This window comes from Tenacibaculum lutimaris (assembly GCF_003610735.1).
Taxonomy (GTDB): domain Bacteria; phylum Bacteroidota; class Bacteroidia; order Flavobacteriales; family Flavobacteriaceae; genus Polaribacter; species Polaribacter lutimaris.
On sequence record NZ_RAQM01000007.1, the window covers coordinates 172,416 to 230,086 of the forward strand.

A 57,671-nucleotide genomic window follows, 5' to 3' on the forward strand; every position below is an offset into this window, starting at 1 on the left:
ATTTGAGTTTTAGAACTATTGTATGTTAGTAAATATAAGAAATTTAGAATTTAACGGATATCAATTTTTTGTAAGCTATAAAAAACCTAAATTTACAGAGCAAAACAAACAACATTATGGAACCTCATTTTGAACTAAACGAAGTTACCAAAAAGCTACCCAAGCACTTACATAAATTCGTGGTAAAACAACCGTATGATGAGTATACTGACCAAAACCAAGCAGTGTGGCGTTATGTAATGCGAATGAATGTAGATTATCTTGGTAAAGTAGCACATGCTTCGTATATAGATGGACTGAAAAAAACTGGAATTTCAGTTGAAAAAATTCCTCATATGGAAGGAATGAACCGTATTTTAAAAGAAATAGGTTGGGCGGCAGTATCTGTAGATGGATTTATACCGCCAAATGCTTTTATGGAATTTCAAGCATACAACGTATTGGTAATCGCATCCGACATGCGTACAATTGACCATATAGAATATACACCAGCACCTGATATTATTCATGAAGCTGCAGGGCATGCGCCAATTATCGCAAACCCAGAATATGCTGAGTATTTACGTCGTTTTGGAGAAATAGGAGCTAAGGCAATTTCTTCAGCGAAAGATTATGAAATGTATGAAGCCATTCGTTTATTATCTATTCTAAAAGAAGATCCAAATTCTACTCAAGAAGAGATTGATGAGGCACAAGAAAAAGTGGAGTGGTTACAAGATAATATGGGAGAGCTTTCCGAAATGGCTCAGATTAGAAATCTACATTGGTGGACGGTTGAATACGGGTTGATTGGAACTCTTGAAAACCCTAAAATTTATGGGGCAGGATTATTGTCTTCAATAGGAGAGAGTAAATGGTGTATGAAAGATGAAGTAAAGAAAGTACCGTATACATTAGAAGCTGCCAATGTAAGTTTTGATATCACAAAACCACAACCTCAACTATTTGTTACACCAGATTTTGCCCATTTAAGTTTGGTGTTGGAGCAGTTTGCTAACAAGATGGCTATACGAACTGGAGGACTGAAAGGAATTGAAAAACTAATAGATTCTCAAAATCTAGGAACTATCGAGTTAAGTACGGGTATTCAAGTGTCAGGAGTTTTTACCAATGTAATAATTGATGAGAATAACAAGCCTATATATGTACAAACAACGGGACCTACAGCATTAGCGAATAGAGATAAAGAGTTAATAGGACATGGAATAAATTACCATGCAGAAGGTTTTGGAAGTCCGATAGGAAAACTAAAAGGAATTAACATCCCGATAGAAAATATGAGTCCGCGAGATTTGAAAGCTTACGGAATTTATGAGGGAGAGCAAGTTACACTTGAGTTTGAAGGAGGAATAAAAGTAGAGGGAGAAGTAATTACAGGAACAAGAGATCTAAGAGGTAGAATTTTATTGATTTCTTTTAAAGATTGTACTGTAACTCATGGTGACACATTGTTGTTTCACCCAGATTGGGGAGTGTATGATATGGCAGTTGGAGTTGATGTGATTTCAGCCTTTGCAGGACCTGCTGATATAACGTCATTTGGTGATGTAGGAAAGGTTTCAGAAACAAAAACGCATAAAATTAACTATTCTGAATCAGATAAAAAGTTGTATAGTTTATACAGCGAAGTAAGGATGATGAGAGAAGCTGGCACAGTTTCTGAAGAGAAAGTTCAAGGAATTTTCGACGAAGTAAGTTCTCAATTTAAAAATGATTGGTTACTGCCTTTGGAATTGTTGGAGTTAGCGTTAGTGAATAATTTTTCAATAAAAGATACGTTACGTAACTACCTTGAATCAATGAAAAGTAACAAGAGTTACACAACGTTAATTGAAAACGGCTTACTTTTGTTGGAAAATTACCAAGAAGCATAATATGGGATTATTTAATTTATTTAGAAAGAAAGATATGAGTAACGAAATACAGGAATATTTAGCTAAAGGAGCGGTAGTATTAGATGTAAGAACTTTAGCAGAATGGAATGAAGGGCACAGTGAAGGAGCTAAGCATATTGTATTAGCTACGATTCCTACAAATGTAGAGGAAATTAAATCGTGGAATAAACCAGTAATCGCTGTTTGTAGAAGTGGTGGTAGAAGTGGACAAGCAACACAGTTTTTGCAGAATCATGGAGTAGATGTAATTAATGGTGGTCCATGGCAAAATGTAGATCAATACTTGGTTAGTAAGTAATAAATGAACTAAAAATTCATAAAAGGAAATGCTTGTAAAAGTGTTTCCTTTTTTTGTTGTAACTTTTTTAAAAATAATAGATGTGCTTCCGAATTAGGATTAAATGGTTTGTGTGCAAATCCTTTTTGAATAGTTTCAACTTCTTTCATAGTTTCTATAGCTTCCTCGCTAAACCAAACTTCTGAAAATTTTTCCCAAATATAATTGATTGCTGTTTGGTTGGGGTGAATCATATCTTCAGCATAAAAACGATAATCACGCAATTCATCCATCATAATTTCATACGAGGGAAAATAATGAGTATTATTTCTAGGTTCATTAGTTTGGTGAATAGCTGAAAGTAAATGCGCTTTACTACGTTGGTTTTCTACAAATCCATCTTTAATATGACGAATAGGTGAAAGGGTGTAAATAATTGTGGTTTCTGGGTTTATAGACTTGATTAAAGAATTAATAGCTTCTAAACTTTCTGAAACTTCTTCAACAGTTAATAATTCTTTTAAAAATTTTTTCTGAGGAATTTTATGACAATTCGCAACTATAATGTCTGTGGCAATTTCACGATATACCCAAGCTGTTCCAAGGGTAATAATAACATGTGAAGCACTTTTTAATTGTTGAAATGCTGAGGTAATATTATTGTTTAGACTAGTCAGTAGCTCTTCTTTTGAAGAGGAGCTTAAAACCGAATGAGCATCAAAGCTATGCCAACGCTCATTGTGAAAAAACACATCATTTTCGGTGTACTTCTCTTTGTTAGTAGTTTTTGTAATGAAGGTTTCAATAGCTTTTGGGTGGAATAAAATTCCAAATGGATTTTGCTCCGATTGAAATTTGTAATACGATAACTTATTGCCTATGTTTTCAGAAAAACAAGATCCTAACAATAACAGTTTAGAATTGTAATTAATTAAATGGTGTTTTTGTTTTTTTAAAGGAATATGAGTTTGAAAAACCATAGGTAAAGAGTGAAAAATTGTATCAAAAATAATAATAATATAACCTAGAACAAGATGGTAGAGTCTTAATTTAAAGAAATTTGTATATTTGTTTAATATAAAATAAAAAGTATTGAACAATATTAAGTCAACTTTTACAATTAAAGACCTTGAAAACATTTCAGGAATAAAGGCGCATACAATTCGTATTTGGGAGAAGCGCTATAATTTGTTGTCGCCTGAAAGAACTGATACTAATATTCGTTACTATTCATCTGAGAATTTACAGAAACTTTTAAATGTTGTTTTATTAAACCAAAATAACATTAAAATTTCTAAGATTGCTGAAATGTCTGATAATACAATTGTTTTAAAGGCTAGAGAGTTAGCTTTTAAAATGGCGGTAAATGATGAGGCGATAAATTCTTTTAAAATAGCAATGTTTCAGTTTGATAAAACGTTGTTTAATAACACGTATAATAGTCTATTAAAAAGGAAAACATTTAGAGAAATTTTTAAAGATGTTTTTATTCCTTTTTTAAACCATATAGGACTCTTATGGCAAACTGACACGTTGTTGCCAGCACATGAGCATTTTATTTCAAACTTAATTGTTCAAAAAATACAAATTAATATTGAGAAGTTAGAGTATTCTAATAATAACTCAGAAGTTACTTATGTGTTGTTTTTACCAGAAAATGAGATACATGAATTAGGTCTAATGTACCTGAATTATGAGCTTACGTTAAGAGGGTATAATACAATTTATCTAGGACAAAGTTTGCCTTTAGATAATTTAGATTATTTTTTTAAAAGTAAAACAAAAATTTGTTTCGTTACTTCTATGACTGTTCAACCTTATGATGATAAGATCCAAGAATATTTTTCAGAAATAGAAAGGGTGCTTAAAAATACAGAACATGAGTTAATAGCAATAGGAAATAAAGCGATGGCTGTTGATAGTGTTGATTTTAAAGCAAGAATAAGAGTTCATTCTTCTTTAAAAGAATTCTTAAATAAATATTAAAAATTTTAATCAATTAAATTTTGTTTACCTATTTTTTGTTTTTGTTAAACAAAAAATGTAATTTTGGATAATGTTTTGATTTTCAAGACATATTTTTTTAGTTAAACTTGTTTTGTTTAATAAATTTACTAAAAACATAAACAAAGTCTACCGAAACTGAAAAGTAGACTATAAAAAAATAAGAGTAAGTATTAATTTAAAGTGTGAAATTATGAAAATCAAGAATTTAACATCATTGATGTTTTTAGGTTTGTTTTTAAGTTTTGGTTTGTTAACGTCATGTAGTAATGATGATGATCCGATTATAGAAAAGCCAAAGTCTATAGTTGATGTAGCAGTAGCAGATTCTAATTTAAGTGTTTTGGTTGCAGCTTTGCAGAAAGCTGATTTAGTATCAGCATTACAAGCTGATGGACCTTTTACTGTTTTTGCTCCAACTGATGCAGCATTTCAGGCGTTGTTAGATAGTAATGACTCATGGAATTCATTAGATGATATTCCAGTAGAAACATTAAAGTCGGTATTGTTATTTCATGTGATAAGTGGTGAAGTAAAAGCGGCAGATTTATCTAATACTTATGTGAATACCTTATCAACAGGTCCAAATGATGAGATGTTGTCATTACAAGTAGAAGTTGATGGAGCAGTGGAGTTCAATGGGGATTCAAAACCAATTGCTACAGATGTTATGGCTTCAAACGGAGTTATACATACAATAGATAAAGTAATGTTGCCAGCTAATGTAGTGACCTTAGCGTTAAATAATAGTGGTTTTACTTCTTTGGTAGCAGCATTAACAGATAGCCGTCATACTACAGATTTTGTTTCTTTATTGAGTCAAGAGGGGCCGTATACAATATTTGCACCTACAAATGATGCATTTCAAGCATTGCTAGATAGTAATGATTCTTGGAATTCATTAGCAGATATTCCTATTGCAACATTAGAAGCAGTATTAAAGTATCATGTGTTTGCGGGAGGAAATGTGCAGTCAGATGAATTAAGCGACGATCAAGAAATTACAATGTTTGATGGCAATATAGTTACAGTTGATTTATCTAGCGGAGCAAAATTAGATACAAGTTCAGGGCAATCAGTAACAATATCTTTAACCGATGTACAAGGAACAAATGGGGTGGTTCACGTTGTGAGCAGTGTTCTTTTACCGTAATATTTAGGTTAAACAGTTGATCGTGAGCGAGATTTATTTCTCGCTTATGATTGTTTTAATTATATTTATAATAAAGATTTTGAAAAAAAAAGTATACATAATAGGCTCGGGATTTTCTTCTTTGTCGGCATCATGTTATTTAGCCAAGGCTGGGTATGAAGTAACTGTGTTAGAAAAAAATGCTACCATTGGTGGGAGAGCAAGACAATTATTGAGAGAAGGGTTTACTTTTGATATAGGTCCTACATGGTATTGGATGCCAGATGTTTTTGAAAAGTTTTTCGCAGATTTTGGTAAGAAGCCATCAGATTACTATGAGTTAGAAAGATTAAATCCGGCTTATGAAGTATATTTTGGAATAAATGATTCAATTGTAATTCCAGGAACACTAGAAGAGATTTATGAAGTTTTTGAAAAAGAAGAAAAAGGAAGTTCAAAACATCTTCAGTCTTTTTTAAAGTCAGCAAAATATAATTATGATGTTTCTATAAATGATTTAGTTTATAAACCTGGTGTTTCCCCTTTAGAATTAGTAACTCCAGTTACTATGGGGAAGATATTTCAGTTTTTTTCTACCATTAGACATGAAGTAAGAAAGAAAATTAAAAGTAAGAAGCTAATTCAAATTTTAGAGTTCCCAGTATTGTTTTTAGGTGCAAAGCCTAGTAATACACCTGCTTTTTACAATTTTATGAATTATGCTGATTTTGGTTTGGGTACATGGCATCCAAAAGGAGGTATGTATAAGGTAATTGAGGCTATGACCACGCTTGCCACTAGTTTAGGGGTAGCGTTTCAAACTAATGCAAATGTTGAAGAGATTGTAGTAAATGATAAAGGATATACAATTGGTGTTGCGGTAAATGGAAAACTAATGGAATCTGATATAGTGTTAAGCGGGGCAGATTACCATCATACAGAAACACTACTTCCTAAATATTTAAGACAGTACTCAGAAAGTTATTGGGATAAAAAAACATTTGCGCCTTCATCATTACTCTTTTATGTAGGGTTTGATAAGAAATTAAAAAATGTATGTCATCATACACTGTTTTTTGATACAGATTTTGATGTGCATGCAAAAACAATATATGATGTTCCCAGTTGGCCAAAAGAACCATTGTTTTATGCGAGCTTTCCCTCAATAACAGATGGTTCTTTTGCGCCTAATGGAAAAGAAGCTGCTACTTTTTTAATTCCATTAGCGCCAGGTATAGAAGATACTCCAGAGTTAAGAGAGCGCTATTTTAACATTATAATAGAGAGGTTAGAAAGATTAACAAATCAATCCGTTAAAGAACACGTGTTGTTTAAAGAAAGCTTCTGTGTAAATGATTTTATAAAGGAGTATAATTCATATAAAGGAAATGCCTATGGTTTAGCAAATATTTTAACGCAAACAGCATTTTTAAGACCCAAGATAAAAAGTAAAAAAGTAAAGAATTTATTTTTTACAGGACAGTTAACAGTACCAGGACCAGGAGTTCCTCCGTCTTTAATTTCAGGAAAAATAGCTTCAGATTTAATTTTAAAAACGTACAAAGATGAAACAATTATTTGATGAGGTTTCTTACGCATGTAGTAAGTTAGTAACTCAAAAGTATAGTACTTCGTTTTCGTTAGCCACGAAGATGTTATCACCCAAAATACGTACTGATATTTATAATATTTATGGTTTTGTGCGCTTTGCGGATGAAATAGTAGACTCTTTTCATAAATATAATAAAGAGCAATTACTATTAAAATTTGAAAGAGATTATTATGAATCTAAGAATAGAGGAATTAGTTTAAATCCTATTCTAAACTCTTTCATACATACTGTAAATAAGTATAAAATTTCTGATGATTTAGTACAGTCGTTTTTAAAAAGTATGAAAGCTGATTTGTACAAAACAGAATATACAACTACAGAAGAGTATAATGAATATATCTATGGTTCTGCGGATGTTGTTGGATTAATGTGTTTAAAGGTTTTTGTAAATGGAAATCAGCAAAAATACGAGGAGCTAAAAGAGCCTGCAATGCGATTAGGATCAGCGTTTCAAAAAGTAAATTTTCTAAGAGATCTGAAAGAAGATTTTAACGAATTGAATAGGTCTTATTTTCCAAATATCAATTTTGGAGATTTAAGTGTGGAAGGAAAAAATACAATTATTAAAGAAATAGAAGACGATTTTGACTTTGCTTATAAAAATGGTATTTTAAAGCTACCAGTTGAAGCAAAATTCGGAGTTTACATGGCGTATAGGTATTATAAAAAGTTATTAAAGAAACTGCAAGATACGCCTTCAACAAAAATTATGGATACTAGAATTCGAATTTCAAACCCTATGAAAATTAATCTTCTAGCAAGAAGTTATGTAAGGTATAAATTGAATTTAATATGATAAAAAGTGGTATCTTAGGAGTACTGTTTATTATGTCGATTATAGGCTTCAATAATGCACCTAATTTTGTTGTAGAATACCATGAATTAGCTACTAAAGAAGCAGAATTATCTTACATAAAAAAATATAAAAACAGTAAAGAAGTAAGTATACAAGCCTATGTAGTTTCTTTACAAATGAAACAGGCAAGATATAAAATGATGCCGTGGAGTAAATTGAAAGTTTTTAATACAGAAAAAAATAAACTAGAAACACTAATTTCAAAGAATCCTAACAATATTCATTTAAGATATGTTCGCTTAGTAATACAAGAAAATACACCAAGTATTTTAGGATATAAATCGTCTATAAAAAAAGATAAACAGTTTTTAAAAGAAGCACTCCAAAAAAAAGACAGTACAAATTATTTACATACATATATAATTAACAATACATCATTATGAATATAGCAATTTACATAGCAGTTACTACACTAACATTTATTGTTATGGAAGGAGTTACTTGGTGTACTCATAAATATGTAATGCATGGTTTTGGATGGTATTTACATGAAGATCATCATCAACCAGGATATCCACATGTGTTTGAAAAAAACGATGCCTTTTTCGTGGTTTTTGCTATTCCTAGTATGTTGCTTTTTTATTTTGGAATTCATCCAGAATTAAATGTTTTGTTTTTCATAGGTCTGGGAATATTATTTTATGGTATTGCTTATTTCTTGGTGCACGATGTATTAATTCATAGAAGGTTTAAGTGGTTTGACAAAACAAATAACCAATACTTAAAAGGATTACGAAAAGCACATAAAATTCATCACAAACATTTGGGAAAACACGACGGAGAATGTTTCGGTATGTTGTTTGTGCCCTTTAAATACTTTAATAAAAGACAGTGAGTCAGTATTTGTATCTAATATTAAACCTAGGTAGTTTAAGTATTCCGCTATTATATAGTGTTTTTGAAAAAAAATTACACTTTATACAATATTTCAAACAAGCAGCGCTTAGTATTTTATTAGTCGCCTTGTTTTTTTTGATTTGGGATAGTTGGTTTACACAAATGGGAGTTTGGGGGTTTAATCCAGACTATCATTTATCACTAAAACTACTGAATATGCCAATAGAAGAATGGATGTTCTTCTTTTGTATACCCTATGCATGTTTATTTACACATGAAGCATTAAAATTTTTATTTCCAAAGTTTAAAATGTCAAAGTCAATGACAGTAATCATAAGCTTTTTACTCATAGTTTTAGTGAGTTTATTATTGATTTTTAACTTCGGAAAATGGTATACAACAGTTAACTTTATGCTATTCTTATTGCTATTGGGCTATGCGTTAAAATATCATTTGAATACGTTACAAGAATACTACCCTAGTTTCTTGGTAATATTAGTTCCTTTTTTAATCGTTAATGGAATTTTAACAGGAAGCTTTATAGAAGAACCAGTTGTTTGGTATAACAACTCAGAAAACTTAGGATTTAGAATTTTTACCATACCTATTGAAGATGCCTTTTATGCATTTACAATGTTGTTTTCAGCACAGTTAATCTTCAATTATTTAAAAGGAAAAAAACTTGAAAGAAAATAAATACATACGATTTTTAATATTCCTAATAGCTAATTTTTCAGCTTTAGCTATTGGAGCTTGGTTAATGAACGAAGGACCAAGAACAGATTGGTACTTATCTTTAAACAAAGCTCCATGGACACCGGCAGGATGGGTTTTTGGAGCAGCATGGACAACCATTATGGTATTGTTTTCTGTATATATGACTAAAGTGAGTTTTCAACATGAATTTTTAAACAAAAAAGTACTCATTTTATATATAGACCAATGGATTTTAAATGTAAGCTGGAATTATATTTTCTTCAATCAACATTTAACAAAACTAGGTTTAGTAGTAATCGCTTTATTGTGGATACTCGTAGGTTATTTCACTTTTGAGTATTTAAAAAAAGTAAAATGGTACACACTATTTATTCTTCCATATCTAATATGGATGACGATTGCAACTAGCCTAAACGCATACATTGTATTAAACAATTAAATCATGGCAAAAAAAAAGAACATAACTCAAGAAAAAATAATAGAATGGTATATGAACGCTGTACTATCAGCAGGTAAACCAAACTCCATATTTTCTTTCGCGCAAGAAAACAACTTTGAAGAGGCAGATTTTTACAAACATTTTTCAAGTTTTGAAAGTTTAGAAAAAGCTATTTTCGGAGTTTTTGCAAAAGAAACTATTCACTTATTGCATAAAACAGAGGCATACAAAGACTATCCATCAAAAGATAAACTATTAAGTTTTTACTTTACTTTTTTTGAACTGTTAACAGCTAACAGATCGTACGTGTTGTTGCAATTCAAGGAAATGAAAACCGACTTTTCAAGATTATCTGTATTGAAAGAGTTGCGAGTAGAATTTATTGATTTTGTAAACGGATTAGATCTTGAAAAAATTGACTTTAAAAATGAAAAAGTAAATAAAATTCAAGATAAAACTGTTGCAGAAGGATATTGGATGCAGTTACTAATGATCTTAAAATTTTGGATAGATGATGAATCACCTAATTTTGAAAAAACAGATCTTTTTATAGAAAAATCAGTCAAAGCAAGTTTTGATATTCAGCAAATAGCACCTGTAAAAAGTGTGATTGATTTAGCAAAGTTTTTGTGGAAAGAAAAATCACCAATGGTATGAAAACGCTAAATAAAATACCAACCTCAAAAATAGAACGTGCTACAAAACTAGTTTCAACAGGTGTAAAAGTAGGTGTAAATTATGCTAAATATTACGGTAATAAAATCACTAAATCAGAAGAGGAAGCTAAAAAGCAGCTTAATGAAGATAATGCTACCGATATTTATGATGGGTTAAAAGAGCTAAAAGGTTCAGCATTAAAAGTAGCGCAAATGCTAAGTATGGAAAAGAATATTTTACCCAATGCTTATGTAGAAAAATTCTCATTATCTCAGTTTTCAGTACCACCATTATCAGGACCTTTGGTAACCAAAACATTTAAAAAATACTTCAGCAAAACACCTAATGAAGTTTTTGATACGTTTACGGCAGAATCAGTAAATGCAGCAAGTATAGGACAAGTTCATAAAGCGACGAAAGATGGAAAAAAGTTAGCTGTAAAAATTCAGTATCCTGGAGTAGCGGATAGTATTTCAACCGATTTAGCAATGGTAAAACCCATTGCAATGAAAATGTTTAACATTAAAGGTGAAGGCTCTGACGAATACTTCAAAGAAGTTGAAGACAAACTTTTAGAGGAAACTAATTATGAATTAGAGCTAGCTCAGAGTAATGAAATTGCTGATGCATGTAAACATATTCCAAATTTAAAATTCCCAAGCTACTATCCAGACTTGTCATCAGATAGAATTTTAACGATGGACTGGATGGATGGGGTTCACCTGTCAGAATTTACTAAAGAAGAACAAACTGAAGATGTTTCAAACAAACTAGGGCAGGCTTTGTGGGATTTTTACATGTACCAAATGCACAAGCTAAAAAAAGTACATGCAGACCCACATCCAGGAAACTTTTTAGTATCCAAATCAAACGAACTTATTGTAATTGATTTTGGATGCATGAAAGAAGTTCCTGAAAGTTTTTATGTACCTTATTTTGAATTAGCAAAACGAGAGAATATAGATACCCCTACCTTCTTTGAAAGCAAACTGTATGAGTTAGAAATCTTAAGAAAAGACGATACTCCAGAAGAAATAACCTTTTTTAAGTCACTTTTTTATGAGATGTTATCACTCTTTACACAACCTTTTCAGCAAGAAGAATTTGATTTTTCTGATGAGATTTTCTTTGGAAAAATAGCTGATTTAGGTCAAAAATATGCCAAGAGTACAGAACTAAAAAAGATGAATGGGAATAGAGGGTCAAAACACTTTATTTACATTAATAGAACATTTTTTGGTTTGTATAACCTAATGCACGATTTAAAGGCTAACAAGGTAAAAATCAATAATTTTAATACAATATAATGCATATTACGCGTCAAGAAATAGACGAGTTTCCTCATCTTTATAAAATAAATTTGATGAACAGCATTTCTGGTTATAAACCAGCAAATCTTATTGCGACAAAATCTAATGACGATATTACCAATGTAGCGGTGTTTAGCTCTGTAGTGCATTATGGTTCAAGTCCAGCAATACTAGGTTTTGTACTGCGTCCCACAACCGTTGTGAGGAATACATATAATAATATCAAAGAAACGGGTTACTACACAATTAATGCTATTAATGAAGCAATAATAGAAGAAGCGCATCACACCTCGGCTAAATATCCGTCAGAAATTTCAGAATTTGATAAAACAACACTTTCGGAAGAATTTAAAAATAACTTCCATGCTCCATTTGTGGCAGAGTCACCCTTACAAATAGGAGTGAAGTTTTTAGAAGAACATCATATAAAAGCTAACGGAACTATTTTAGTTCTGGGAGAAGTTACTGATTTGTATTTTAATGACAATATGCTTTCAGAAGATGGTTTTTTAAACCTATCCAAAGAAAAAGTAGCTGCAATTAATGGATTAGATACCTATATGGTTGCAGAAAACTATACAAGATTATCATATCAAAGACCAAAGGCATGAAAATCTTAGTTACAGGCACAACAGGTTATATAGGAAAACGATTAATTGTTAGGTTGCTGGAAAATAACTATCAATTAGTCTGTTGTGTTCGTGATTTAGATAGAATACCAGATGAGTTTGAAAACAATCCGAACGTTACTTTTATAAAAGTAGATTTTTTAAATACAGAAAATACAGTTTTTCCTAAAGATATTGATGCTGCGTACTATTTAATTCATTCGATGGCGACGACATCAGAAAATTTTGAAAACTTAGAATTAACCTGTGCACAGAATTTTAAAAGACTAGTAGAATCTACTAATTGTAAGCAAGTGGTGTATTTAAGTGGAATAGTTAATGACAATTCGCTGTCCAAGCATCTAAAATCAAGATACGAAGTAGAAAAAGAGTTACAATCAAACAGTTATGCCTTAACGACCTTTAGAGCAGGAATTATTGTAGGAAGTGGAAGTGCTTCTTTTGAAATTATAAGAGATATTGTAGAAAAGCTTCCGGTAATGGTAACACCAAAATGGTTAAAAACAAAAACACAGCCTATTGCAGTTAGAGATGTATTAGCCTTTTTAGAAAATAGTTTACAAGTTAAAGAGGTCTACAATAAATCTTTTGATATCTGCGGTCCTGAGATACTAACCTATAAGGAAATGTTGTTACAGTTTGCTGAGGTAAGAGGGTTTAAAAGATACATTTATACACTTCCAGTATTAACACCAAAACTATCTTCCTATTGGTTATATTTTGTAACATCTACATCCTTTAACCTAGCACAAGCCTTAGTGGATAGTATGAAGGTTGAAGTAATCGCAAAACCAAGTAACATTAATACGTTACTTAATGTGGAGCCCATAACCTATAAAGAAGCAGTAGCATTAGCATTTCAAAAAATAGAGCAAAATGAAGTAATTTCTAGCTGGAAAGATGCTATGAGTAGTGGAGTTTTTCACGATCAATTGGCAAAACATATACAAATACCTCAATACGGCTGTTTTAAAGACATAAGAGTTAGAGAAATACAAAACGAGGAGAACACATTACACAAAATTTGGAGCATCGGAGGAGAAACAGGGTGGTACAAGTTTAATTCTCTTTGGAAGATAAGAGGATACGTGGATAAACTTTTTGGAGGTGTTGGGTTGCGAAGAGGTAGAAGACATCCCACAGAATTAGAACCAGGAGATCCACTCGATTTTTGGAGAGTATTGTTAGCAGATAAAAAAAATAAACGATTGATTTTATTTGCTGAAATGAAGTTGCCTGGTGAAGCATGGTTAGAATTTAAAATAGAAAAAGGTAAGCTACATCAAAGAGCCATTTTTAGACCCAAAGGAATTTGGGGGAGAATGTATTGGTATAGCGTTTTACCTTTTCACGCATTTGTATTTAAAGGAATGATTAATCATTTAATAAAAGCGTAATTATGAAAACAATTGTAGTAGTAGGAGGTAGTAGCGGTATTGGTAAAGCAATTATTGATGATTTAAAAGACACTCATAAAATTATCAATATAAGTAGAACCCAACCAGAAACTCATCAACATATAACACATTACACTTGTGATATAACAAAAGATGGACTTCCAGAGTTAGAGGAAGTACATGGATTGGTATATTGTCCAGGAAGCATTAATTTAAAATCATTTTCAAGATTAAAAATAACTGATTTTCAAGCGGATTTAGAAATAAACGTAATAGGAGCAATTAAAACACTGAAAGCTTATGAAGGGGCTTTGACAAAAAATAAAGGAAGCGTTGTGTTGTTTAGTACTGTAGCTTCGTTTTTAGGAATGCCTTTTCATGCAAGTATCGCAACAAGTAAATCAGCAATTGAAGGACTAACAAAATCATTAGCGGCAGAATATGCAACCAAAATCCGATTTAATGCCATTGCTCCTACAGTAACCGATACACCGTTGGCTGCTCGTTTATTACGAAATGAAAAACAACAAGAAAGTTTACAAAATAGGCATCCGCTAAAAAAATATTTAAAAGCAGAAGAAGTAGCAGGATTGGCAACCTTTTTACTTTCAGATGCATCAGCGTCAATGACAGGACAAATAATTCCCATTGATGCTGGAATTGTAAGTGTAAAAATGTAGAAAATGAAATGGTTTTTAATTCTAAGTTTTCTTATGTGTTTGAATGATGAAATTATAATTTTTGACAAAGACAACAACACACAAAAGTGGTATATCACTAACGATACTGTAATGGGCGGTGTTTCTAATTCATCCGTTAAGATTAATGATGAAGGAAATCTTGTTTTCTCAGGAAGAGTTTCAACTGAGAATAATGGAGGGTTTGCTATGACCAAAATGTCAACAGCTATAAATTTAAATAACCAACATTCAAAAATTATATTAAGAGTAAAAGGAGATGATAAGCAATATCAATTACGATTAAAGTCAGACGAATCTCAACGTTATTCTTATGTGCAAGCATTCAGAACCAACAAACAAGAACAAGAAATTGTACTACCACTAAAAGGATTTTATCCCGCTTTTAGAGGTAGAAAGTTAAGCTTTGGTAATTTTTCTGCTAACCAAATAAAAGAAGTAGCAGTTTTAATAGGAAACAAAAAAGATGAAAAATTTTCGTTAGAAATAATAAAAATAGCAATTCAATAAAATGAACACAGTAAAAATATTCTTAATCATGGCATTATTTAGTTTTTCAGGAAAAGCACAAACAGTTGCTCCTAAAGAATCGTTATACGATATAAAAATTGAGGGAATTGATGGAAAAAACTTAGACCTTAATCAATTTAAAGGAAAGAAAATACTATTTGTAAATGTAGCATCAAAATGTGGCTTTACAAATCAGTATGAAGGTTTACAAGAACTATACTCAAAACACAAAGATAAGTTAGTAATTGTAGGTTTACCATGTAATCAATTTGGAGGACAAGAACCAGGAACAATAAAAGAAATTCAATCATTTTGTAGTGTAACCTATGGAGTAGATTTTCCTATGACAGAAAAAATTGAAGTTAAAGGAGAAAATCAACACCCGTTATACCAATGGTTAACACAAAAAGAGAAAAATGGAAAAATGAGTTCTTCAGTAAAATGGAATTTTCAAAAATATTTGGTAGATGAAGAAGGAAGGCTAATTGATGTTTTTTATTCAATTACCAAGCCAATGAGTAAGAAAATCACCAAACTTTTATAATGATTCATTTCAAAAAACATTCAGGAATTTATACTTTATCAACAGAGCAAATTTTAAACGTTCCGTTGAAGCAAGCGTGGGATTTTTTTAGTTCTCCAGGAAACTTACAAAAAATAACTCCTTCACATATGGGCTTTCAAATAACTTCTGAGGTTAATAAAAAAGCGTATGCAGGGCAAATAATTACATATAAAATAGGAATTCTACCTGGGATTAAGTCTAGTTGGGTTACTGAAATTACACAAGTAAAAGAGCAGCATTTTTTTATAGATGAACAGCGATTTGGTCCCTATAGCATGTGGCATCACGAACACTGGTTTGAAGAGTTGCCAAATGGAAAAACATTGATGAAAGACAAAATATCATACAAAATACCTTTCGGTTTTTTAGGACATATAGCCCAGTCAATCTTTATAAAAAGGCAGTTAAAAGGAATATTTAAACACCGTTATAGTACGTTAGAAAAATTATTTAATGGAAAATAAAGTATCGATTTTTTGGTTTCGTCGAGATTTACGTTTAGAGGATAACAAAGGATTGCATGAAGCGCTTCAATCAGGAAATAAAGTTGTACCATTATTTATTTTTGATAAAGATATTTTAGAAAGTCTTCCTAAAAATGATGCACGTGTAACGTTTATTTATCAAACGCTACAAAAGCTTGATAAAGAATTAAGAGAGTATCGATCATCTCTTATAATTAAAAAAGGAAAACCTCTAGAAGTTTGGAGAAAACTTATAGAAGAATATACGATTCAGAGGGTTTACACAAATAAAGATTACGAACCTTACGCCATTAAAAGAGACAAGGAAATAGCTGACTTTTTAACATCAAAAGGAATAAGATTTAATGCTTTTAAAGATCAAGTAATCTTTGAAGAAAACGAAGTTTTAAAAAATGACGGAACTCCATATACAGTTTTCACACCCTATAAAAACAAATGGTTGCAAAACTTCTCTGAAAAGAAAGATACGCAAGATTTTACGATAGACTTAGCTAACTTTTATCAGTTTTCACCTGAATTTCTATCATTAGCTTCCATAGGTTTTGAAGAAAGTAAGATTAAAGTAAAACCATATAACTTATCTAATTTGGATTCGTATGATGAGGTGAGAGATTTTCCTGCTGAAGATAAAACTTCATATTTGTCACCTTATTTACGTTTCGGATTGGTAAGTACTCGAAAAATGGTTCGTTTTGCGTTAACAACAAACGAAATTTTTTTAAGTGAGTTGATTTGGCGTGAGTTTTTTATGCAAATTTTATATCACTTTCCAAAAGTAGTTACCCAGAACTTTAAACAAAAGTACGATGCAGTTCCTTGGAGGAATAACGAGGAGGAATTTAAAAAATGGTGTGCAGGTAAAACAGGGTATCCTATGGTAGATGCAGGAATGAGAGAGTTAAATGAAACAGGATACATGCATAACAGAGTTCGTATGATTACTGCTGGGTTTTTATGCAAACATTTATTAATAGATTGGCGTTGGGGAGAAGCTTACTTTGCAGAAAAGTTATTGGATTATGATCTGTCAGCAAATAACGGAAATTGGCAATGGGCGGCAGGTACGGGTTGCGATGCAGCTCCGTATTTTAGAGTATTCAACCCAGAATCACAGTTAAAAAAGTTTGATAAAGATTTACAATATGTTAGAAAATGGGTGAAAGACTTTGATGAGTTAACCTATCCGCAACCAATGGTAGAACACAAGTTTGCGAGAGAACGAGCGATAACTACATATAAAAACGCACTGTAATAAAAAAGGTTCAGAATTTTCTGAACCTTTTTAGTATGTATTAAGCGATATAGTCTTTTGCTCTTTCCAATGCCTTTGGAATTCCACCAGGATTTTTACCACCAGCGGTAGCAAAGAAATTTTGTCCACCACCACCACCGTGGATTAGTTTTCCTAACTCTCTAACAACCTTTCCAGCATCGTATCCTTTTTCATTAGCTAAGTCTTTAGAAATATAACAGGTTAACATAGCTTTATCTTCTGAAGGAGCAGTAGCAAACAACAAGAATAAGTTATTAACTTCTCCTCCTAATTCAAACATCAAATCTTTAATGCTGTTTGGATCTAAATCTACTTTAGTAGCTAAAAACTGAACCCCATTTACTTCTTGTAACTGGTTTTTAAGGTCACCTTTCATGTTTTTAGCTTTATCTTTTAGTAATTGTTCAATTTGCTTTTTTAAAGCTGCGTTTTCATCTTGTAAGCTACTAACTGACTTGGTTACATCTTTAGGATTCTTTAATAACTGTTTTACAGCATCGTAGTTACGTTCAACATCTTCAAAATAATCACCAACAGCAACATTGGTAATTGCTTCAATACGTCGAATACCAGCTGCAACAGCACCTTCCGATTTTATTTTGAAATACCAAATGTCACCAGTTTGTTGTACGTGTGTACCTCCACATAATTCCATTGATTGTCCAAAACGAATGGTACGAACACTGTCTCCATACTTCTCACCAAATAAAGCTACAGCACCTTCGTCAATAGCTTTTTGCATTGGTATGTTTCTTTGTTCTTGTAGTGGAAGATTCTCACGAATACGAGCATTTACAAACTCTTCAACAGCTTCTAATTGATCTTTATCTACTTTAGAGAAGTGAGAAAAGTCGAAACGTAAGTAGTTAGGGTTTACTAATGATCCTTTTTGCTCCACATGATCTCCTAAAATAGCTCTTAACGCTTGGTGTAATAAGTGTGTAGCTGAGTGATTGCTTGCAGCTAATCTTCTAAATTCACCGCTAACAATTGCTTTAAATGTTTCGTGTAAGTTTTTAGGAAGGTGTTTTGTGTAATGAATAATTACATTATTTTCCTTCTTAGTATCTAACACGTGAATAATGTCTCCGTTAGGAGATTCTATATGACCTTTATCTCCAACTTGTCCTCCTCCTTCTGGATAAAAAGGAGTCATGTTAAATACTAGTTGATATTGGTCTCCGTCTTTTTTTGTGGTAACTTTTCTATAGCGAGTTAATCTTACGTTAGCTGTTAGCATATCGTATCCAATAAACTCTTCAACATCATCTTCAATTAAAATAACCCAATCACCCGTTTCACTTGCTGAAGCAGCACGAGAACGCTCTTTCTGAGCTTTCATACCTGCATTAAATTCCTCTTCATTAATTTCATACCCTTTTTCACGAGCAATTAGCTGTGTTAAATCTAAAGGAAATCCGTAAGTGTCATATAATTCGAAAGCACGTTTACCAGAAACTACTTTTCCGTTGGTTGTTTCAATAACTTGGTCTAGTAATAATAAACCTTGATCTAAGGTACGTAAGAAAGAACTTTCTTCTTCCTTAATTACATTACTAACTAAATTACTTTGTTTTCTAATTTCAGGGAAAGCATCGCCCATTTGATGAGCTAATGTTTCAGCTAGCTTATAAATAAAGGGTTCTTTTTTGTTTAAGAAGGTAAACGCATAACGGACTGCACGACGTAAAATACGACGGATTACATATCCTGCTCCGTTATTACTTGGTAATTGACCGTCTGCAATAGCAAAAGCTACGGCACGAACATGATCGGCAATAACACGAATAGCAATGTCTATTTTTTTGTCTTTACCATAATCAGTACCTGTAATTGTTTCAATTTCTCTGATTAAAGGAGTGAAAACATCTGTATCGTAGTTAGATTGAACCCCTTGTAGTACCATACATAAACGCTCAAATCCCATACCAGTATCAATATGTTTCGCAGGAAGTTCAACCAATGAACCATCTGCTTTACGATTGTATTGCATGAATACTAAGTTCCAGATTTCAACAACTTGAGGATGATCTTCGTTTACTAACGATTTTCCATCCACCTTAGCTTTTTCTTTTGCAGAACGAATATCAACGTGAATTTCTGAACATGGACCACAAGGACCTTGTTCTCCCATTTCCCAGAAGTTATCTTTTTTATTACCCATTAAGATACGATCTTCAGAAATGTATTCTTTCCATATATCATACGCTTCTTGATCCATCTTTGTACCGTCATTCTCATCACCTTCAAAAACGGTTACATATAAAATGTCTTTATCTATTTTGTAAACTTCAGTTAGCAATTCCCAAGCCCAAGCAATAGCCTCTTTTTTAAAGTAATCGCCAAAACTCCAATTACCTAACATCTCAAACATAGTATGGTGGTAAGTATCGTAACCAACTTCTTCTAAATCGTTATGTTTACCTGAAACACGTAAACATTTTTGAGAGTCGGCAATTCTATTATTTTTTGGAGTGGCATTTCCTAAAAAGTACTCTTTAAATGGTGCCATACCAGAGTTAGTAAACATTAAAGTAGGATCGTTCTTTAACACCATAGGTGCAGAAGGAACAATATCGTGTTGTTTTGATTTAAAAAATTCTAAAAATTTAGCTCTAATATCTTGAGATTTCATACAACTCTTAGTATCTGGGTTTTGTTAAAATATTTCTAAAAAACTGCTCGAAAAAAGAAGTTTTAAAAGATTTTGTAAATTTGTGAGTTTCCAAATTGTACATCCCCTTAAGGATGCTTAATTTAAAAAGCACAAAAATAGTACATTTAGCATTATGGCAAAAGTAAAATATTATTACGATCCAGAGACTTTATCCTATCGAAAGATAGAGGTAAAAAGAAGCGAAAAGTATAAAAAAACGTTTTTAGGGTTACTAAGTGTTTTATTAATTGCTTTTTTTGGTTTTATAGGATTTAGTCAATTTTTGATGTCTCCTAAAGAACGTACCCAAAAAAGAGAATTAGAAAATTTAAAACTTCACTATGAGTTACTTTCTAAAAAGATGGAAGAAAGCGCTGAGATTTTGGGTGAATTACAAAATAGAGATAATAATATTTATAGAACTTATTTTGAAGCAAGTCCAATACCAGAAGAACAGCGAAAAGCTGGTTTTGGTGGTGTAAACAGATATAGACATTTAGACGGTTTTGATAATAGTTCTATGATTAAAAAAGTAACCAAAGAGCTTGATATCTTATCGAAACAAATGGTTGTACAATCAAAATCGTTAGATGAAATTGTAGAGTTAGCAAAAGCTAAAGAAAAAATGTTAGCTTCTATACCAGCAATTCAACCAGTAAAGAATGAAGATTTAACACGAATGGCATCTGGGTATGGTATGCGTTTACACCCAATTTTAAAATCTTGGCGTATGCATAATGGTATGGATTTTACTGCGCCTACAGGTACCCCAATTTTTGCATCAGGAAATGGAGTTGTAAAGCAGGCTCATAGAAGTTCAACCTTTGGTAATGTAGTGTATATTAATCATGGTTATGGGTATGAAACTATTTATGCTCATATGAATAAGATAGTAGCAAAAAAAGGACAAAAAGTAAAACGTGGCGATTTAATAGGGTACGTAGGAAATACAGGTCGTTCTGCAGCTCCTCACTTGCATTACGAAGTGCATAAAAACGGTAGACCAGTTAACCCGATTTATTATTACTACGGAGATTTAACACCTGAAGAATTTGTAGCTATGCAAAAAGCTTCGCAACAAAAAGGTCAATCGTACGACTAATTTTATAGAAGCTGTGAAAAATGCACATTGACTTACCTGACAAACGATATTATAAAATAGGAGAAGTAGCCAAAGCTTTTGGAGTAAACAGTTCCTTAATTCGATTTTGGGATAAAGAATTTGAAATTATCAATCCTAAAAAGAATGCGAAAGGAGATAGATTGTTTACTAAAGAAGATGTAAACAACTTCAAAATTATTTATAACCTTGTAAAAGAAAGGGGTTTTACTCTAGATGGAGCAAAACAAAAGCTGAAGAAAAATCCTACGAAAGTCGTAAGCAATCAGGAAATTATTAGTAGATTAGAAGCAGTGAAAGCTGAATTAATAAAAATTAAAAATCAATTATAAAAAATCAAAAATTATGAAAAAATGGTTAGTGCCTTTAATTGTTATTGGAGTTCTAGTATTTGGTATTTACTCTTGGGCAAAAGGATTTTATAACACAGGAGTTACCTATCAAGAAGATGCCAAAACAACTTGGTCTAATGTAGAAAGTTCTTACCAAAGAAGAAACGATTTAATAGGTAACTTAGTAAAAACAGTTCAAGGAGCAGCTGACTTTGAAAAAAGTACATTAACAGAAGTTATTAACGCAAGAGCAAAAGCAACTTCTGTAAATATAAATGCAGGTGACTTAACGCCAGAAAAAATGGCACAATTTCAACAAGCACAAACAGGGTTAAGCGGTGCTTTATCAAAATTATTAGTATCTGTTGAACGTTATCCTGATATCAAAGCAAACAAAAACTTCTTAGAATTACAAAGTCAGTTAGAAGGTACAGAAAATCGTATTAATGTAGCTCGTGATCGTTACAATGAAGCTGTAAATATTTATAACAAACATATTAAAATGTTTCCTGGAAATTTATTAGCAGGAATGTTTAACTTAACAGAAATGGCACGTTATAAAGCTGACGCAGGATCAGAGAAAGCTGTAGATGTAGATTTCGATTTTAAAAACTAATATATGTCTAACGTAGAAGATTTTCTTACTGCTAAAGAAGAGGAAGAAATTGTTCTAGCTATACAACAAGCAGAACGAAATACTTCTGGTGAAATTCGTGTACATATAGAGAAAACTACTGCCATTTCTCATTACGATAGAGCACTAGAAGTATTTCAAATGCTTAAAATGTTTAATACCCAACAACGAAACGGCGTATTGCTTTATATTGCTGTTGACGATCATAAGTTTGTAATTTATGGCGATGAAGGTATTAATGCCGTTGTTCCTACAGACTTTTGGGAAACAACCAAAGAAGTCATCCAAAATCAGTTTAAACAAAGGAATTTTAAACAAGGAATTATAGATGGCATTCTGAAAGCAGGAAATGAACTTAAAGCTCATTTTCCTTGGGCTACAGATGATGAAAATGAGTTGAGTAACGAAATATCGAAAGGATAAAACCTTCCCAGAAGGAATAAGTATGATAAAGAATATAACGTTATTACATAAAAGAGCAAACAAGTTACAGAGCTTAAAAGTTGTTCTTTTTTTTATTGCATTTTTATGTGGACAAACTCTTTTTTCACAAGGGTACAAAATTCCCGAAAAGCCAAAATTTCAAACGAGTGTTTACGACTATATCAATTTATTATCTCCAAGTCAAAAAGCAAGTTTAGAAAATAAGCTCATTAAATATTCAGATACTACATCAACACAAGTAGTGGTGGCAATTATTAATTCTACAGAAGGAGAGAATATAGGGTATTTAGCAACCAATTGGGCACATGAATGGGGGATTGGGCAAAAGAAAGAAGATAATGGGGTGTTTGTGTTACTTGCCCAAAAAGATCGAAAAGTAACTATTAGGACAGGTTACGGAACCGAACATTTACTTACTGATTATGTTTCTCGTCAAATTATAGAATATGATATTATTCCTTACTTTAAAAAGGGAGATTATTACGCTGGATTAGATAGCGGAGTAGAAGCCATTTTTAAGGTGATGAGTGGTGAGTATAAAGGAAGTAGAAAACAAACTAAAGGAAATAGTTTTGGTTTTATTGTCTTTATAATTATTCTCATAGTGTTTTTCATTATTATTTCTAGTGGGAATAGAGGAAATCGTGGAGGAGGAAGAAATTATAGAAAAACAGATTCTGTTAGAGATTTACTAGATATCATCATTCTAAGCAACGCAGGAAGAGGCGGATTCGGTGGCGGAAGCTTTGGAGGTGGATCGTCTGGAGGATTCGGTGGCGGTGGCTTCGGAGGAGGTTTCGGCGGTGGCGGATTTGGTGGCGGTGGAGCTACCGGAGGTTGGTAGTTTGTAAATGAAAAAACTCAGTATATTTTTCTTTTTATTTATTCTTTTAGGTTGTCAAAACTATGGACAGCTTAGTGTTGTCACGAATTTACCTAAGTTACTCGATGAGGTTTCTGGAATTCAAAAGGAACCAAATTCTGATAAAATTTGGATGGTAAATGATAGTGGCAATAAACCTGAATTATACAGAGTTACTTCTGAAGGAGAAATTGAAAAAACTATATCAATAAACGCTAAAAATTACGATTGGGAAGACATAGCTTCTGATGACAATGGAAACATTTACATTGCCGATTTTGGAAACAATAATAACAAAAGAAAGAACTTAGTAATTCTAAAAATTAAGGAAGAAGATTTGTTAAATGGAGATGATGTTGAGGTAGAAAAAATAAAATTTTCATACCCTAATCAAACCAAGTTTCCACCTAAAAAGAAAGACCGTTTTTTTGATGCAGAATCTTTAATCTATAAAGATGGTGCTCTCTATATATTCACAAAAAGTAGGGTTAAAAATAAGCACGGAAAAACAATGTTATACAAAGTTCCAGCTACAAAAGGAGAGTATACAGCTCAGTATATATCTGAGTATGCAAACTGTAACGATGTTCATTGTGCAATAACAGCAGCAGCAATATCACCAGATAAACAAAAAGTGGTTTTGCTAACACATCAATCTGTTTTAGTATTTACTAATTTTAACGGAGATGATTTTTTTAGTGGAGACGTAAAAGAATACACATTCAATCATATATCTCAAAAAGAAGGTGTTACTTTTAAAGATGAAAGAACTCTTTATATAACAGATGAAGCTGATAAAATAGGAAGCAGTAAACTGTATGAATTTGTATTAAAGGACTAAAAAAATCAGTTACCAATGTATGCACATTGATAACTGAGAGAGTTAGGGGAATAATCAACACCTAGTTTGGGTGTCTATACGTAATCAATCTGTCTAGAATATCCTGCATTTATAGCTAATAAAATAGAATCTTCTCGGCTAAAACTAAACGGAATAATAGAGCTTAAAGGTTCTTCAAATTTTTCTTCTATTTTTTGTTTAGATAATATCAAAGCTTGCTCTACTAATTTATGATATTCGGTTATAAAGTATTTTTTAGGTAAGTTTTCAAACTTAGCAACATCAAAGTCATAAAATTTTGTTCTTGTAACAGCTTTGTATTCTTGGTCGTTATGTACAAATAAATAGGTAAGATCAACGTGAATAGTAGTGTTAGCACCACTGGGATCGTCTGGCCAATTATAAATTAAAAGATAAGCTCCATCAATACTAACCTTTGGTTTAGAAATTTCCTCAATCTTTTCAAAACTCGTTAAATCACAAGATCCTGTTTTAATAACTTCTTCTATAGTTTCAACTGTACTCATTATTAATAATTTAATTTTTTAGTCAAATATCTTAGAAATTTGGGGCTGGCTTTTAGGTGTTTTATAAACGCATACTATTATTTTATAAACGTTTTGTTAAAGTGGTGGATAAGGAGGTGAAATGAAAATATATAATTATTTTAGTTGGCTAATTACTTACAAAAAAATGCCATTGTTTAAAAGAAGCTACTTTTTATATATCGTCTGTACCCTTTTAGTTTTTTCAGCCTGTAAAAGAAATGATGTAGATAAAGATTTACAAGAATATTTATTAGCTGTTGATAGTATTTCTCAACAAAAACCAAAAGAAGGATTAAGAAAAATAGATAGTTTATTAGAAAAGAAACAAAATTCTAAAAACAGGGCTTTATTGTTGTTTAGCAAAGGAGAACTTTTTTACCTGAACGATAAGTTAATAGAGGCAAAAAACATACACTTAGAAACCTACAAATTATTTACAAATCTTAAAGATGATTATAATATAGGAAGGAGCTTAATAACATTAAGTGCTACATGTATGAAGCTAAATGAGCTAGAAGATGCTCAAAAGTATGCGTTAGAGGCTTTAGAAATAGGCGAAAAAATAGAAAATACCCGACTACAAGCAAAGGCAAATAATCAACTATTTAATCTTCATTTTATATTAAAAGATTACGAACAGGCATTGTTTTACATAAAAAGGTCTGAAGAATTATTTACCGACCCAAATGACCCTAACTCAATTATAGCAATTAAAAGTAATATTGCTGGTGTTTATTTAATGTTAAAGCAATATAACAAAGCCTTAGAACAGTTTTCGGAAGCATTAGCTTTGGGTGAGTCGGCGAAAGATCCAAAAACTATCGTAAGTGTTCTTAATAATATTGGATACACGTATTTAGAAGCAAAACGTTTTGAAGAAGCAGAGAAGTTTTTACGAGGTGCAGTAAAACTTAACCAAAAAATTAAAACAATTAACGGAGCTCCATACAAAGGTTTAGGAACCCTTTTTTTAGTAACCAATAAATTAGATTCGGCAGCGGTAAATTACAACAAGGCGATGTCAATTTACAAGGGTAAAAACAATCTTTCTGAAGAACTAGAAATAAGAGATAAGCTAATATCAATAGCAATTCTTAAAAAGCAGTACCAAAAAGCATTAAACCATCAAATAATACGGGATAGTATAGAAGTGGTTAAGAGTAAAAAGCAAAACCAAAAACTTCTTCATTTTGCTAATGTGAACTATAAAATTAAAGAAAAAGAAATAGCATTAACCCATCAAAAAGAAATAAACAAACAAAATTGGTGGTTAGGAATTAGTGTAATTGTATCGTTGGTACTTATTTTAATTATAGCATTGTTTTTTGGATATAATAATAAGCTAAGAGCGGCTAATAAAGCTTCAAAATTAGAACAACGATTGTTAAGAGCTCAAATGAATCCGCATTTTATATTCAACACCTTAGCGGCGATTCAGAATATAACTTTAGAAGGAAACCCAGTAAAATCATCAAACTATATAGCTAAGTTTTCAAAACTTATTCGACAAAATTTTGATTATGTTCGAAAAGAAGAAATTAGCTTAGAAGAAGAACTAGCTATGATTTCTAATTACATAGACACACAACAGCTACGTTTCAATAATAGTTTTAGTTATCATATAAATATTTCTGAAAACTGTGATACAAAACAAGTAAAAGTACCACCTATGTTGTTACAGCCTTTTGTTGAAAATGCTATTGAATATGGCTTAAAAGAAAAGAAATCAGGAGGAATATTGAACTTAAATATTCGAAAAACAGGTGAAGAACTGTTTTTTGAAATTGAAGATAATGGAGTAGGAAGGAAGCAAAAAAAGAGTCAAGAAAAAATAGCAAAAGATTTACACGCTACCGATATTTTTATTGAAAGATTACAGATAAGAAATAAAGGAGAAGAAAAATCTTTTACCATAGAAGATTTACACGATAAGGATGGACACCCATCAGGAACAAAAGTTGTATTTAAATTAAAGTTATAAAATGATAAAAGCTGCTATAATAGAAGATGAGTTTAATGCACTAAACACATTAACAAAACTGTTGCAATACACGCAAAAAGATATAGAAATTGTAGCTAAAATTGATAATGTAGATGAAGCTATAGATTTTTTAAGCAACAATAATTTAGACTTAGTGTTTATAGATATTGAGTTGATTGGAGGAAATGCTTTTCAAATATTAGAAGCCTTAGAAACCATAAACTTTAAAATGATATTTACCACAGCGTATGATGAATTTGCAATAAAAGCTATTAAGTTTGATACGGTAGATTATTTATTAAAACCTATAGATTCTGACGAATTAAATGCTTGTATAGAGCGTTTTAGAGCGGACTTTGAAAAAGAGAAAAAGTACACGCAAGCACTAAGCAAAATAAATGAGTTTGATAAAAAAGAGGCTCAAAAAACATTGCTTATTAAAACTACCGAAGAGCAACATTTTTTACATGTAGATGATATTGTACGTTGCCAATCAGACGGAAGTTATACGCTTTTTTATACTACAGATAAAAAAATAATGAGTGCTAGAAACTTAAAGTATTACGAAAATATTTTAAGTACACATGCCTTTGCTAGAGTACATCAATCTCACTTAATCAATATAAAATATTTAGCTTCCGTAAGTGCCAATACAGTTAAGTTATCAAGTGGTGAAAATGTTCCTTTATCATCAAGAAAAAAAACATATTTAAAACAATTTTTAGAGAATTTTAATACGAATACAAAATAAAAAGTAACACATATAAAACTCATTAAAATAGCGCTAAAGTTCCATGTAGTTTTGAGGTGAATAATAGAAAATAACCTTAAAAAAACAATCATATGGGACTTAAAGAAAAAAGATTTACAAAAACTTTTCAAGAAGAAAAATACCCTGCTTTAAAACAACAAATAAACGACGCAGCAGGTTTTGATGTAACAATTGATGTAGAGTGGGAAACCATGTTTGAAGATAAGTTTTTACACTTATATGATGACAGTTATCCTAAAATTTACTTCCAACCACTTATTGATGCCTTTTCTGCTATAACTACAGATGATATGGGGAAAGAAGCATTGACAGAATCGTTAAAAAAAGTAGTTATTACCAATAAAGACGATCATCACAATCCAACACATGCTTACACCTTTGAAGAAGGGGTTTTACAAGTAAATCATAGTCCAATTTTAAATGCAGATAAAGTTCAAGATAGAACAGATGCACTTGTTGATTTATTAGAAAACAATTTATAGTCTAGTAATTCATACCAAAAAAATAAAATTGCTATGGAAACAGATTATATCAATCAATTTAAAGCGCAATCGCCAGCAGCTATAATTCATAGTATGTTTAGAGAAAAAAAGCAATTAAAAATTGCTTTATCACTAAAAAACGGACTTTATGTAGAAGGCTTTATAGTAGACATTGCCAAAGAGGAATACCAAACATTTGTGTGTATGAAAACCGAAGAACAAGAAGTATTGTTTTTCGATCTTCAAGAGGTGTCTGTTTTACGAATTAAGCATCCTAAAAAAATAGCAGTTTCATTATCTAAAGGAAATATTAGTCGTCCATTAGGAGAAGATCCCATAAGTGTTTTACAATTAAAAAGATGGACTCTTGAGCAAGAACCTTTGTTAGAGGCAACGATTAATTTATCATTTGAAAAACCAGCATTACAAGAAGCAAATGCTCGATTAAATTGTAAAGATGTTATTGCAAGCTTATTAAAAGCAAAACAGTTAATAGTAGAGGATGAAATGGGGTTAGCAGCATGGAAAGAAATAGAAACAGTTACTATTACTAATACAGAAACATTACAAGTAACTAAAGAAGGAAATGTTTTAAAAATTGGTGTTGAAATTACTAAAGTATTGCCAAAAGAATTAGAGAATCTTTTTATTGAAAAGATAGAAAAAGTACTGTAGAATAATAAAATTATTAAAAAATGGGTCTTAAAGAAAAAAGAGCAGTTCAAACATTTAAAAACGAATCATTTCCAGCATTAGAAGCGGAAATAAATAATAAAGCAGGATTTAACGTATCATTAAACATAGCATGGGATACATTGGTAGAAGATAAGTTTTCTCACCTTTACAATGATACGTTTCCAAAAATATATTTTCAACCGCTAATAGAAGCTATTAAAGCAGTTAATATTGATGAGATTGGGGGAGAGTTGCTAAAAAATGGATTAAAAGAAGTAAAGATTGTTAATGAAAACAATGAGCATAATTTAGAAAGAGCAATCACTTTTGTAGATGGGGTATTAACCATTAATCACAGCCCAATTATGAATGCTGACAAAGTGGAAGAAAAAACGGAAAGAATTGTACACCTTTTAGAAACGCATTTAGAAGAATTTGCAGGAAGCGAAGCTAGTGTTGAAAGTACAGAAAACCCTAATAACATTGTAGGAGGAAAGGTAGATAACACTATAAAATTAAGTTTGCCTCAGTTGCACAATCAATATGTAGCTTTAGCTTTTGAAAAGCAAGATAACTTAGCTGATGTTGTTGAAGACTTACCATGGAACTGTGATATGCTTCAAGGAACGGTAACTTATGGAGACCTTACCTTTAAAATGCAAGTATTAGGAACCTACTCTCACAATGAAAAATCATGGTTGTGGGCTTGGGCAAATAAACAAAGTGGTATTCCAGAACAATTTTTAGAAGCTTCATTACAAATGAAAGCTCTTGGTGAACGTCATGGAATAGAAGATTTACTATCATCAAAAATAGAAACAGAACACGATCCTGGTCATTATTTCTCATTTGTAGCAACAGGGGTAAACCAAGCAAGTTGCTATGCTCCATTACCTTTTAAAGGGCTAACTGTATATGTATTGCTATACACTGATGTAGTGGATGAAAAAGAGATAAATATTCCGGCTTTAATCTGTTCACACTTCTCAAAAACAATAACTCGTATGGATTTTGAACACAAGCACGCATTGTTTTGCTATTTAGTTCAAAAAGGATATGAGGTTGAGGTATCAGGAAACAATATCGTTGCGAAAAAAGGAGAGGATCAAATTTTAGGAATTTTTGACCTAAAAGGAAGGTTATTAAAATTGTCTAACTCAACAGTTCCAGTAGGAGCTTAAAAAAGAAAAAAGTATGTACCAATCTACCACATTATCAGAATTAGAAAAAGAACATCAAGAAGCGTTAACTCAAGCGCAAAATAAAATGATGGAAGATTTGAATCTTGCTCAACAAAATGGTGACAACGATTTAATCCATCAAGCAAGTGTTCATTTTCAAAATATAGCAAAAGAATTAGCAGAACAATACACAAAACGTATTGAAGAAATTAATGAGTTAAATCTTAAAAATATTACTGAAAACATTCAAGAGGTATATGATAATTCTAGAGCAGAAATTGATTTAAACGCTTTGGTTTATGACGGTGATCGAGATTATGTTTTAAAGTTTCAAGAAGATGAGTTGATTCAAAAAACCTTAGAAAGAATAAAAGAAAACAACCCAGTTTTCAAGTCGAGAAGACACCTGTTAAAATCAAGTTTACGATTAACAAAAATGTTAGCTCCTGTACTTCATGAAATTGGGAATCATTGTAAAGAGGTATTGAAACTAAAAGCAGATATTGAGTTTTTCGTGTATCAAGAAGATAAATTCAACGCTTCATGTTATCCACCAGATGAAGATAAATTATATATTATTTTAACTTCAGGGATTTTAGAACGCTTTAGTAAAGACGAGTTAGCTTTTGTTATTGGTCATGAAATAGGACATGTATTATTCGAGCACTTTAATTATCCAGTAAAACATATTTTAGACGAAGGCGCAAACGACTTAGCACCAATTCATGCCATGAAGTTATATGCATGGAATCGTAACGCAGAAATTAGTGCCGATAGAGCAGGTTTATTATGTTGTAAGAGTTTTGAAGCAGCAGCAAGAACATTTTTTAAATTATCATCGGGAGTAACTTCTAATTCTTTAGATTTTAAATTGAACGAATACATTAATCAATTTTCAGATTTAGAAGAAGTTTTAAATGACGACACGCACGATCCTTCAGATTGGTATAGTAGTCACCCATTTAGTCCACTTCGTATTAAAGCATTAGAGTTGTTTAATAAGAGTAAGACATATGAGTTATTTAATCCAGCAATTAATGGAGAAATAACAGAGGAGGCAATGGAGTTAGAAATACAGCGAATTATGTCGTTAATGGAGCCAGAAGATTTAGGAAATGAAACTGAGCATTCAGAAAAAATTCAACGTTTTATGTTCTTAGGAGGTTATATGATTTCAAAGGCAGATGGTGTTGTGGATGATTCTGAAATACAAGCATTAAGTAGTGTTGTGTCACCATCGGTTTTTGCTCAATGTATGTTAACCATTAAAGGATTAACAGAGCAAGACATTATTGATGAAATTATAGCGTTAGCCAAAGAGCTAGATATTGTAATTTCTGTAATGCAAAAACTAAATATTCTAAGAGATTTATCTATTATTTCTTATGCTGATGGAAGTATAGATGCTGCTGAAGTTGATGTGCTTTACAATTTAGCAAGACAATTATATATAAAAACTGAATTTATTGATAGAATAATCAGCGACGCCCAGGGTGTTGACTAACAATATGATTTTTGTTTATCCATGTTAGCTAAACCATACATATTAACCGTGTATGGTTTGGCTTATGTTATATATTAAAAGTGCCCACCCAACAATTAGTAGTAAACCTCCTAAAGGAGTAATAGGACCTAAAAACTTCATTTTTTTACCTTTTGCATCTGATAATACCAAACCATAAATACTAAAGGAGAAAAGTATAACTCCAACTACAAAAGCGTAATATATTGCCGAACTAGGAGCGTCAAAATAACCTCCAACAAATAATAAAACCAATGCGTGGTACATTTGATATTTTACACCTGTTTCAAATGATTTTAATTGCTCTTCATTTAAAACTTTCTTTAAAGCATGTGCTCCAAAAGCACCAAATATTACAGCGAACATACCAAATAAAGCGCCTGTAATTAATACAATTTGTTGTGTCATATTTTTTTTAAGAATTAAAAAGAAAAACCAATACTTAAAGCTACTCTGTCTTCTTGTGAGTTTCCTTTAAAGTATGAAATATTAGCTGTGAACAAGTCGATTCCGCTTAACCATAAAGAACCACCATAACTGGTATGCCATTTCTTTGAATTTGGAGAATACGGAGACCATACACGACCATAATCAAATCCGCCAGTAACACCAATTTTCATAGGAATAATTCCTGTACGAATGCGTCCAAAACGCAAACGTAAATCGTTACTGTGATAAAAACTTTGTGTACCAGAAAAACGTTCTCTATTAAATCCACGTAAACTACGTTCACCACCTAAAGTAGCCGCTTGGTAAACTTCAAAACGATTTCCTACATTAATTTGAGTCCCTACTTCAGAAGCAAAAACTAATGAACGGTTGAATACTAGATTTTGATACATTGCCAAAGAACTCTTAATGTAACCAAAACGTCTGTCGAAATCTTCTAAGTTGGCTTTAGCTCCAACAGCTAAATCGAAGTTCATACCTTTGGTAGGGAAACTGCTATTGTCTACTCGGTTGTGATTAAAGTTAAACTCACCACCCCAAAAATAATTAGTATCAAAAATAGCGGTAGGCTGGTTATCAAAATTATTGATAAATCGATTGGGAGTATCTTCCACTTCAATCGATTCAATAATTCCTGAAATTTTAAAAATGCTTCCACCTCGTAATCGTTTTAATAACGAAGGAGAAAAACTTATTTCTTCTTTTTTAACACGATAGTGATCTAAATCAAAAGTTTGATCGTAAACACTTTCGTTACCCCACCCAAAGAAATTAAAAGAATAATTATCACTAGTAGCTTTAGCACGTAAATGCAAGCTCCAGTTCCCAATCAGTTCAGTGAATTCACCATTGTACTCTAAATCGTATCCACCAGTTGCAGAGTAGTAGTTTGCTGCTAAAGTATGTTGGTTTGCAAAAGGACGTTTTTTGAATCCTTGTTGTGTATATGTTACCGAAGCACCAAAAAAGAAACCATCGTCTGGGTTGCTTCCTAAGCTAGGAAAAACAATAGTTGTATTGTTATTGATGTCGTGTGCGTCGTAGGTGTTTTTTAAATAACTATCCGAACGTAAATCCATAGTTTCAGAACTTGGATTTATCGTATTTTTCTTTGATTTAAAATCGTATATTTTAGTTTTCTTTCCCCAACCTGCAACAGATGATTTATCGGTATACACATCGTGATTTTGACCACCTATAATTCGTAATAAAATTCCATCATGTACATCACCAGAAATTAAAAACTCATCATCTCCATTTAAACCATAAATCTGTATTTCTTTAGTTTCTTTTGTTTTGAAAACACGGTTGTAGATTTCATTTTCTTTTCTAAAAACAACAACACTAGTTTCCTCATCATTTAAACGTTTGATGATAAATTTATCATCTTTATCTGTACCAACTACATGTACAACTTTATTTAGTTTTGTGTAGTAACGTTTGGCAATTTCTTTTAATTTATCTCTTCTAGCCTTAATTTTAGCAATGGTTTCTTTTCCATCAATATCATAAATAGCCTTTGGTAATTGTTGAATTGATTTTTCAATTACTTCATCGGTTAAATGTTGTTGAATATATTCAACTTGTTTATTCCAATCATCAAGTGTTAATTGATTTAAAAAGGCAGCATCAAAGAAGCGAGCATAGTTATTGTACCATTTCATATTTTTGATATCGTTATCAAAAGTTTGCATGTTCTTTACTAAGGGCGCAAATTGCTGAAATAGAGGAATCATAACTCCATCAAACTTAGAAAAAGGTTGGTCTCTATCTCTAGGAATTGGACGGTAATATTTTTTACCCTCTTCAGTTTTAAAAGAAGCCCAACGCCATTGGTCTTCATGCCTATCCCAATCACCAATTACCATATCAAACAAACGCGAACGAATAACCCATTCTTGGTCGATTGAATGTTTACCGTTTTTCCTGATTTTTTCTAACACATCAAATGTGCTAATTATATCATCTGAATTACCGAAGTTGTCTAATTCACTACGGTTTCCAGCAGGTCGTTCTTCTAATAGGTATAACTGCCCTCCAAAGATGTCGTTATGTTTTCCTAAAGCAGGTTGTTTAGGCATGTAATATAGCTTTGGATTGGTATGATAAATATTTACAGCGTTTGCCATATCAGGAAGTACAAAAGCAGCATATGGGTGAGACATTGTAAAAATATCTTGAACCACATCAACTAAAAACGTCCCTTTTAAAATACCTCCCATAATACGACTTCCGTCTTTTACCATTGAACGTAAAACATACTGTTTACCTTCAGGATTTTCTAATCGTAACGAATTTGTTTGATTACCACCACCTCTTCTAATAGGAGTTAAACCTCCAAAAACATTTTCTAATTCTAATACAGGAACTTTTACTGTTTTTCCGTATTTGTCTCTATTTAAATCTCCCCACATAAATTTATGAAAACCACTAACATCAGTAGCTTCAGGAGGATAAATTGAGGTTTCTATAAACTTCTTGTGCTCTTCGTATTCAGGAAAGTTTGAATAGTTTTTTGTTTGTTTTGGTTTTACAATTTCTTTACTAAATAAGAGTTTATGTCCGTCTTTGGTATTGGCAGCGTAGTATTCAATAACAGCTGAACCGTCTTTGTAATAATTCAATCTAGCATACCCGTGATTACCGTAAGTAAATTGTGCGCCATAACCAACTAAAGCTGCCGATTGTTTTGAACCAGAACCACTAATTACTTGTTTAAATCCGTCTTGTTCTATGTATTGTAAGTTGTGGTCATGACCAGAAACAAATACAACATTGTCTGTGAAATCATCAGAAACAGCTTGTATTTGATTAATAAAGTCACTGTAGTTTTTATTAAAAATATCAGTTTGAATCCCTGCATGAGAGCGTAATGCATTTTTCAATGTACCTAAAATTGGTGCTGGTTTCATGTGGTCTTTTACTGAAAAGCTTCCACCATGAGGTCCATTGCTATATAAAGGATGATGCACTGCGACTACAACATTTTTATACCTGTTTTTTTTGAACAAACTAGATAGCTCTTGAATAAAACGTTCACGAGTTTTAATATCGCAATTATCGTTCATTTTAGGCTCTTTATCCCAGTTCATAATAAACCAACGGCTATCAATAAGAATTAAAGTTAGGTCTTCATTGATTTCTATTTTGTCAAGACCACAACCTCCTTCAGGTAGAAAAGAACCTTTACCTAAAGCCTGTTCAACCAGTCGTTCTTGTTCTTTTAAGCCATCAACACCATTGTACCAGTCATGGTTTCCAGGAATAAAAATTGTTTTTCCTTTAAAGTCTTGCAAAGCATCAATTTGCGTTTGTAAACGATGTTCAGCTAAGGCTCTATCTTTGTGTTTTTTACTAGGTATTCCGTATGGATATATATTGTCTCCTAAAAATATGGTGGTAGCATTTTTAGTTGCTTTAGCTAACTTTTCTTGGAAATATTTTAGAGTAGGGGTGGTCTGTCCCATTTCGGCATTACCAGCATCTCCAATTAAATAAAAGGAGTGTACCAATTCTTTATTTGTTTGAATTGTTCTTGGAGAAGTTTTATCTGCGTACTTAGCTTTATAAGATGCACAACCACTAACTATAACAGCTATAGTTAGATACATGCAAAACTTGGTTAAGTTCATGTTTTGTTTTTTGGTTATGTAAAAATAAGGCTTTTTGAGCTAAAATTATTGCTTTAGTAAATGCTGATAGTCTTCAGGAGTATCAATGTCTAGTAAGTTTTGATGGGAATTAATTTTAAGAACATTATTGTTATGTTGTAATAGGAAATTCTTAGCTCCTTTATCGCCTTTTAGATTTAACAAATCATTAAAATATTTTTTCGGAAACATAGCAGGAACTCCAACACTACCTTGGTAGTTAGAGGCAATTATTTTAGAAGGGTTCTTTTTTGAAGCTTCAATCAACGAGTTCAAGTACTCAGAAGTAACATGAGGTTGATCTGCTAGCATTATTAAGGCATTGTCAAAGTTATGTTTTTGTAAGAAATCAATTCCTGTTACGATGCTAGTACTTAATCCGCTTTCATAATTAGGGTTGTAAATGATTTTAATGGTATTTGAAGCAAGTTTTTTTTCAATAGTATCCTTATTAGCTCCTAATACACAAAATACATTTTTAACTATTGATTTTAGAGCTTGTTCAATTATCCATTCTAGTAACGTTGTGTTTTTATAAGGAAGCAATTGTTTCATTTTTCCCATTCGGGAAGCGCTTCCAGCAGCTAATATGAGAATTGCTATTTTTTGCATCGCATTAGTTATGGATTCGTCCAGTAATCTTTTTTAGAGAAAATACTTCTTTGTTACGAATTACAGATAATATTTCTGCTAAGATTGATAACGCAATTTCTTCAGGAGTTTCAGCTCCAATGTTTAAACCAGCTGGTGTATGAATTTTTTCTAAAAAATCATCAGTAATATCGGGTGAGAATTCAAATAGTTCGTTAAACAGTTTTTCACGTCGCTTAGCAGCACCTAAAATACCTATGTAAACAGGGTTTTGTTCTTGTAATTTAATTAACCAACGCAAATCGTATGTAAAATTATGATTCATAATAACAACTGCAGTATTGTTATTTACATGAGAAAGCTGAATTACTTCTGGAGTTTGAGCAACTACCGATTTAGCACCTGGAAAATCAGCTAACTCTTTTGGGTCTTTTATAGAGGTAACTACATCAACTTCCCAACCTAACTGAGTTGCTTGCATACATAGTTTTACAGCATCATGTTCTCCACCAATAATAAGCAGGCGAAATAGTGGTTGTAAGGTTTGTTTAAAAGTAGTTAAATGGTCTGTTTTTTCAGAATAAAAATCTTTGTTGAAAGAAAATCTTTGTTGGTTGTTAAATTGAATTATAGAACCGAAATTCCCGTATGCTTCATCTTCTTTTATAAAGAAAGATGTAATGTTATACGACTCTCTTTGAATATTATTTTCTGAGAAAGCTTCAATAAATTTAGTTGAAAGATTAAAAGGTTCTAAAAGAACATATAATATTCCTTCACAACCTAAACGATAACGACCATCATAGGTTATTACTTTAGGTTTGTTGTTTTCAAAAACCGATTGAGCTCTACGTTGTACTTCTTTTTCAACACAGCCTCCACTAATAGCTCCAATTATTTTTCCGTCAGAAGAAAGTAGCATTCTAACCCCTGGTTTTCTATAAGAAGAGCCGTCTAAATCTACAACCGTTGCTAAAACATTCTGTAAGCCTTGTTGTTGATTTATGGTAGCTTGTCTTATAATTTCTTTAAGTTCGTGTGTCATTTTGTGTAAAAAAACTCTTTTAAAAATACACTTTTTTATCACTTTATTAAAAATTAATACTGGTTAATAATTTATTATTTTAGCAAAAACCTTTTTTCATGAATAGTTTGATAGAAAAGACAGAGCAGTTTGTGGTGGATTTACTAAATGAAAGTTTAGATAAGAATTTTGTGTACCATAATATTGCGCATACTCAACGAGTGGTTGAAAAAACACTCGAATTAATTGAGGGAGAAACTTTTTCAGAAGCGGAGAAACAAGCATTGATTTTAGCTGCTTGGTTCCATGATGTAGGGTATACTGTAAATCCAGATAATCATGAAGAAGAGAGTGTAGTTATTGCTACTGATTTTTTGAAAAATGAAGAGGTTTCAGATGAGGTTATTGATGAGGTGTCAAGACTGATAACTACTACTAAAATGGGGGTTAGTCCTAATACAGAAGTAGAAAAGATTTTAAAGGATGCTGATTGTTCTCATGTGGGGAGTAAAAACTACAGTGATTTCAATGAGTTATTACGTAAAGAAAGAGAGTTGGTTTGTAATAGAACGATAAAAGATGTTGAATGGGACGATGCAAATCTTAACTTTTTAACTAAACATCGCTTTTATACTAGTAAAGCTTCTAAACTTTGGGAAAAACAGAAGAGTAAAAATATAGCGCAGCTTTTAAAGAAAAAGCAAAAGCAAGCACAAGAAGCTGCTAAATTGAAGCAGAAGAAAGAAGAACTAGCGTACAAGAAAAATAAAATAGAGCTACCAGAAAGAGGAATAGAAACGATGTTTCGTGTGGCGATGCGCAATCATATAACGTTGAGTGATATTGCTGATACAAAAGCAAATATTTTACTTTCGGTAAATGCAATTATTATTTCGATGACTTTGTCTACCTTAATCCCTAAGTTAGATAACCCGTCAAACCATTATTTGATTATTCCTACTATAATTTTTGTGTTTTTTACGGTGGTTTCAATAGTGTTGTCAGTTTTAGCAACGAGACCGAATGTTACCGAAGGAAAGTTTACAAAAGAAGATGTAACCAATAAAAAAGTCAATTTATTATTCTTTGGAAATTTTCATCAGATGGAGTTGCTAGAATTTGAGTGGGCAATGAATGAGATGATGCAAGATCGTGACTATTTGTATGGTTCACTTAGTAAAGATTTATATTTCTTAGGGTTAGTGTTAAATAGAAAATATAAGCTACTACGAATTACCTATACCGTTTTTATGATAGGTATTTTGGTAAGTGTAATAGCTTTTGCTGTAGCTTTTAATATACAAGAAAATGCTTCAAAAGTGGCAGAATTAGTTTCGGAGTTATTGTAGAAATTATTTAAATTCCTGAATTAACTCATCGATAGTTATTGTTTTTTGAGAGTCAAAGCTTTCTTGATAAATTACCTCTACGCGTAAAGCTTTTAATCCTGAAACTCCTTGTAGGTCTTCAACTTCTAATTTTTCTACTTTACCTAATAAATTTTTAGATTGAAGATACTTAATGTATTTGTAGTACTCATCAGCATCTTTATCTTGAGAATATACGATAGCTATTTTTCCCGGGACAGTTAACCTTTCTTCTGTGCCTTTAACATGAGCTTTATCAATACGCTTTTTTATGATTTCATAACGAATATTGTAAGCCCCATCTACGTCAAACTGTTTTTCATCCATTCTAAATTTTATAGCTAATGGATTGCTGTGTACTAAAATTAACGAAGCTACTCGAAGTTTATGTTCCATCTTTTCTGCAGCTTTTAAGGCTACATTCTCCATTTCACACATTACTTGTAACTGCCATAACCTAAGGTTGTATAAGTATATGTCGTCGTATTTTTTCTCTTTTGTTAATGACTGACCTATATACATGTTGTATTCAACACCATCGGTTTTATAACGTTCAAAATAATGAGGAAACATTTGTTGAGCCTCTTCTTGTCTAGCATCAATAAAAGAAGCTAATTTATCGTTTAATAAAGTAACACTATCTTCATAGGCTTTACGTTTTTCATATACTACTTGAAGGGTAGGATCTAAACGTTTAATGTATTCCTCAACTAAAATGTTTAAGTGGCTGTTAACCTTTTTTATATGGTTAAAAACAGGGTAGATATCACGTTTTAAAAAATCTAAAATGGCTATTTCATCACCAGCTTTTAAACCTTTTTTAACTTCGGATAAATATTCTTCAACCCTAAATCGTAATTCTTTATAAATTGGAAGACTTTCAATTTTACAGGCTTCTAGCAATACAGAAATAGCTAAAGAAAGTTGAGTATTTAGATCTTCTTTAATAGCTGTGTTTCTGGCAATAGATGAACCCTTAATATCTGATTGACCATACAGAGGATGTACATCAGGAAAAATAATGTCTTCAATTTTAACTTTCTGTTTTGCTTCATATGATTCTCTATGAAACCGTTCAGCGGCTTCATAAAAACGCCACTTTACAGTTGGATGAATAGAGGTGTAGTTTTCTTGAATTGTAGCTTCTAATATATTTTGATGCTCTTCAGAAAAACGGTCAACTGCAATTTTAAATAACGGAATTAAGTCTTGTAGCTTGTTTTGGTTGATAGAGTTTAGTTCAAAAGGTCTAGGAGAGGCAATTTCTATAATTGCTAAATTTCCTTTAGCTGAAGCCTGTATAGGAACTAAAATAATACTACCAATATTTTTGTCTTTTAATCTTTTATAAAAGTTTTTATTTTCGGTTTTTTTACCATATTTCTCTACATCAGAAATTGCAAGGGTTTCGTTGTTTATAAAAAGTTTTTCTAAAATATAATTACAAAAAATACAATCGCAAGAAACATCTTTTTCATAATTCAGTACTAAACTCTCTTCTTTGTTTATATGGGAAGAAGCAAAGTTGTTTGAGTCTGTTTCAAAAATAGAAAACCCTAAGGATAAATCATTTATTCCAAAGAATTTGCGAAATATTCCTTGTAATGTACTAACTAAATCATCATCTTTTTTTATGAGACTAGTTCTTATTTCTGAAATAATTTCATCGGTTGTAACATCAAATAGATTCATTATTCCAAATCCCTTAAAGATATACGATTCAAGGGGGAATTTTTCTTTCCAAACATCAATGTCGTCAAAATTATCGAGTAAAAATTTAATATCTTCTTCAGTTATTTTCGGAGCATTTTCGGTAGGGAAAATCTCCATAAAGTCAGCATTAAAAGCGGCACGATAATTTTTTATAGTATTGGTTGTTTTATCTGGAATATCGAAATAAAAGGGACGTTTTATATCAATAGAGTAGTTGTATACCTCAGTTAATATGATGCTACAAGCATACTTATACATTAAATCATTTTCAAAATGACGAACTTTTAACTCGTAGTCGTCTCCAGCATCTTGTAAAATTTTTTCAAATCGATTAGTGAATTTAAAAGATGTAAAAGTAAACGGAATACTTACCGCTTTAATTTCATTCTCTAATAACAATTCTGGGAATAAGGGCTCAAGTAACATCTCGATAGTATCCTTGTGCTTTTCTAATACAGATTCATCAGAAAAACCATCAATTAGTTCAGGAGCTTTTTTTGCCTCTCGAACAATGTTTATTGAGGATTGATGGTATGGATGTTTTTGAAATTCTTCAGTTGCATATTTTTGAAATAAGGCAACAATCTTTTCAAAACTTATTTTAAGTTTAAAAGGGAGCTCTATATTCTGAATGTCTTTAGTTCGTCTTATGTTCATAAGGAAAGAAAATGAATCAATACAAATTTACGAAATTGATAACTAAAGAGTCGTTTTTAACAAGGCTCCCTTTCAAAAAAAAACACTCATCAATACTTGAAGAGTGTTTCGTAAGTTTTTTTTAAAACCTAAAGTTATAATCTCGAATTTTACCTTTTTTACCTAAGCTGTTGAATTTCCAACTAAAGCCTAACATAAAATATTGTTGTAGCACAGTACTTTCAGAGTCTTCTATGTAGTTTGAGGTAGCTCTACGTTGTGCATTGGTATTTTGATTTAATAAATCATAAGCTTTTAAACTAATAGTACCTTGATCTTTTAATACAGAGTAGGCTAGGGTAGCATTCCAAAACCAAGCAGCTTTGTTAAATCCAATTACATTTGGGTTATATGTGTAGCGGATATCATTTCTCCATTCTAATTTCTTTGGAATGTTTGTTTTGGTTCTAATATCAACAGAATGTCTAGTGAAGTTTCTGTTTTGGGTAGTGTTTATGTCGTATTTTGTATTTGAGAAATCAATATCGTAGCTACCTTCAATAGAAGCTATTTTATCCCACTCTAAAGTAGCTCTGAATACAGGACTAAGTGAAGTTGTTTTAGCGCCTTCTTTTATATCATTTAAAATATTGAAGTTTTTATCCGTTCTAATATGCGCTCCAGCTCTAAGTTGTAAACTTACAATAGAATCTAGTTTTATTTTTTTACTATAACTACCTCCTCCTACAAAATCATAACCACCATTTGTGTTTTCATAAGTAGTATTTCTAACCAAGTCATCATCAATAGATGTATTGATAATTACTTGATCATTGTATAGGCTACCCCTCATGTAAACCCAAAAACCTGTTCGCGCTTGCCAATTAAATTTATTAAAATTAATATATGCAGTATGGTTTTGAGTAGGTTTTAGGTTTGGGTTACCTGTAATAATATTAGAAGGATTGGTTACGTCAGAAAAAGGCTGTATTTGATTTATATTAGGTGCATTATTGCTTAAACGATAATCAAAATAAACAGAAGCTTTAGAATCAAAGCGGTATCTAAAACTAGAGTTAAGGTCTAAGTTATTATAATCTTTTTGTAAGCTTAATTCAGGGCGTAATTTGTCGTTGTTTTCTAAGGTTCTGTTTACAAAACCAGTTCCAAAATTAAAACGCCATTTTTTTGTTTTATATACTAATTCTATTGAAGGAGTTTTAGTAATGTCGTTGTAAGTAAAATCAGAACTTAAATCCGTATTAAAGTCACTATATTGCTGTGTGGTATCATTAAAATCAAAGGTGTTTTCTTTATTTTCTCGTTCATCACGTTGATAACGATATTTTGCATCTAAAAAGAATTTATTAGCAACTAAAGGAAAACGATAGGTGAATTGTGTGGTCATTCCGGTTAAATCATTCTCAATAGAGCTTTTTTGGTCTCTGATTTCTGTACTAGGAGAACTGCCAAAAACTTCAATAGTAGATTTATTTATTTCTTCTGTGTCTGATTTATCAATACGGTTGGTAATAGAACCTTTTATAAAAGAACCTTTACTTCCAATTTTTTTTGTAATGTCTAATCTGTTTTCAAAGTTGTTGGCTTCAGATGTAGCGTAAGCTGTACTTGTATAGCTATTTGTAAGTGTATTATTTTCATCTAAAGATTCTTCTTGTCTACGATTACTTCCTTCACGCTTATTAAAAACGAAAGTAGGTCTGATGTTAATTAAAAGAGTAGAATCTATTTCTATATCAAACTCAGTGTCAAGACTATGATTGTGGTTTTCATCGTCTGAGGAAGAAACAGCATTAGAGAAATACTTTCTATCAGGAAGGGTATATTCTCTGTTGCTTTTCGACTCGTTGTTTGAAGTACTTCCAGAGTAAAAATAGTTGGCATTTACATCTAAACCTTTCCCAAACTCATCTGCATAGGTCGCTCCTGCAGTTTTAGACTTTATAATTCCGGAACCACCACCAAAACGTCTTCCGTTAATGCTGAAACCGCCATTTCCACCAATCCAAATATTACCACCGCCACCAAACATTTTTTGAATTTCTCCAAAGCTGAACCCAGGTGAGTTAATATTGTTTGTACTTGCCAATACACTAAAACGTTGGTTATTGTCAAAACGATTTACCATAGCAGCGCCTTCAAAACGTTTGTCAGTACCAGCGCCACCAGATACTCTACCAAACCAACCTTTATTGTTTTCTTTTTTAATAGTTAAGTTGATGGTTTTGTTATTAGCATCTCCGTTTTCACCTGTAAAAGCTTCTGATTTAGATTTTGTATCAGTAATTTGAACCTTTTCAATAATATCTTTTGTGAGGTTTTTGGTTGTAATACTAGGATCATTTCCAAAGAAAGGTTTACCGTTAACCAAAATTTTATTTACTTCTTTTCCGTTTACAGTAATTTTACCATTTTCATCAACTTCTACACCAGGTAGCTTTTTTAGTAGGTCTTCAACGTTAGCATCTTTTTTCGTTTTAAACGATTTTACATTAAATTCTAAAGTGTCTTTTTTAACTGTGATAGGAGCTCTAGATTGAATAACAACTTCACTTAATATATTGCTTTCTTCTTTTAATGAAATGGTACCTAAATTCAAAGTAGAAGATTTATCAAGTTGAATATGTTTTGAATAACTGTCCATTCCAACATACGAAACAAACAGTTTTACATTCTTATCATATGATTTTCCTTCTAAAGAAAACTTTCCTTTATCGTTTGTAATAGTGTAGGTAACAATAGAACTGTCTTTAACTCTCTCAAGATGAACTGTGGCAGCGTCGATAGGTGTTTTTTCTTTTTCGGAGTTTATTGTTCCTGTAATTTTGAACTGGTAAGATTGCGCTATAATTGAACTAGTTAATAATAGCGTAAAAATAAAAAGTAGTTTTTTCATTTTTTATAGCAATTTGATTTTCAATTGGCTACAAATAAAGAGAAAAAACTACTTTCTGGAAGTTAATTTTTGTTAAAATTATTTTTGACGGAAATAAATGCTAATTGGAACTCCGTTAAAATTATAGTGTTCGCGTAATTGATTTTCTACATAACGCTTGTAAGGATCTCTAATATATTGTGGTAAGTTAGCAAAAAATGCAAACTGTGGTGTATGCGTAGGTAATTGCATACAGTATTTAATTTTAATAAACTTACCTTTGGTTGCTGGTGGTGGATTATGCTCCATAATCTCCAACATCGTTTCGTTTAACTTACTTGTTTGAATACGGCGTTTTCTGTTTTCAAAAACATCAACAGCAGTTTCAATAGCTTTAAAAATACGTTGTTTAGTTAACGCAGAAATAAAAATAATTGGAACATCAGTAAAAGGAGCAATAGTTTGGCGGATTTTAGCTTCAAAATCACGCATGGTATTGGTTTCTTTTTCAACTAAATCCCATTTATTAACTAAGATTACGATTCCTTTACGGTTTTTCTCTGCTAACCAGAATATTTTTTCATCTTGACCTTCAAATCCGCGTGTAGCATCAATAACTAATACGGCAACATCACAATGTTCAACAGCACGAACAGCACGCATTACCGAATAGAATTCTAAATCTTCTTTTACTTTTGATTTTTTTCTGATTCCAGCTGTATCAACCAAATTGAATTCAAATCCAAAACGATTGTATTTAGTATCGATAGAATCTCGTGTCGTTCCAGCAATATTGGTTACAATATTTCTGTCTTCGCCAATTAAAGCATTGATGAAAGATGATTTCCCAGCATTTGGACGCCCAACAACAGCAAAACGAGGTAATTCGTCTTGTTTATCTTCATTTTCATCTGGTTCAGGAATTTCTTCAACAATAGCATCTAGTAATTCACCAGTTCCACTTCCGTTAATAGAAGAAATCGTATAGTATTCACCTAATCCAAGATTGTAAAATTCTACAGCATCTGCATCACGCATCGCATTATCAACCTTGTTTACTGCCATGAATAGAGGTTTTTCAACCTGACGTAAAATCTTAGCAACTTCAGCATCCATAGGTGTAATTCCTTGTTCAACATCAACTACAAAAACAATAATATCAGCTTCGTCAATAGCTAACTGAACTTGTTTACGTATTTCTCCTTCAAAAATATCATCAGAACCAATTACATACCCACCAGTATCAATTACAGAAAATTCTTTTCCGTTCCATTCAGATTTTCCATAATGTCTATCTCTAGTAACTCCACTAACAGAATCAACAATAGCTTCACGACGCTTTACTAGTCGGTTAAATAAGGTAGACTTACCTACGTTTGGTCTCCCAACAATCGCAATAATACTCATTTTGCAAAAAAATTTGTGCAAAGATACAATTTAGCAAATGATTTATGATGAATTTTAGATAGTATATAGTTTTTGCTATATTGTTGGCATTTAATATTTTATTTTGATGGATGATAAATTATACAACCAGATTTTTTTAAAACCGAGATTTCAGTTGGAATTCGAGATGAATTCACAGGTTTTATTGGAAGAAATTAAGAAGCATTTAAACGATGTTTCTAAGTATAAAATGAAGGTTGTAGATAATCATGTTGTGGTTGATGTGCCTGAAAAGGAATCGCATTTATGGTCTCCACAACTACATATTGAAATAGAAGAAATTTCTGAAAGCACTTCACATATTAAAGGATTATTTGGACCAAAGCCTCAAGTTTGGACTTTCTTCATGTTTTTGCATTTTTTGGTGGGTACAGCATTTGTAATTTTTGGAATTGTTGCTTATAGCAATTGGTCATTAAAACAAATTAGTATGTTGCCCATAGTAATGTTGGTCGTATTACCTATTGTTTGGGTAGCACTTTATTTAGTTGGTAGCCTAGGAAAATCAACAGGAAAAAAACAAATGGATGAACTAAAAGAGTACACCAAGCAATTGTTGCGAACCATTAAAGAACATTAATCTTTGTAGCCAAATCGCTTTAATTGACGATCGTTAGAACGCCAATTTTTATTGATCTTTACATACAGGTCTAAAAAGACCTTTTTGTCAAAAAATTGTTGAAGGTCTTTTCGAGCTTCAGTTCCAACACGTTTAATGGCACTTCCTTTATGTCCGATAATAATTCCTTTTTGAGTTTCACGCTCTACCATAATAACAGAACGGATTTTTATGATATTATCTTCTTCAACAAAACTTTCAGTTTCTACTTCTACCGAATAAGGAATTTCTTTTTTATAGTGTTGAAGAATTTTTTCACGAATTTTTTCATTCACAAAAAAACGTTCAGGTTTGTCAGTTAATTGATCTTTTGGGTAAAAAGCAGGGGACTCAGGTAAAAGCTCAATAATTTTATAAAAAACGCTCTCCACGTTAAAGTTTTCAAGAGCAGAAATAACATACACAAAAGAGTTAGGAACTTTCTTTTTCCAATAGTCAACTTTAGCCGCAACTTCTTCTTGAGTCGATTTGTCAACTTTATTCAATAATAAAATCACCGGAATTTTACTGTTGATGATTTTATTGAAAAACGCTTCATTTTTCAATTCTGTTTCGCCTACTTCTACCATGTAAATGAGTACATCGGCATCTTCAAAAGCCGATTTTACAAAATCCATCATAGATTCTTGCAGCTCATAAGCAGGTTTAATAATTCCAGGAGTATCAGAAAACACAATTTGATAATCTTCACCATTTACAATTCCCAAAATACGATGTCTTGTAGTTTGTGCTTTAGAAGTAATGATAGATAATTTTTCACCAACCAATGCGTTCATCAAGGTTGATTTCCCAACATTAGGGTTTCCGATAATATTTACAAATCCTGCTTTATGTGTCATAGGGCAAAGATAGGTTGTTTTGAGCAAGAATTGTTGATTTTTATGAGCTTGTTATAGAGGGGGTTAAAAAATATTTTAAAAATAAATGCTTTTTTATTTGGAGAAAAGAAAGAAAAGGACGTATCTTTGCAACCGCAAATCGCGGGATAGAGCAGTAGGCAGCTCGTCGGGCTCATAACCCGAAGGTCACAGGTTCGAGTCCTGTTCCCGCTACTAGATAAGAGCAATCAGAAATGGTTGCTCTTTTTTGTTATTAGATATTTTTAAGAAGTTAAAAGTGTCATTTTTGAAAAAGCATTTAATGCTATTAAGGATTAGTTTAGATATGAATAAAAATTTTATGAAAAAAGTAACAGCTTTAAGTTTAATTGTTTTGAGTTTAGTTTTTCTGTCTTGCAATAGTGAAGATGAATTGGAGAATGAAAGAAAACCAAAATTAATAGTCAAAGTAAAAAATACTTGGATTGATAATACTGCACCAAGTGAAAAAGTAGCTAATGCCACAGTTTTGGTTTATGAGAGCCTATTAGATTTAAAAAATAATTTTAATGTAATAGCTGAAGGAATTACAGATGAAGAAGGTGAAGTAGAAATTACCAATAATGTAAGGTTTGATCAAAAATACTACATAGATGTAAGAAAAGAATGTAGTAATAATTATTTGAGTATAGATTTTGGGTTTGAAGAATTATATACTATTACCCCAAAAGATTCGGATGAGAGAGAATTAAGCACATTAAGAGTTAGTGTTTATGAGACGGGAACTATTAAAATACTCAACAAGAATATAGATAATTATTATGTTAAAATTTTAGGGCATAATGTAGGAGTAATTGAAAGTAATGAAACAAAAATTATAAACTATCTGCCTACAAGTGATGCTTTCAATAGTTCTTTTGTATTGATTAATGAATCAACAGGAGAAAAATATGATACTACAAGTTTTAAAGCAGTATGTGGTGAGGTTAAAGAATATGTTATAGAATAAGTTTTTTCAAGGAAATAAAGACTTAGTAAGGCACTTCTCTTTTTTGTCTAAGTATGAGCAATCAGAAATGATTGCTCTTTTTTGTTTTGTACTATTTATTAATGAATGTTAAACTTTTTTTAATCTTTTGTGTTTTAGTAGATAAAGACATTACATTTACCAATTGAACATAATACAACTAATTAAAACCAATGAAAAAAATACTTTTTATCTTGTTGTTTGTTATCGGTAGTATTTCTTATGCTCAGGTTCATGATCCTGTAAAATGGAGTACTTCAGTAAAAAAGATCTCCGATAAAGAAGCAGAGTTAGTAGCTGTTGCTACAATTCAAAAAGATTGGCACTTGTACTCGCAAGAAATCCCAAAAGGCGGGCCAATTCCTACGTTATTTACTTTTGAAGGAGATTCTCGTTACTTGAAAAAAGGGAATACAACAGAGCCAGAAGGACATGTAGTTGACGATCCTATTTTTGAAATGAAAATTAAATACTTCGATACCAAAGCTATTTTTACTCAAAAAATTCGTTTAAAATCTGCTGAAAAATTTACAGTTAAAGGAACTGTAGAATATATGGTTTGTACAGGTGAAAACTGCTTGCCTCCAAAAGAAGTAGAACTAGTTTTCAATGTAAATTAATCCCCTTACCCCATTAACATGATGAAAAAAATACTAGCATTTTTGCTTTGTTTTACTGTTGGGTTTTCAGCTATTGGTCAAATCCATGACCCTATTCAATGGAAAACAAGTGTCGAAAAAGTTTCAGAAACAACCTATAATTTAGTAAGTACAGCTGCTATTGAAGGCGATTGGCATTTGTATGCACAAGAAGTTCCGAAAGGAGGTCCAATTCCAACGACCTTTACTTATGACGATGAAGGAGGAAAAATTAAAATCGTAGGAAACACTTCTGAACCTGAAGGAGTAATTAAGTTTACTACCCTTTTTGGTGAAGAAGGAATGAATATTAAATCCTTTGCTAAGAAAGCAGTTTTTAAGCAAGAAATAGAGTTAGTTGATGCGAGCGTAAGCCAAATCAACGCGTTTGTGGAGTTTATTGCTTGTACTGATGAAATGTGTCTGCCTCCAAAAGAAGTAGATTTAACGTTCGATTTAACGAAAGCTACAGCGGTAACAGCTTCTGCTGAAGCAACAAAAGAAACAAAAACAACAGACCAAGTAGCTTCAAAAGAAACCAAAAAAGAAGAAAAGAAAGGTCTTTTAGGAATTTTCTTCATTGCCTTTTTATCAGGATTTGCAGCGCTATTAACTCCATGTGTTTTCCCAATGATACCGATGACGGTGAGCTTTTTCACCAAACAAAGTAAAAGCAAATCGCAAGGAATTAGAAATGCAATTATCTACGGATTATCAATTATCGGAATTTATGTATTACTAGGATCGGTAGTAACTGCAGTATTTGGAGCAGATGCTTTAAATGCATTATCAACCAATGTATGGTTTAACTTAGTATTTTTCTTAATCTTAGTAATTTTCGCAGTATCATTCTTAGGAGCTTTTGAAATTACTTTACCTAGTTCATGGGCTACCAAAGTAGACTCACAGGCAGACAGAGGAGGATTAATCGGAATCTTTTTTATGGCATTAGCTTTAGCAATTGTATCATTTTCATGTACAGGACCTATTGTAGGAACATTATTAGTTGAAGCCGCTTCAAAAGGAGGAATCGCTCCTATTGTAGGAATGTTAGGGTTCTCATCAGCTATTGCGTTGCCATTTGCGTTGTTTGCGGCCTTCCCAGGATGGTTAAATTCATTACCAAAATCAGGAGGATGGTTAAACACCGTAAAAGTAGTATTAGGATTCTTAGAATTAGCTTTAGCATTTAAATTCTTATCAAATGCTGATTTAGTATTACAATTACACTTGTTAGAAAGAGAAGTGTTCATTGCTATTTGGATAGCAATTTTCGGAGCATTAGCTTTTTATCTCTTCGGAAAAATACAATTACCACACGATAGTCCAATCAGTCATATTTCTGTAGGAAGATTAAGTTTAGGATTGATCGTTTTATCCTTTACTATTTACATGATTCCAGGGCTTTGGGGAGCACCACTAAACTTAATTAGTGCGTTCCCTCCACCACAACACTATAGTGAATCACCTTATGGAGTAGGATTTACAAAAAAGGGAACAGCAAGTGTTCAGCAAGACAATCACGAAGCTTTACCAGAAGGAGCACATTTAATGCCTCCTCATGATATCATATCGTTTCACGATTATGACAAAGGATTAGCTTATGCTAAAAAAGTAGGCAAACCAGTGATGTTAGATTTTACAGGGCACGCTTGTGTTAACTGTAGAAAAATGGAACAAAACGTATGGGTAAAGCCAAAGGTGTTGGATGTTTTAAAAAACAAGGTAGTATTAATTTCTTTGTATGTAGATGACAAACGTCCGTTAAAAGATCACGAAGTAGTAGAGTCGAAACTGAATCCAGGAAAGAAATTAAAGTACATCGGACAAAAGTGGAGTGAACTACAAACTATTAAGTATAAAGCCAACTCACAACCGTTTTATGTATTGATGAATCATGATGAATCAAACATATCAGATCCTGTAGGCTACATGCCAGATGCAGATGAATATTTCAACTGGCTTGAAGAAGGAGTTACCAACTTCAAAAAATAAATACAACTCAAAAGCACCTTAATTTTTAAGGTGCTTTTTTCTTTTGAAGAAGACTTGCTTAGTGTAAAAAGCTCTTTTCTAGGCTCATTTTGAAATTTGCCGTATAATTCTTACCTTTGTACGATATGGTAGATACTACACACGAGAAAAAAAATCAACGAGTTTTTACATTCAACTTCCTTGTGTTCCGAAACCAGTCGGACAAGTTTATTCCACCAGGATTCTAATTTATTGCTTTTCTTAAAAAGGAAAAGATTTCAAACGTATTTGCATTATTTTAAGTTCTATTTAAATTGATAGAGCTGAAAAATATTCGGTTCTTACGAATAGCTATTTGGCATATTCGTACACTTTTCGCAAAAGTATATACTGCGCTAATAAAAAGTAAACCCCAAATAGGCTGTTACAACGCTTAAAAACTTCAATAAAAAGTACTGAAGTTGTTTGTTGTTAAACTCAATACCTATTTATAAAAATCAAATTATGACAGTACACACTTACGATGCTTTTAATCGTATAACACCTCTTGAAATGGAAAGAGTAACTAATTTTTTATACACACATCTTGAAAACTATGGAGATGCTAAAACAGCCATTCGTAAGGCTATAGACTATGCCGCAAAAGAAAGAACTGGGTTAGGAGGTTATGTGTTTACAATAGAAGATAAAAATGAAATTGTAGGAGCAGTAGTGATTAATAAAACAGGAATGGATGAATATATTCCTGAAAACATTCTGGTTTACATCGCTACTCATAAAGATTATAGAGGGAAAGGGCTTGGTAAAAAGATAATGAAGCATGCCATTGAAAATTGTAAGGGAGACATTGCTTTACATGTAGAAAAAGATAATCCAGCTAAGTTTTTATATGAAAAACTAGGGTTTACGACTCCGTACTTAGAAATGAGACTAAAACGATAATATGAGACAGTTAAAAATAACAAAACAAGTTACCAATAGAGAATCAAAATCTATTGAAAAATACTTACAAGAGATAGGAAAAATTGACTTGATTACTGCTGATGAAGAAGTTGAATTAGCTCAAAGAATCAAGACAGGAGACCAAAGAGCCTTAGAAACCTTGGTAAATGCAAATTTACGATTTGTTGTTTCGGTTGCTAAACAGTACCAAAATCAAGGGTTGCGTCTTTCTGACTTAATTAACGAAGGAAATATAGGTTTGGTAAAAGCAGCAAGACGATTTGATGAAACTCGTGGATTTAAGTTTATATCCTATGCAGTTTGGTGGATACGTCAATCAATTTTACAAGCCTTGGCAGAACAATCACGTGTGGTAAGATTACCACTTAATAAGATTGGAAGTATTAGTAAAATTAATAAAGCTGTATCTAAGTTAGAACAAAGTAACGAGCGTATGCCAACGCCCGAAGAAATTGCTAAGGTATTAGATATGACTGTTTCCGATGTGAAACAATCTATGAAAAACTCAGGAAGACATATTTCTATGGATGCACCTTTAAAGGAAGGAGAAACATCAAACTTATACGATGTTATAAGGGCTTCTGAAGCTCCCAAACCAGATAAAGAGTTAATGCAAGAATCGTTACAGTTAGAGATTAGTAGAAGCTTAGAAACGCTGTCTCCAAGAGAATCTGACATCATAAAACTATTTTATGGATTAGAGAATTACCGACCTATGAGTTTGACCGAAATAGGAGAAACATTTGATTTAACAAGAGAGCGCGTACGTCAAATTAAAGAGAAAGGAATCAGAAGATTAAAACAAAGATCAAGAACTAAAGTATTACAAACATACTTAGGTTAATGAATCAAAATACGAATTAAAAAACAATATATATGTTAATAATACAGGTAAGAGAAGGCGAGAATATTGATAGAGCCATTAAACGATATAGAAGAAAGTATAGAAGTACAAAAGTATTGCAAGAGATAAGAGAAAGAAAAGAATATACAAAACCATCAGCAAGTAAAAGAGAGCAGTTAAAAAAAGCTCAATACAAAGAACGGTTTTTGCTAGAACAAGAAAAATAATTTATGGACATACATTTTATTGATCTACTCATATTTATTACCTATTTAATTTTTATGCTTGGAGTAGGAGTGTACTTCATGAATAAAAACAAATCAAAAGATGATTACTATGTAGGAGGAAGAAACATGTCTGCGAGCCACATTGGGTTATCTGTTGTTGCAACAGATGTTGGTGGAGGTTTTTCTATCGGGTTAGGAGGTCTTGGTTTTTTAATGGGACTCTCCGGTAGTTGGATGCTTTTTACAGGATTGTTAGGTGCTTGGATAAGCGCCGTTTTTTTAATCCCAAAAGTATATCCAATAGCGAAAAAAAATCACTTTTTAACTTTTCCTCAATCGTTAGCACACCATTATAATGTAAAAGTGGCCTTAATTGCAGGAATCATTTCTCTTATAGGATATATAGGTTTTACAAGTTCACAAATATTAGCAGGAGCAAAACTAGCATCAGCTACATTTCCGTCAATTTCTATAACCGACGCAGTTTTAATTATGGGAGTTATAGCGGTGGTGTACACTGTTATTGGTGGAATTAAAGCGGTAATTTATACCGATACCATTCAATGGATAATTTTAATGGTAGGATTGATTGGTATAGGAATTCCAATTGCTTTTATCGAAATAGGAGGTTGGACTGCTATTAAAGAAACTTTACCAGCAAGCTTTTTATCATTATCAAACATAACATTTATTGATATGTTTAACTGGATTATTACCATTGTGCCTATTTGGTTCGTGGGAATGACCTTGTATCAGCGAATTTATGCTTGTAAAGACGAAAAAACAGCCAAAAAAGCATGGAAAATAGCGGGGTTGTTTGAATATCCAATTATGGCTTTTATGGGAGTAGCTTTAGGATTATTTTCTAGAGTTGCTTTTGAACAAGGAATGTTTTCGTCAATAGGGTACGCACCAGGTACAGAAATGGATGCAGAATTAGGATTACCATTGTTGTTAAGAAGTATTTTGCCAGTAGGGTTAATGGGATTGATGATGTCAGCTTATTTTTCAGCAATTATGTCAACTGCAGATAGTTGTTTAATGGCGGCTTCAGGAAATTTAACAACGGATATTTTTGGATATTTTAAGAAAAGTATCAGTATAAAAAACTCGCAAATTATTACATTTTTTATAGGAGGTCTAGCCATTCTGTTGGCTACCATGATGCAAAATGTATTAGAGTTAATGCTGTATTCATATGCCTTTATGGTATCTGGTTTATTAGTGCCTGTTTTAGGTACACTAGTGCTAAAAAAACCATCATCAACAGCTGCTTTTTATGCGATGATTTCAGGTGGACTTACTACTTTAATATTAATTATCTTAGAGGTGAAATTACCATTCGGTTTAGATGCTAACTTCTTCGGAATTACATTATCAGCTTTGGTATTTTCTATAATTCAATTTACTAGAAAAGAAAAGTAGTGGAAGCTTTACAAAAGAGTTTAGAAAAAGTTAGAAAAGAGTTACATCAACATCCAGAAATCTCTGGAGAAGAATATGAAACTCAAAAAAAGATAAAGGCATTTTTAACTAATAATGCCTCATGTACAATTGTTGAAGTTGCTCAAACAGGACTAGTAGCTGTTTTTGAAGGAAAAGAAAATGGTAAAGCCATCATGTTACGTGCTGATATTGATGCGCTACCTATTCAAGAAGTAAATACGTTTCAACATCAATCAAAAAACAAAGGAGTTTCTCACAAATGTGGGCATGATGGACATACAGCTATATTACTTGGAGTTGCAAATAGGTTAACAAAATATCCAATTGAGAAGGGAAAAGTATTGCTACTTTTTCAACCTTCGGAAGAAAATGGTAATGGAGCAGAAATGATTTTAAACGATCCTTTTTTCAAAAACACAAACATAGATTTTGCTTTTGCCTTACACAATTTACCAGGTTTCAAAAAGCATGAAATAGTGGTGAAAAGTGGAACATTTACCAGTAATGTAAAAAGTGTAGCAATTCAACTCAACGGAAAAACGGCGCATGCTGCTGAACCTGAAAAAGGATACAATCCTGCTAATGCAATTGCTACAATATTAACTTTTGCTGAAAAAGAGAGTAAAAACTTATCAGACTCACCTGATTTTATTTTAATAACTCCAGTTTATGTAACTATGGGAGAAAAAGCATACGGAGTTTCAGCAGGATATGGAGAAGTTCATTTTACATTAAGAAGTTGGGATACGAAACTGATTGAAGAAAAAAGGAAAAAGTTAGAGAAATTCTTAGCTCAATTAGAGCAAAAACATTCACTTAAAATTGAAGCTTCGTGGTTTGAAGAGTTTTATTCAAATACAAATGATGATGAAGCTATTTCAATCATAAAAAAATCTGCAGAGAAACAAAATTTATCAATTAATGAAATTAAAACTCCATTTAAATGGGGAGAAGATTTCGGATTATTTACTCAAAAGTATAAAGGAGCAATGTTTGGTTTAGGTGCTGGAAAAAACTCACCTGCTTTACACAATCCTGATTATGATTTTCCTGATGATATTACGATGACAGGAGTTCACTTATTTTATAGCATAGCAAAGGAGGTATTAGATTTATGACACACACATCTTTTATAGAAATTTCCGAATCGGCAATTAAAAACAATATCGATTTTATTAAAAATCATCTAGGTAATGAAGTAACATTTTCTTCTGTAGTAAAAGGAAATGCTTATGGTCACGGAATTAGAACTTACTGTACTTTAGCTTATAAATATGGAGTTCGACATTTTAGTGTTTCTGATGCTAATGAAGCCTATGAAGTAAAGAAAACATTGCCTCAAAAGGATGTTACCATAATGATTATGGGAATGATTCACAATAGTCAAATAGAATGGGCTGTTGAAAATAATATAGAGTTTTATGTTTTTGAAAATGATAGGTTACAAGTTGCTGTTGAAGCTGCTAAGAAACTCAAAACTTCAGCAAAAATTCATATAGAAATAGAAACAGGAATGAACCGTACAGGGTTTATTTTAAAAGATATAGCTAAGGTTTTGAAATATGTTCAAGAAAATATAGAACACCTTGTTGTGAAAGGAGTTTGTTCTCATTTGGCTGGAGCAGAAAGTATTTCAAACTACAAAAGAATTACCGATCAGCAAAAGAAGTTTAGGAAGACAATAAATAAAATAAATCAGCATGAATTTTTAAATCCTGATTTTCATTTGGCAAGTTCAGCCGCGAGTATTCGATATCCTAAAACTAGATATGACTTGGTGAGAATAGGGATTTTACAGTTTGGTTTTTTCCCTACAAAAGAAATCCTTGTCCATTATTTAAATAAGCATAGAATTTTTGAATCACCTCTACAAAGGGTTATCTCATGGAAAACCCAGGTAATGGATGTTAAGACTGTAAAATCGGGTCAATTTGTAGGTTACGGAACCTCATTTTTTACCAATCATGAAATAAAAATAGCAATTGTACCAGTAGGATACTCATCAGGATATAGTAGGTCGTTAAGTAATAGAGGTAAAGTTTTAATTAGAGGAAAAAGACATAATATTATTGGAACTGTTAATATGAATATGATGGCAGTTGATGTAACTTATGCAGACAATGTTGAAAAAGGAGATGAAGTTGTATTAATAGGAGATCAAGGAGACAGAGAAATTACAGTATCATCATTTAACGATTACATACAGATAATCAATTACGAGTTACTAACTAAATTACCAGATAATTTACCAAGAATTATAACAAAATAATATGGCAGAATTAATAATACATTCTGAAAGAATAAAACAGAATATAAAAGATTTAAGCGACTTTTTTAAATCAAATGATATAGAGTGGAGTTTAGTTACTAAAGTGTTTTCAGGAGATAAAACGTTTTTGAAAACTATATTAACTAAAGATGTAATTAAGAATATAAACTCGGTAGGAGATTCTAGGTTAACTAGTTTAAGAAACTTACGAGCAGTAAATCCAGATTTAAGAACCATTTATATAAAACCCCCTGCAGAAGTTTATGTTGATGAAGTAGTTGAATATGCAGATATATCTTTGAATAGTTCACTGTCTACCATAGAGGCTTTAAATCAAGCAGCTAAAAAGAAAAATAAAGTTCATCAAATCATTATTATGATTGAATTAGGTGAGCTAAGAGAAGGTGTAAGAAGAGATGATATTTTAGATTTTTATGAAAAGGTATTCAATTTATCAAATATTGATGTGATTGGTATTGGTTCAAATCTTGGTTGTATGTATGGTGTAGAACCTACGTATGATAAATTATTGCAGTTATCACTATATAAAGAACTGATTTCAGCAAAATTCAATAAAGAATTAAAATATGTTTCAGGAGGAACTTCGATTACTTTACCATTGATAGAAAATAAAATTGTTCCTAAAGAGATTAATCATTTTAGAATTGGGGAGGCTGCATTTTTTGGTTTAAGTCCGCTAGAAAACAAGCAGTTTAAAAACCTACACACCGAAACATTTGAGTTCTATGCTAATATTATAGAGTTGAAAGAAAAAAAATTAGTACCAGATGGTATTATAAACGATGCGAATATTGGGCATACAACTGATTATGATGAGAGCAATGTACAAGAAACATCTTATAAAGCAATTTTAGATGTTGGTCTGTTAGATGTAGATAAAGATGATATTGAAGTTGAAGATAAAGATATTTCTTTTGTTGGAATTACTTCTGATATGCTAGTAATTGATGTTGGAACTAATAAAGACAAATCAGGAAACGTAAAGTATAAAGTAGGTGATAAAATTAAATTTAGACCTAGTTATATGGGAGTTGCGAGATTATTAATCTCAAAATTTATAGATAAAGTTTATAAAGATGACATGTAAATGTCTGCTATTTTGTTGTTTTAAAAACTCAAGAGTTTAATTACTCTTGAGTTTTTTAATTTAGTTAAAACGTTCAACATTAAAAGGAGTAATATCTAGGCTTGTTTTTTTATCATCGATAATTTCAGAAACTAATTTACCAGTAGCAGGCCCTAGGCTCCAACCCATCATCGCGTGCCCTGCAGCCACAGTTACATTTTTAAGATTTGAAAGTTTACCAATGTAGGGCAAACCATCAGGAGAACATGGGCGTAAACCGCTTTCAACATTATCTATTTCTTTTTGGTTGATGTTTAAATTGTTGTAATAACTTTTACTAGCATTAACTATAGCATTAACTCTCTTCTTGTTTATTTTGTTATTGATGCCAGCAATTTCCATCATACCTCCAAAACGTGTAAATCCATTCATTGGAGTTACTGCAACTTTAGCTTCCGTTAAAATGGCAGGAATTGTAATACCAGTATCGTTTTTTACATTAATCCGATAACCTTTACCAGCTTGCACAGGAATATTAATTCCTAATTTTTTTGCTAGCTTCTGTGTCCAAGATCCAGTGGTTAAAATAAATTCATCAGCAACAATCGTGTTGTTTTTTGTATTGATTGATTTTATTGTATTG

General features: G+C 31.8%; 55 protein-coding genes and 1 tRNA gene (1 of these 56 only partly in view). 44 read left to right on the forward strand and 12 right to left on the reverse strand.

Annotation, left to right across the window (positions count from 1 at the left end; genetic code table 11):
- Window positions 1-116 precede the first annotated feature (116 nt).
- Both C8N26_RS04440 and C8N26_RS04445 read left to right on the forward strand, forming a co-directional pair.
- Window positions 117-1,874, forward strand: coding sequence for an aromatic amino acid hydroxylase (locus C8N26_RS04440; protein WP_120186235.1), 1,758 nt, complete (start codon window positions 117-119; stop codon window positions 1,872-1,874).
- 34 nt (window positions 1,875-1,908) lie between these two features.
- Window positions 1,909-2,193 (forward strand): rhodanese-like domain-containing protein, encoded by a 285-nt coding sequence (locus tag C8N26_RS04445; protein ID WP_038005946.1) that lies wholly within the window; start codon window positions 1,909-1,911, stop codon window positions 2,191-2,193.
- An 8-nt stretch (window positions 2,194-2,201) separates the two neighbouring features.
- Here the strand turns inward: C8N26_RS04445 and C8N26_RS04450 are convergent, their stop codons facing one another.
- Window positions 2,202-3,152, reverse strand: a complete 951-nt coding sequence (locus C8N26_RS04450; RefSeq protein ID WP_120186236.1) for a GSCFA domain-containing protein — start codon at window positions 3,150-3,152, stop codon at window positions 2,202-2,204.
- A gap of 112 nt (window positions 3,153-3,264) precedes the next feature.
- On the opposite strand from C8N26_RS04450, the gene C8N26_RS04455 reads away from it, so the two are divergent.
- The 17 genes from C8N26_RS04455 to C8N26_RS04535 all read left to right on the forward strand — a co-directional run bounded on the left by C8N26_RS04455 (window position 3,265) and on the right by C8N26_RS04535 (window position 17,272).
- Complete coding sequence (locus tag C8N26_RS04455) at window positions 3,265-4,158, forward strand: MerR family transcriptional regulator (protein ID WP_120186237.1); 894 nt, start codon at window positions 3,265-3,267, stop codon at window positions 4,156-4,158.
- 211 nt (window positions 4,159-4,369) lie between these two features.
- Window positions 4,370-5,329, forward strand: a complete 960-nt coding sequence (locus C8N26_RS04460) for a fasciclin domain-containing protein (RefSeq protein WP_120186238.1) — start codon at window positions 4,370-4,372, stop codon at window positions 5,327-5,329.
- Window positions 5,330-5,408: 79 nt separating this feature from the next.
- Entirely contained in the window at window positions 5,409-6,890 is a 1,482-nt protein-coding gene (locus tag C8N26_RS04465) for a phytoene desaturase family protein (RefSeq protein ID WP_120186537.1), read from the forward strand.
- Window positions 6,874-7,716 (forward strand): phytoene/squalene synthase family protein, encoded by an 843-nt coding sequence (locus C8N26_RS04470; protein WP_120186239.1) that lies wholly within the window; start codon window positions 6,874-6,876, stop codon window positions 7,714-7,716. Before C8N26_RS04465 ends, C8N26_RS04470 begins: the two co-directional genes overlap by 17 nt.
- Window positions 7,713-8,159: a hypothetical protein gene (locus C8N26_RS04475; protein ID WP_120186240.1), complete on the forward strand. Its 447-nt coding sequence runs from the start codon at window positions 7,713-7,715 to the stop codon at window positions 8,157-8,159. Before C8N26_RS04470 ends, C8N26_RS04475 begins: the two co-directional genes overlap by 4 nt.
- Window positions 8,156-8,611, forward strand: coding sequence for a sterol desaturase family protein (locus C8N26_RS04480; protein WP_211327784.1), 456 nt, complete (start codon window positions 8,156-8,158; stop codon window positions 8,609-8,611). Before C8N26_RS04475 ends, C8N26_RS04480 begins: the two co-directional genes overlap by 4 nt.
- Window positions 8,608-9,309, forward strand: coding sequence for a lycopene cyclase domain-containing protein (locus C8N26_RS04485; protein WP_170141624.1), 702 nt, complete (start codon window positions 8,608-8,610; stop codon window positions 9,307-9,309). The genes C8N26_RS04480 and C8N26_RS04485 overlap by 4 nt, the downstream gene beginning before the upstream one ends.
- A complete protein-coding gene (locus tag C8N26_RS04490; protein WP_028892316.1) occupies window positions 9,296-9,769 on the forward strand; it encodes a TspO/MBR family protein in 474 nt (157 codons plus the stop codon). Before C8N26_RS04485 ends, C8N26_RS04490 begins: the two co-directional genes overlap by 14 nt.
- Before the next feature lie 3 nt (window positions 9,770-9,772).
- Window positions 9,773-10,426, forward strand: a complete 654-nt coding sequence (locus tag C8N26_RS04495; protein ID WP_099215763.1) for a TetR family transcriptional regulator C-terminal domain-containing protein — start codon at window positions 9,773-9,775, stop codon at window positions 10,424-10,426.
- Window positions 10,423-11,733, forward strand: coding sequence for an ABC1 kinase family protein (locus C8N26_RS04500; protein WP_120186242.1), 1,311 nt, complete (start codon window positions 10,423-10,425; stop codon window positions 11,731-11,733). The genes C8N26_RS04495 and C8N26_RS04500 overlap by 4 nt, the downstream gene beginning before the upstream one ends.
- Window positions 11,733-12,347: a flavin reductase family protein gene (locus C8N26_RS04505; RefSeq protein ID WP_120186243.1), complete on the forward strand. Its 615-nt coding sequence runs from the start codon at window positions 11,733-11,735 to the stop codon at window positions 12,345-12,347. Before C8N26_RS04500 ends, C8N26_RS04505 begins: the two co-directional genes overlap by 1 nt.
- Window positions 12,344-13,762, forward strand: coding sequence for an SDR family oxidoreductase (locus tag C8N26_RS04510; protein WP_120186244.1), 1,419 nt, complete (start codon window positions 12,344-12,346; stop codon window positions 13,760-13,762). The genes C8N26_RS04505 and C8N26_RS04510 overlap by 4 nt, the downstream gene beginning before the upstream one ends.
- A gap of 2 nt (window positions 13,763-13,764) precedes the next feature.
- Window positions 13,765-14,442 (forward strand): SDR family NAD(P)-dependent oxidoreductase, encoded by a 678-nt coding sequence (locus C8N26_RS04515; protein ID WP_120186245.1) that lies wholly within the window; start codon window positions 13,765-13,767, stop codon window positions 14,440-14,442.
- 3 nt (window positions 14,443-14,445) lie between these two features.
- On the forward strand, window positions 14,446-14,970 hold the full coding sequence (locus C8N26_RS04520; protein WP_081728308.1) for a CIA30 family protein: 525 nt from the start codon (window positions 14,446-14,448) through the stop codon (window positions 14,968-14,970).
- 1 nt (window position 14,971) lies between these two features.
- Window positions 14,972-15,514, forward strand: a complete 543-nt coding sequence (locus C8N26_RS04525) for a glutathione peroxidase (protein WP_120186246.1) — start codon at window positions 14,972-14,974, stop codon at window positions 15,512-15,514.
- Complete coding sequence (locus tag C8N26_RS04530) at window positions 15,514-15,999, forward strand: SRPBCC family protein (RefSeq protein WP_120186247.1); 486 nt, start codon at window positions 15,514-15,516, stop codon at window positions 15,997-15,999. Before C8N26_RS04525 ends, C8N26_RS04530 begins: the two co-directional genes overlap by 1 nt.
- The gene (locus C8N26_RS04535) at window positions 15,989-17,272 is read left to right on the forward strand and encodes a cryptochrome/photolyase family protein (RefSeq protein WP_120186248.1); all 1,284 of its coding nucleotides are present in this window, start codon (window positions 15,989-15,991) and stop codon (window positions 17,270-17,272) included. The genes C8N26_RS04530 and C8N26_RS04535 overlap by 11 nt, the downstream gene beginning before the upstream one ends.
- 40 nt (window positions 17,273-17,312) lie before the next feature.
- Here C8N26_RS04535 and alaS read toward each other — a convergent pair whose 3' ends face one another.
- Window positions 17,313-19,928: an alanine--tRNA ligase gene (gene alaS / locus C8N26_RS04540; protein ID WP_120186249.1), complete on the reverse strand. Its 2,616-nt coding sequence runs from the start codon at window positions 19,926-19,928 to the stop codon at window positions 17,313-17,315.
- Window positions 19,929-20,082: 154 nt separating this feature from the next.
- On the opposite strand from alaS, the gene C8N26_RS04545 reads away from it, so the two are divergent.
- From C8N26_RS04545 to C8N26_RS04570, 6 genes are read left to right on the forward strand one after another with little or no spacing between them, the layout of a single operon-like run.
- Window positions 20,083-21,051 carry a M23 family metallopeptidase gene (locus C8N26_RS04545; RefSeq protein ID WP_120186250.1) on the forward strand — a complete coding sequence of 323 codons (969 nt, stop codon included), beginning with the start codon at window positions 20,083-20,085 and terminating at the stop codon, window positions 21,049-21,051.
- A 20-nt stretch (window positions 21,052-21,071) separates the two neighbouring features.
- Window positions 21,072-21,401 (forward strand): MerR family transcriptional regulator, encoded by a 330-nt coding sequence (locus C8N26_RS04550; RefSeq protein WP_028892328.1) that lies wholly within the window; start codon window positions 21,072-21,074, stop codon window positions 21,399-21,401.
- A 13-nt stretch (window positions 21,402-21,414) separates the two neighbouring features.
- A complete protein-coding gene (locus C8N26_RS04555; protein ID WP_028892329.1) occupies window positions 21,415-22,017 on the forward strand; it encodes a LemA family protein in 603 nt (200 codons plus the stop codon).
- A gap of 3 nt (window positions 22,018-22,020) precedes the next feature.
- Window positions 22,021-22,458, forward strand: a complete 438-nt coding sequence (locus C8N26_RS04560; RefSeq protein ID WP_028892330.1) for a TPM domain-containing protein — start codon at window positions 22,021-22,023, stop codon at window positions 22,456-22,458.
- Between the two features lie 22 nt (window positions 22,459-22,480).
- A complete protein-coding gene (locus C8N26_RS04565) occupies window positions 22,481-23,323 on the forward strand; it encodes a TPM domain-containing protein (protein ID WP_028892331.1) in 843 nt (280 codons plus the stop codon).
- Between the two features lie 7 nt (window positions 23,324-23,330).
- The gene (locus tag C8N26_RS04570) at window positions 23,331-24,182 is read left to right on the forward strand and encodes an SdiA-regulated domain-containing protein (protein WP_120186251.1); all 852 of its coding nucleotides are present in this window, start codon (window positions 23,331-23,333) and stop codon (window positions 24,180-24,182) included.
- A 74-nt stretch (window positions 24,183-24,256) separates the two neighbouring features.
- On the opposite strand, the gene C8N26_RS04575 is transcribed toward C8N26_RS04570, so the two are convergent.
- On the reverse strand, window positions 24,257-24,709 hold the full coding sequence (locus C8N26_RS04575; RefSeq protein ID WP_120186252.1) for a hypothetical protein: 453 nt from the start codon (window positions 24,707-24,709) through the stop codon (window positions 24,257-24,259).
- A gap of 166 nt (window positions 24,710-24,875) precedes the next feature.
- Here C8N26_RS04575 and C8N26_RS04580 point away from each other — a divergent pair, with 166 nt between their 5' ends.
- The 6 genes from C8N26_RS04580 (at window position 24,876) to C8N26_RS04605 (ending at window position 31,325) form a co-directional block, all read left to right on the forward strand.
- A complete protein-coding gene (locus tag C8N26_RS04580) occupies window positions 24,876-26,711 on the forward strand; it encodes a tetratricopeptide repeat-containing sensor histidine kinase (RefSeq protein ID WP_120186539.1) in 1,836 nt (611 codons plus the stop codon).
- 1 nt (window position 26,712) lies between these two features.
- A complete protein-coding gene (locus tag C8N26_RS04585) occupies window positions 26,713-27,462 on the forward strand; it encodes a LytR/AlgR family response regulator transcription factor (protein ID WP_120186253.1) in 750 nt (249 codons plus the stop codon).
- Between the two features lie 92 nt (window positions 27,463-27,554).
- Complete coding sequence (locus C8N26_RS04590; protein WP_120186254.1) at window positions 27,555-27,965, forward strand: hypothetical protein; 411 nt, start codon at window positions 27,555-27,557, stop codon at window positions 27,963-27,965.
- Window positions 27,966-27,998: 33 nt separating this feature from the next.
- The gene (locus C8N26_RS04595; protein WP_120186255.1) at window positions 27,999-28,640 is read left to right on the forward strand and encodes a hypothetical protein; all 642 of its coding nucleotides are present in this window, start codon (window positions 27,999-28,001) and stop codon (window positions 28,638-28,640) included.
- A 20-nt stretch (window positions 28,641-28,660) separates the two neighbouring features.
- On the forward strand, window positions 28,661-29,821 hold the full coding sequence (locus tag C8N26_RS13550) for a DUF6882 domain-containing protein (protein ID WP_211327785.1): 1,161 nt from the start codon (window positions 28,661-28,663) through the stop codon (window positions 29,819-29,821).
- Window positions 29,822-29,834: 13 nt separating this feature from the next.
- Entirely contained in the window at window positions 29,835-31,325 is a 1,491-nt protein-coding gene (locus C8N26_RS04605; RefSeq protein WP_120186256.1) for a M48 family metallopeptidase, read from the forward strand.
- Between the two features lie 42 nt (window positions 31,326-31,367).
- Here C8N26_RS04605 and C8N26_RS04610 read toward each other — a convergent pair whose 3' ends face one another.
- From C8N26_RS04610 to C8N26_RS04625, 4 genes are all read right to left on the reverse strand, one after another.
- On the reverse strand, window positions 31,368-31,751 hold the full coding sequence (locus tag C8N26_RS04610; RefSeq protein WP_120186257.1) for a DUF423 domain-containing protein: 384 nt from the start codon (window positions 31,749-31,751) through the stop codon (window positions 31,368-31,370).
- Between the two features lie 14 nt (window positions 31,752-31,765).
- The gene (locus C8N26_RS04615; protein WP_170141625.1) at window positions 31,766-35,404 is read right to left on the reverse strand and encodes a ShlB/FhaC/HecB family hemolysin secretion/activation protein; all 3,639 of its coding nucleotides are present in this window, start codon (window positions 35,402-35,404) and stop codon (window positions 31,766-31,768) included.
- Window positions 35,405-35,470: 66 nt separating this feature from the next.
- On the reverse strand, window positions 35,471-36,055 hold the full coding sequence (locus tag C8N26_RS04620; RefSeq protein WP_120186259.1) for a nucleotidyltransferase family protein: 585 nt from the start codon (window positions 36,053-36,055) through the stop codon (window positions 35,471-35,473).
- Between the two features lie 4 nt (window positions 36,056-36,059).
- Complete coding sequence (locus C8N26_RS04625; RefSeq protein WP_120186260.1) at window positions 36,060-37,079, reverse strand: XdhC family protein; 1,020 nt, start codon at window positions 37,077-37,079, stop codon at window positions 36,060-36,062.
- A gap of 98 nt (window positions 37,080-37,177) precedes the next feature.
- Between C8N26_RS04625 and C8N26_RS04630 the strand changes: the two genes are divergently transcribed.
- The gene (locus C8N26_RS04630) at window positions 37,178-38,407 is read left to right on the forward strand and encodes a Pycsar system effector family protein (RefSeq protein WP_120186261.1); all 1,230 of its coding nucleotides are present in this window, start codon (window positions 37,178-37,180) and stop codon (window positions 38,405-38,407) included.
- 3 nt (window positions 38,408-38,410) lie between these two features.
- Here C8N26_RS04630 and C8N26_RS04635 read toward each other — a convergent pair whose 3' ends face one another.
- The 3 genes from C8N26_RS04635 to der form a co-directional block, all read right to left on the reverse strand.
- Window positions 38,411-40,795, reverse strand: a complete 2,385-nt coding sequence (locus C8N26_RS04635) for a GAF domain-containing protein (RefSeq protein ID WP_120186262.1) — start codon at window positions 40,793-40,795, stop codon at window positions 38,411-38,413.
- Window positions 40,796-40,916: 121 nt separating this feature from the next.
- The gene (locus tag C8N26_RS04640; RefSeq protein WP_120186263.1) at window positions 40,917-43,691 is read right to left on the reverse strand and encodes an outer membrane beta-barrel protein; all 2,775 of its coding nucleotides are present in this window, start codon (window positions 43,689-43,691) and stop codon (window positions 40,917-40,919) included.
- A 78-nt stretch (window positions 43,692-43,769) separates the two neighbouring features.
- The gene (der, locus tag C8N26_RS04645) at window positions 43,770-45,077 is read right to left on the reverse strand and encodes a ribosome biogenesis GTPase Der (protein WP_038005898.1); all 1,308 of its coding nucleotides are present in this window, start codon (window positions 45,075-45,077) and stop codon (window positions 43,770-43,772) included.
- Window positions 45,078-45,183: 106 nt separating this feature from the next.
- Here der and C8N26_RS04650 point away from each other — a divergent pair, with 106 nt between their 5' ends.
- The gene (locus C8N26_RS04650; protein WP_120186264.1) at window positions 45,184-45,696 is read left to right on the forward strand and encodes an ABC transporter ATP-binding protein; all 513 of its coding nucleotides are present in this window, start codon (window positions 45,184-45,186) and stop codon (window positions 45,694-45,696) included.
- Here C8N26_RS04650 and era read toward each other — a convergent pair.
- Window positions 45,693-46,574 (reverse strand): GTPase Era, encoded by an 882-nt coding sequence (gene era / locus C8N26_RS04655; protein WP_120186265.1) that lies wholly within the window; start codon window positions 46,572-46,574, stop codon window positions 45,693-45,695. The two genes, C8N26_RS04650 and era, sit on opposite strands and share 4 nt — an antisense overlap.
- Before the next feature lie 140 nt (window positions 46,575-46,714).
- Between era and C8N26_RS04660 the strand changes: the two genes are divergently transcribed.
- From C8N26_RS04660 to C8N26_RS04710, 11 genes are all read left to right on the forward strand, one after another.
- Window positions 46,715-46,787: transfer RNA gene (locus tag C8N26_RS04660), tRNA-Met, on the forward strand.
- Window positions 46,788-46,914: 127 nt separating this feature from the next.
- A complete protein-coding gene (locus tag C8N26_RS04665) occupies window positions 46,915-47,562 on the forward strand; it encodes a hypothetical protein (RefSeq protein ID WP_038005900.1) in 648 nt (215 codons plus the stop codon).
- A gap of 191 nt (window positions 47,563-47,753) precedes the next feature.
- Window positions 47,754-48,200 carry a protein-disulfide reductase DsbD domain-containing protein gene (locus C8N26_RS04670; protein WP_120186267.1) on the forward strand — a complete coding sequence of 149 codons (447 nt, stop codon included), beginning with the start codon at window positions 47,754-47,756 and terminating at the stop codon, window positions 48,198-48,200.
- A gap of 21 nt (window positions 48,201-48,221) precedes the next feature.
- Window positions 48,222-50,213 (forward strand): protein-disulfide reductase DsbD family protein, encoded by a 1,992-nt coding sequence (locus C8N26_RS04675; protein WP_120186540.1) that lies wholly within the window; start codon window positions 48,222-48,224, stop codon window positions 50,211-50,213.
- A gap of 483 nt (window positions 50,214-50,696) precedes the next feature.
- On the forward strand, window positions 50,697-51,134 hold the full coding sequence (locus C8N26_RS04680; RefSeq protein WP_120186268.1) for a GNAT family N-acetyltransferase: 438 nt from the start codon (window positions 50,697-50,699) through the stop codon (window positions 51,132-51,134).
- Between the two features lies 1 nt (window position 51,135).
- Window positions 51,136-51,999 (forward strand): sigma-70 family RNA polymerase sigma factor, encoded by an 864-nt coding sequence (locus tag C8N26_RS04685; RefSeq protein WP_028892352.1) that lies wholly within the window; start codon window positions 51,136-51,138, stop codon window positions 51,997-51,999.
- Between the two features lie 32 nt (window positions 52,000-52,031).
- On the forward strand, window positions 52,032-52,226 hold the full coding sequence (rpsU, locus tag C8N26_RS04690) for a 30S ribosomal protein S21 (protein ID WP_120186269.1): 195 nt from the start codon (window positions 52,032-52,034) through the stop codon (window positions 52,224-52,226).
- Window positions 52,227-52,229: 3 nt separating this feature from the next.
- A complete protein-coding gene (locus C8N26_RS04695) occupies window positions 52,230-53,651 on the forward strand; it encodes a sodium:solute symporter family protein (protein ID WP_245962524.1) in 1,422 nt (473 codons plus the stop codon).
- Window positions 53,651-54,790 (forward strand): amidohydrolase, encoded by a 1,140-nt coding sequence (locus tag C8N26_RS04700; RefSeq protein WP_120186270.1) that lies wholly within the window; start codon window positions 53,651-53,653, stop codon window positions 54,788-54,790. The genes C8N26_RS04695 and C8N26_RS04700 overlap by 1 nt, the downstream gene beginning before the upstream one ends.
- Complete coding sequence (gene alr / locus C8N26_RS04705) at window positions 54,787-55,941, forward strand: alanine racemase (RefSeq protein ID WP_120186271.1); 1,155 nt, start codon at window positions 54,787-54,789, stop codon at window positions 55,939-55,941. The genes C8N26_RS04700 and alr overlap by 4 nt, the downstream gene beginning before the upstream one ends.
- A 1-nt stretch (window position 55,942) precedes the next feature.
- On the forward strand, window positions 55,943-57,049 hold the full coding sequence (locus tag C8N26_RS04710; protein WP_028892357.1) for an alanine racemase: 1,107 nt from the start codon (window positions 55,943-55,945) through the stop codon (window positions 57,047-57,049).
- A gap of 60 nt (window positions 57,050-57,109) precedes the next feature.
- Here the strand turns inward: C8N26_RS04710 and C8N26_RS04715 are convergent, their stop codons facing one another.
- Window positions 57,110-57,671 carry the 3' portion of an NAD(P)/FAD-dependent oxidoreductase gene (locus C8N26_RS04715; RefSeq protein ID WP_120186272.1) on the reverse strand. 686 nt of this gene lie beyond the right edge of the window, so only the last 562 of its 1,248 coding nucleotides appear in the window; the start codon falls outside the window, past its right edge; it ends in the stop codon at window positions 57,110-57,112.

Coding starts and splice junctions, on each gene's coding strand:
- C8N26_RS04440 (WP_120186235.1), top strand. CDS start 117: ATGGAACCTCATTTTGAACTAAACGAAGTTACCAAAAAGCTACCCAAG.
- C8N26_RS04445 (WP_038005946.1), top strand. CDS start 1,909: ATGAGTAACGAAATACAGGAATATTTAGCTAAAGGAGCGGTAGTATTA.
- C8N26_RS04450 (WP_120186236.1), bottom strand. CDS start 3,152: ATGGTTTTTCAAACTCATATTCCTTTAAAAAAACAAAAACACCATTTA.
- C8N26_RS04460 (WP_120186238.1), top strand. CDS start 4,370: ATGAAAATCAAGAATTTAACATCATTGATGTTTTTAGGTTTGTTTTTA.
- C8N26_RS04470 (WP_120186239.1), top strand. CDS start 6,874: ATGAAACAATTATTTGATGAGGTTTCTTACGCATGTAGTAAGTTAGTA.
- C8N26_RS04475 (WP_120186240.1), top strand. CDS start 7,713: ATGATAAAAAGTGGTATCTTAGGAGTACTGTTTATTATGTCGATTATA.
- C8N26_RS04480 (WP_211327784.1), top strand. CDS start 8,156: ATGAATATAGCAATTTACATAGCAGTTACTACACTAACATTTATTGTT.
- C8N26_RS04495 (WP_099215763.1), top strand. CDS start 9,773: ATGGCAAAAAAAAAGAACATAACTCAAGAAAAAATAATAGAATGGTAT.
- C8N26_RS04500 (WP_120186242.1), top strand. CDS start 10,423: ATGAAAACGCTAAATAAAATACCAACCTCAAAAATAGAACGTGCTACA.
- C8N26_RS04505 (WP_120186243.1), top strand. CDS start 11,733: ATGCATATTACGCGTCAAGAAATAGACGAGTTTCCTCATCTTTATAAA.
- C8N26_RS04510 (WP_120186244.1), top strand. CDS start 12,344: ATGAAAATCTTAGTTACAGGCACAACAGGTTATATAGGAAAACGATTA.
- C8N26_RS04515 (WP_120186245.1), top strand. CDS start 13,765: ATGAAAACAATTGTAGTAGTAGGAGGTAGTAGCGGTATTGGTAAAGCA.
- C8N26_RS04520 (WP_081728308.1), top strand. CDS start 14,446: ATGAAATGGTTTTTAATTCTAAGTTTTCTTATGTGTTTGAATGATGAA.
- C8N26_RS04525 (WP_120186246.1), top strand. CDS start 14,972: ATGAACACAGTAAAAATATTCTTAATCATGGCATTATTTAGTTTTTCA.
- C8N26_RS04530 (WP_120186247.1), top strand. CDS start 15,514: ATGATTCATTTCAAAAAACATTCAGGAATTTATACTTTATCAACAGAG.
- C8N26_RS04535 (WP_120186248.1), top strand. CDS start 15,989: ATGGAAAATAAAGTATCGATTTTTTGGTTTCGTCGAGATTTACGTTTA.
- alaS (WP_120186249.1), bottom strand. CDS start 19,928: ATGAAATCTCAAGATATTAGAGCTAAATTTTTAGAATTTTTTAAATCA.
- C8N26_RS04545 (WP_120186250.1), top strand. CDS start 20,083: ATGGCAAAAGTAAAATATTATTACGATCCAGAGACTTTATCCTATCGA.
- C8N26_RS04550 (WP_028892328.1), top strand. CDS start 21,072: ATGCACATTGACTTACCTGACAAACGATATTATAAAATAGGAGAAGTA.
- C8N26_RS04555 (WP_028892329.1), top strand. CDS start 21,415: ATGAAAAAATGGTTAGTGCCTTTAATTGTTATTGGAGTTCTAGTATTT.
- C8N26_RS04560 (WP_028892330.1), top strand. CDS start 22,021: ATGTCTAACGTAGAAGATTTTCTTACTGCTAAAGAAGAGGAAGAAATT.
- C8N26_RS04565 (WP_028892331.1), top strand. CDS start 22,481: ATGATAAAGAATATAACGTTATTACATAAAAGAGCAAACAAGTTACAG.
- C8N26_RS04570 (WP_120186251.1), top strand. CDS start 23,331: ATGAAAAAACTCAGTATATTTTTCTTTTTATTTATTCTTTTAGGTTGT.
- C8N26_RS04575 (WP_120186252.1), bottom strand. CDS start 24,709: ATGAGTACAGTTGAAACTATAGAAGAAGTTATTAAAACAGGATCTTGT.
- C8N26_RS04580 (WP_120186539.1), top strand. CDS start 24,876: ATGCCATTGTTTAAAAGAAGCTACTTTTTATATATCGTCTGTACCCTT.
- C8N26_RS04585 (WP_120186253.1), top strand. CDS start 26,713: ATGATAAAAGCTGCTATAATAGAAGATGAGTTTAATGCACTAAACACA.
- C8N26_RS04590 (WP_120186254.1), top strand. CDS start 27,555: ATGGGACTTAAAGAAAAAAGATTTACAAAAACTTTTCAAGAAGAAAAA.
- C8N26_RS04595 (WP_120186255.1), top strand. CDS start 27,999: ATGGAAACAGATTATATCAATCAATTTAAAGCGCAATCGCCAGCAGCT.
- C8N26_RS13550 (WP_211327785.1), top strand. CDS start 28,661: ATGGGTCTTAAAGAAAAAAGAGCAGTTCAAACATTTAAAAACGAATCA.
- C8N26_RS04605 (WP_120186256.1), top strand. CDS start 29,835: ATGTACCAATCTACCACATTATCAGAATTAGAAAAAGAACATCAAGAA.
- C8N26_RS04610 (WP_120186257.1), bottom strand. CDS start 31,751: ATGACACAACAAATTGTATTAATTACAGGCGCTTTATTTGGTATGTTC.
- C8N26_RS04615 (WP_170141625.1), bottom strand. CDS start 35,404: ATGTATCTAACTATAGCTGTTATAGTTAGTGGTTGTGCATCTTATAAA.
- C8N26_RS04620 (WP_120186259.1), bottom strand. CDS start 36,055: ATGCAAAAAATAGCAATTCTCATATTAGCTGCTGGAAGCGCTTCCCGA.
- C8N26_RS04625 (WP_120186260.1), bottom strand. CDS start 37,079: ATGACACACGAACTTAAAGAAATTATAAGACAAGCTACCATAAATCAA.
- C8N26_RS04630 (WP_120186261.1), top strand. CDS start 37,178: ATGAATAGTTTGATAGAAAAGACAGAGCAGTTTGTGGTGGATTTACTA.
- C8N26_RS04635 (WP_120186262.1), bottom strand. CDS start 40,795: ATGAACATAAGACGAACTAAAGACATTCAGAATATAGAGCTCCCTTTT.
- C8N26_RS04640 (WP_120186263.1), bottom strand. CDS start 43,691: ATGAAAAAACTACTTTTTATTTTTACGCTATTATTAACTAGTTCAATT.
- der (WP_038005898.1), bottom strand. CDS start 45,077: ATGAGTATTATTGCGATTGTTGGGAGACCAAACGTAGGTAAGTCTACC.
- C8N26_RS04650 (WP_120186264.1), top strand. CDS start 45,184: ATGGATGATAAATTATACAACCAGATTTTTTTAAAACCGAGATTTCAG.
- era (WP_120186265.1), bottom strand. CDS start 46,574: ATGACACATAAAGCAGGATTTGTAAATATTATCGGAAACCCTAATGTT.
- C8N26_RS04665 (WP_038005900.1), top strand. CDS start 46,915: ATGAAAAAAGTAACAGCTTTAAGTTTAATTGTTTTGAGTTTAGTTTTT.
- C8N26_RS04670 (WP_120186267.1), top strand. CDS start 47,754: ATGAAAAAAATACTTTTTATCTTGTTGTTTGTTATCGGTAGTATTTCT.
- C8N26_RS04675 (WP_120186540.1), top strand. CDS start 48,222: ATGAAAAAAATACTAGCATTTTTGCTTTGTTTTACTGTTGGGTTTTCA.
- C8N26_RS04680 (WP_120186268.1), top strand. CDS start 50,697: ATGACAGTACACACTTACGATGCTTTTAATCGTATAACACCTCTTGAA.
- C8N26_RS04685 (WP_028892352.1), top strand. CDS start 51,136: ATGAGACAGTTAAAAATAACAAAACAAGTTACCAATAGAGAATCAAAA.
- rpsU (WP_120186269.1), top strand. CDS start 52,032: ATGTTAATAATACAGGTAAGAGAAGGCGAGAATATTGATAGAGCCATT.
- C8N26_RS04695 (WP_245962524.1), top strand. CDS start 52,230: ATGGACATACATTTTATTGATCTACTCATATTTATTACCTATTTAATT.
- alr (WP_120186271.1), top strand. CDS start 54,787: ATGACACACACATCTTTTATAGAAATTTCCGAATCGGCAATTAAAAAC.
- C8N26_RS04710 (WP_028892357.1), top strand. CDS start 55,943: ATGGCAGAATTAATAATACATTCTGAAAGAATAAAACAGAATATAAAA.